The sequence below is a fragment of the Algiphilus aromaticivorans DG1253 genome (assembly GCF_000733765.1).
GTDB lineage: Bacteria > Pseudomonadota > Gammaproteobacteria > Nevskiales > Nevskiaceae > Algiphilus > Algiphilus aromaticivorans.
Genome location: NZ_JPOG01000001.1, coordinates 3736477 through 3791170 on the forward strand (window position 1 = coordinate 3736477; position 54694 = coordinate 3791170).

The following is a 54694-nucleotide window of genomic DNA, read 5'->3' on the forward strand; positions in this document are numbered from 1 at the left end:
TGCCGCAGGATCTCTACGGCATGCTGTCCGTGGGCCAGGCTGCGGAGGTGCAGGCTGCGGCCATGCGCGCACCGCGCTTCAATGCCGCCATCAGCCGCATCGCCCCGAGCTTCGACCCGGCGTCGCGGCAGGCGCGGGTGGAGTTGCGCGTGGACAACGCGCAGGGTCTGCTGGCGCCGGGCATGTATCTGCAGGTTGCGCTGGAGGCGCGGCGCGTGGACGAGCGCCCCATCGTGCCGGCGGCCGCGCTGGTCGAGCGTAACGGCCGGACGGGCTTCTTCACGGTGGATGAGGAAAGCGGCCGCGCCCGCTTCGTGCCCGCCGAGGTGCTGCTGCGTGCCGGTGAGCTGGCGGCGCTGTCGCTGGAAGAGGAAGCGCCGGAAACCGTGGTCGTGCTCGGCCAGGACCAGTTGCGCGACGGCGCCGCCGTGACGCGCGCGGGCGGGGCGCCGGCTTGAATCTGCCTGCGGCGGCGGTCGCGCGGCCGGTGACCACCGTCATGGTGGTGCTCATCGCCGTGCTGCTGGGCGCCATCGCGCTGACGCGCATCCCGGTCGACCTGCTGCCGGATATCGAGAGCCCGGTGCTCAACATCCAGGTCGAGTACGCCAACGCTGCGCCGCAGACCATGGAGGAGCTGGTTACGCGCGTCATCGAGCAGGCGGTGGCCTCGACGCCGGGTTTGGAGGAGATGCGCTCCGAGTCCAAGGAGGGCGAGAGTGAGGTGACGCTGCGCTTCGCCTGGGGCACCGATATCGACGTCGCTTCCAACGATGTGCGCGACCGCCTCTTCAGCGAGGTCGACGAGCTGCCCGAGGACGCCGGCCGCCCGCGCATCCGCAAGTTCGATAGCGCCGACACGCCCATCATGCTGCTGGGTATCTCCAGCCCCATCGATCCGGTGGCGCTGCGCCGCCTCATCGACAACCGGCTGCTCTATCGCATCCAGCAGGTGCCCGGCGTGGCCGCCGCCGAGACCTGGGGCGGTCCCGAGCGCGAGATCCAGGTGAATCTGGACATCGACAAGGTGGAGGCGCTGGAGCTGTCGCTGGTCGACGTCGGCGACGCGCTGGAGGCGGCCAACCGTAATCTGCCGGCCGGCTCCATCGAGCTGCAGGGCCGCGAGATCCGTCTGCGCACGCCCGGGCGCATCGCCAGCCTCGACGAGCTGCGCGCCACGGTCGTCGCCGAGCGCGCCGGCGAGCCCATCACCGTCGGCGATATCGCCAGCGTTGCCGATACGCAGATGCGCGAGAACCGGCTGATCCGCATCAACGACGAGGCGGGTGTGCGCATGGCGGTGCGCAAGCAGTCCGGCGCCAACACGGTGGAGGTGTCGCAGCGCATTCTCGACGAGGTCGAGCGCCTCAATGAGGAGCTGCCACAGGTCGCCATCATGCCCTTCTTCGACAGCGCCGGCTTCATCGAGCGCGCCATCGCCAATGTCACGCGCTCACTGCTCTACGGCAGTGTGCTCGCCGTGCTGGTGCTGATGCTCTTTCTCGGCAACCCGCGCGCGACGATGGTCATCGCCACGGCCATTCCGGTGTCGCTGATCAGCACCTTTGCGCTGATCTATTTCTCGGGCTTCACGATCAATCTGATGACGCTGGGCGGACTGGCGCTGGGCGTCGGTCTGATGGTGGATTCGGCCATCGTCGTGCTCGAGAACATCATGCGCCGTCGGCAGGAGGACGGCGAGGGTCTGCGGGCCTCCGCCGAGCGCGGCGGCAACGAGGTCGCGGCGGCCATCGTCGCCAGCACGCTGACGACGCTGGCCATCTTCATCCCCATGCTCTTCGCCACCGAGATTGCCGGCCAGCTCTTCCGCGAGCTGGCGGTGGTGGTCGCCTTCGCGCTGGCCTGCGCGCTGATGGTGGCGCTGACGCTGGTGCCCATGCTGACCGCGCGCTACGTGCCCGCCGGCGGCGGCTTGAAAACGCGATGGCTGCAGGCGCCGGCAGCGGCCATCGCGCGCCGTTATGCGGCGCTGCAGACCAGCTATCGGGATGCGCTGGAGGGCGCGCTGGCGCGGCCGCGTCGGGTCGTCGCGGTGGTGGTGCTGCTCTTCGCCGGTGCCGTTGCGGCGCTGCCCCTGCTGGGCAGCGAGTTCATGCCCGCCAGCGACGAGGGCGAGGTGCGTGTCGATCTGGAAATGCCGCTGGGTACGACGCTGGAGATCATGGATCGGCAGACGCGTCGCGCCGAGGCGATCATCCGCGAAGTCGTGCCGGAACGGCGCTCGATGGTCACCAGCGTGGAGAGCGAAGGCGGCACCGAGGCGGACATCCGCATCGAGTTGCCGCCGACGGGTGCGCGGGAGCGCTCAAGCGCGGAAGTGGCCGCGGCCCTGCGCGAGGCCGTCACCGGCCTGCCGGATACCACGGTGCGCGTGCGGGTGCGCGAGCCCTTCTTCCTGCGCTGGCTGTCGCGTGGGCTGAGCGAGGGCGAGGCGCTGGGCGTGGAGGTGCGCGGCTACGACTTCGCCACCCTCGACCGCCTGACCGAGCAGGTGCGCGAAACGCTGACCGGCATCGATGGCATCACCGATCTGCGCGTGCCGCGCACGGGCGGCGAGCCGCAGCGGCTCATCGTCATCGACCGCGGCCGTGCGGCCGATCTCGGCGTATCGGTGGAATCCGTCGGCCGGACCGTGGAGACGGCCATCGCCGGCAATACAAGCGGCTATTTCCTCGATCAGGGTGACGAGGTGCGCATCCTGCTCAAGCTGGCCGAGAACCGCAGTATCGCGCCCGAGCGCATCCTCGATCTGCCGGTCCCGGCGCGCAACGGGCGCATGGTGCCGCTGGGTGCCGTCGCCGAGCTGCGCGAGGCCAGCGGGCCGGTCGAGATCCAGCGCGAGAACCAGCAGCGCATGAATGTCGTCTTCGCCAACATCGCCGGCCGCGATCTGGGCTCGGTGGCCGAGGATGTGCAGGCGGCGCTGGCCGAGATTCCACGCCCGGCGAACTACGAGCTGGCGCTGACCGGCGAGTACGAGGCGCAGCAGGCGGCCTTCGGCGCCATGGCGCTCAACGTCGCGCTGGCTTTGCTGCTGGTCTACATGGTGATGGCCTGCCTCTATGAATCGCTGCGCGATCCGGTCATCGTCATGGTGACGGTGCCGATGGCGCTGATCGGCGTCGTCGTCATGCTGCTCGCCACCGGCACGGCGCTGAGCGCGCAGTCGCTGGTGGGCTGCCTGATGCTGATCGGCATCGTCGTCAACAACGCCATCCTCATCGTCGATCAGGCGAATCTGATGCAGGGCGAGGGTCGCGATGCCCTGGATGCGGTGCGCGAGGCCGGCCGGCGGCGCCTGCGCCCGATCTTGATGACCGCGGCTACCACCATCCTGGCGCTGGTGCCGCTGGCCGTGGGTGTCGGTGAAGGCGCCGACGCGCAGGCGCCGCTGGCGCGCGCGGTCATCGGCGGGCTGATCTCGTCCACGCTCATCACGCTGATCATCATTCCGGTGGTCTACGCCGGTTTCCACGGCGCCTGGCCGGCGCGCGGCGCGAAGCCTGCCAGTGCCGTCGCCACTTCCCGCTCGTGATGCCCGCCATGCCCTGCCGTCGCTTCCTGCTGCTTCCGCTCCTGGCCGTGGCCTTTCCCGGCACGGCCGCCGAGGTCGACAACACGGTGGCGGCGCCGCAGCTGGTCACGGTTCCCGTCGAGGGTGAGATCGCGCTGTCGGTGGAGGAGGCCGTGGCGCTGGCGCTGCAGCACAACCCGGAGCTGACTTCCGAGCGGCAGGCCCCCATCGTCGCCGGCAGCTTCGAGCAGGTGGAGCGCGCGCGCTTCGACCCGACGCTCTTCGGAGAAGTCGGCGCCAGTCGCGCGCTGACGCAGCAGCAGTTCGACAACACCAACGAGACGCTGGATATCACCAACGAGCGCCAGAATCTGGCGCTGGGATTGCGCCAGACGTTGCCCACCGGCACCGATCTGGAGCTAGCGATTTCGCAGGACCGTTCCGAGTCCAACCGTTCGCCGACGCAGAGTGGTGCCGAGCTCGGGCTGACCGTGACGCAGGCGCTGCTGCGCGGCTTCGGCATTGCCAACAACCTGGTCGCGCTGCGCCAGGCGCGCACCGACGTCGCGGCCTCGGCCTACCAGCTGCGCGGCTTCGTGTCGGCACTGGTGGCGGATGTCGAGCGCCTTTACTGGGACTACGTCGGTGCGCGCGAGCGCATCCGTATCCTGGAGGCTTCCAAGGCGCTCGCCGAGCGCCAGGTCGAGGCCACGCGCACGCGCATCGAGGTCGGCGCGCAGCCGCGCACCGAGCTTGCGGCGGTGCGCGCCGAGGCTGCGCGCCGGGAGCAGGCGCTGATCGACGGTCGCGCCGCAGCCGAGCAGCTGCAGGCCGATCTGCTGCAGTTGCTGAGTCCGCCGGGTGAGCCGGCGTGGCAGCGCTCGCTGCAGCCGCGCAGCGGGCCCGAGGTCGAGGCCGGCGCGATCCCGGAAGCCGGGGAGCACATCGCGCTGGCCGAGCGCCGCCGCGCCGAACTCAACGAGGCGCGCCTGCTGCTGGCGCGCAACGAGCTGGAGACCGTCGCCACGCGCAACGGCCTGCTGCCGAGGCTGGATCTCTTCATCACCATGGGGCAGACCGGCTTCGCCGAGAGCTTCGGCGATGCCTGGCAGCGCGTCGAGGACCGCGACACCTACAACCTTTCGGCGGCGCTGCAGTTCGAGTACCCGCTGGGCAACCGCGCCGCGCGTGCGGAGGATCGCCGCGCGGGTGCCGAGACGCGCCGCGCCGAGGAGAGCCTGCGCAATCTTACGTCGCTGGTACGCGCCGAGGTGGCCAAGGCAGTGCGCGAGGTCGAGCGCTCCGCCGCCCAGATCGAGGCCTCGGCTGCGACACTGGCGCTGCAGGAGCAGACGCTGGAGGCCGAGCAGGCGCGTCTGGAAGTCGGCCGTTCCACCTCGCTGCTGGTGGCCCAGGCCCAGCGCGACCTGCTGCAGGCGCAGCTCGACCGCGCTGACGCCTTCATCGCCTATCGCAAGGCGCTCATCGCGCTCTACCGCCTGGACGGCAGCCTGCTGACGCGGCGCCTGATCGACGCCCCAGGCGCCGAGCCGCCTGCCGGCGTCGCCATGACTCCCTAGGGAAGCTCTGCAAAACTGCTGCGCTTGGCATCTTGAGCGCCGGCGGTGCTCGGAGTGCTCATGTAATTGGTTTATACACTCCGCTTCCTGCGCTCCGGCGGCTCTCACCCTGCCTTCGCTCGCGACGTTTTTCAGAGCTTCCCTAAGGCGCCGGGCGCTGCGCGCTGCCCGGCTCGCCGGCGGTGGCCGCCGGCATGCCGCCACGCATGCGCGCGATCTCGCGCAGCTGCTCGACCAGCATGCGCTCGGCCAGCTGGCGCACCGCGGGCAGCTTCGCTTCGCGCGCGGCGAAATTCAGCATGGGCAGGCCGCCTTCGTGATGGCGCTGCATCAACTCCAGGAAGATCCGGTCGCGCGTCTCGCCCTCGGCCTGCGTCAGCGTCTGTATCTCGTCGGTGGTCGCTAGTCCCGGCATGCCGCTGGAGGAGGCCTCGCAAGCCAGCAGATAGGCGCGCAACTCGTCGTCCGGTGGCTCACTGCCGGCGAGCATCCAGCTCATGGCGAGGCTGTCCGGCGTCAGCGGCTCGTCCCACAGCGCCAGCCAGCCGCGCATCTGCCCGAGCTCCACCAGTTGCCCCTCGAGGATGCGGTGGGAGAAGCCGGCCAGCGGCGTGTCGTGCTTCTGCAGGAAGAGGCTGACCAGCATGACGGCCTGATCGTGATGCCGGCTCATGTGCTGCGCGAAGCCGATGTCGACCACGCCGGGCGCGGGTGCCGCGGGCGCAGTCGTCCGGGATTGCAGCAGCGCGCCCAGCGCCAGCCCGATTGCCGCTGCGGTCAGGGCGAGCAGCCCCGCCCGCATCAGGTGCCGCCGCTACCCAGCGGGTAGACCCCGTTGGTGAACTCCAGAACCATGAAGCCGTTGTCCATGCAGGTGACCCACAGCCGGTCGTCGACGAAGCGCGGCGGTGAGCTGCACCAGTCCGCGCTCATCTCGCCGTGCACCGCTCCCAGGCCGAGCGAGAGCAGCTCCGGCACCGAGGCCACGTAACGCAGGATGTAGGGGCCCAGCGCGCCCGGCGCTGAGCCGGAGGCGTTCTGGTCGGAGATGTGCGGCAGGATGCCGCCGCCGTAGGCGTGCAGCGAGCCGTGCAGGCGCGGCGCGTCGTCGGGAACCGCTGGCGGGTTGAAGTAGGCGATCTCGACCGGCTCGCGTGGATCGCGGATGTCGAAGACACGGATGCCGGAATTGAAGTAGCCGCAGGCCAGCGCGGTGGGGTTCTCGACGCGGTCGACATCGCAGTAATGCGCTTCGTAACCGAAGGCGCCGTTGCTGGCGACATCCTCGTGGCGCAGCGCGGCGTTCTCCGGCAGCTGGATCTCCAGCTGGATGTGCTCGATGATCTCGGGCTGGGTTTCGTCGGAAATGTCGATGATGCGCACGCCTTCCGAGGCGAACTCGTCGGCGGCGATCAGATGCGGCACACCGTCGAAGAAGACCGGCAGCGCGTGTTGCGCGCAGCTGCGCGAGTTCCAGGTGATCTGGCTGACCTGCTGGACGGCGGGCACCGGCTCGCGGTTCTGGATGGCGCTGATGTCGAGGGTGATGATGCCGCCGGGCAGGCAGGTGGCCAGGTACATGCGGTTGCCGTCCGGGCTGAACTCGACGCCGTGGTTGGACGGGAAACCGCGCAGCCCGGTGTAGAGGATGCGCGGCTGCGCCGGATCCTCGACGTCGATGGCCGTGATGCTGCCGGCGATGAGGCCGGTCGACCAGTAGGTGCGTCCGTCCGGCGACCAGTTGCCCTCGTGGCCGAGAATATTCGAAGGCAGCTCCAGCGATGTGCCGAGCAGGCCGTTGCGGTGGATGGGGTTGGCGCAGTCCTCGCTGATGTCGTAGACATCGAAGAAGCCCGGCGCCGTCAGCACGCCGACGGCGACGCCGCCGAGCAGGCCGCGCGCCTCGTTGACCTTCAGCGATTCCCAGGTGCCCAGCAGCATGCCCGGGCTGGCGTGGTTGCCGGCGAACTCGGGGCTGGCGGGGTTGGTGACGTCGACGACCTGCATGCCCGGTGTGCTGCTGAGCACGGCGGCCACCGGCCCGCTGGACATGTAGGCGCAGTCGCCGCTGGAGGCGCTGACCACCGACGCGCCCTGGCCCTGATACTGGCCGACGAGGCGCATGTTGCAGGAATAGGCTTCGAGGTTGCGGCCGCTGTCGCGATCCGCCCGCGACACGCGACCCTGCAGGCCCGGCTCTGGCGCGCTGCCGGGGCCGCAGTCCGCAAGCCGCGCTACCGCGCGCTCGCTGTCCTCGGGTGGCATGGAGCCGCTGCAGGCCAGCAGGCTCAGCGCGGCGAGGCCGGGCCAGAGCCAAGCCAGCAAGCTGCGTTGCCCTTCGTGATATCCCTTCATCGTTGTCTCCCCGTTCCCTCGTGTCGGCGCGCGGGTCGTTTCGCCCGCTTGTCGCGCATTGGCTCGCTGCTTCGAATATACACCGGGCTGCGGCGCCGACGCCTGGCGTCGCCGGGCGCGGCGCGCCATTGGAAAAGCCTTGACCCTGTAACTGGCTACAGGCGCTACGATGTCCGCTCGTACCGAAATGGCGATCACCATGCAGACTATCGGCCGTATCGCACGCGCCAGCGGCGTAGCGATCGAAACCATCCGCTACTACGAGCGCGAGGGGCTGCTGCAGCCGCCCGAGCGCAGCGCTTCCGGCTATCGCCTTTACACGCCGGAGGCCGTGGAGCGGCTGCGCTTCATCCAGCGCGCCAAGCGTCTCGGCTTTTCTCTGCAGGAGATCGGCACGCTGCTGGATCTTTCCGATCAGGACGCGCCCAGCGCCGAGGTGCGCGCGCTGGCCAGCGACAAGCTGGCAGTCATCGAGGCGCGGCTACGCGACCTGCAGGGTATGCGCGAGGCGTTGTCGGCGCTGGTGGCGCGCTGCGACGGGCGCGGTGATGCGGCGCACTGCCCCATCATCGGTGCACTGAGCGACGGTGGCGAAGCGGACGACCCACGGGCCGTCTAGCGAAACTCAGCGGGATCGCCGCGCCTGTCTTTCTGAGCGCCGGCATTTCACTACAGTCGCTCGCGACGCGTCGCGGCGTCTCCTGAGCGCTCCGCGGCGGGCATAATGCAGCGATGCGCCGTTCTCGCCGCCACCGTATCGCGCCCCGCGCGCTGCTCTGCTTTGCGCTGATCGCGCAGCTGCTGCTGCCGGTGGCGCAGGCGCAGCTGATGGCGCGCGACGGTGGGCTCGCCATGCTGGCCTGCGGCGCCGGCTCGGCCGATTTCCTTGCCAGCCTGCGCGAGCAGTTGCCGCCCGAGCTGCTGCAGTCGATGGCGGGCGAGGCCGAGGCCGAAGCGGGCATGTTCTGCCCGGCCTGCTGTGCGGCAAGCGGTGACGGTGCCGCTCCCGATGCGCCGGCGCGTGTTCGGCTGATCGCTGCCGCGGCGCCATTGCGGGCGCCACCAGCCCTTACACCGCCACGCGCTGCCGCCGTCCGGCTGCCGCCGGCTCGGGCGCCGCCCCGGGGCTGACTGACCGGGCACGGCCCGGCTGCACCGTCTTCCCCCATTTTTTCGCGCGGCGCAACGCGTTGCGCGCTGCATCGAGGATGCACGCATGTTCCTTTCTTCTTCCCTTCTCGCGCGGGCGACCGTCGCAGTGCTGCTGCTGTATCCGCTGACGGTTCTCCACGCCGATGCCGGTCACGGCCCGCGCGCCGACAGTCATGCGCCCATCGGCGTCATGGGTGATCACCTGCACGGTGCCGGCGAGTTCATGATTTCTTACCGCTACATGCACATGGATATGGCCGGCAGCCGCATTGGCACGCGCCGCGTGTCGCCGGAATTCATCGTGCAGAACGTACCCAACCGCTTCGCCGGCCGGCCCGGCCAGCCACCGACGCTGCGCGTGGTCCCGGCCAGCATGGATATGGAAATGCACATGCTTGGCGGCATGTATGGCCTCAGCGACAACATCACGCTGATGGCGATGCTGCCGGTGGTGGTCAACAGCATGGATCACATCACCTTCCAGGGTGGCAGCGGCACCGACCGGCTCGGCAACTTCCAGACCACCAGCAAGGGCCTGGGCGATGTCGGCGTCTCGGGGCTGTTCCGCCTGGGGGGGCTGGCCGGAGGCGACGTCGTCGGCCGCTTCGGTCTGCGCGCACCCACTGGCGATACCGACAACACCGACGATGTGTTGACGCCGATGGGCGGCCGGCCGCGGCTGCGCGTGCCCTACATGATGCAGCCGGGCAGCGGCACCTGGGCGGCGACGCCGGGGCTGAGCTGGCGTGCAACCAGCGGTTCGCTGGGCTGGGGTGCGAGCTACGCCGGCGTGCTGCACATCGGGCGCAACGACGAGGGCTACACGCGCGGCGACGAGCACGAGCTCAGCGCCTGGGCAAGCTGGCTGTGGGCGCCGGCGCTGAGCAGCTCGCTGCGTATTCGCGCGCAGAGCCGCGAGGCCATTCAGGGTATCGACGCCGGTATCGTCGCCCCGGTACAGACCGCCAACCCGGACTTGCAGGGCGGTGACCGCGCCGAGATCGGCCTGGGCCTGAACCTGCTGGGCACGCGCGGCATGCTCGCCGGCCATCGTCTCGCCGCCGAGTACCTGTTGCCCTTCTATCAGGATCTCAACGGGCCACAGCTCGAAACCGATGCCACGCTGATTCTTGGCTACCAGTACGCCTGGTGATTGAGGCGGCGCCGCGGCCGAGGGGCTGCGGCGTCGCTATAGTGCCCGGCATCCTGTATGCCGGAGCGAGCGATGACCGAATATCTGTTGGCCCTGCTGGCGAGCCCTGAAGCCTGGGTGGCGCTGGCCACGCTGGTGGTCATGGAAGTCGTGCTCGGCATCGACAACCTGATCTTCATCGCCATTCTGACCAACAAGCTGCCGGAGGCGCGACGCGCCTTCGCGCGCCGGCTGGGTATCGGCGCGGCGCTGGTGCTGCGCCTGCTACTGCTGGCGACGGTGGCCTGGATCGTTCAGCTGACTGCTCCCTTGTTCAGCATCTTCGGCCAACCCTTCTCCTGGCGGGATCTGATCCTGATCGCCGGCGGTGGTTTCCTGCTCGCCAAGGCCACCATCGAGATCCACCATCACATCGATCCGGAGACGCCGGAGCACTCGGAAAGCGCCGGCTCGAAGGCCGCGATCAGCGGTGTCGGCGCGGCCGTGGCGCAGATCCTGATGCTGGATCTGGTCTTCTCGGTGGACAGCATCATCACTGCCGTCGGCATGACGCCGCATATCCCGATCATGGTAGTGGCGGTGGTGGCGGCCGTGATGGTCATGCTGCTTGCTGCCAACCCGCTGGCGGCCTTCATCCAGCGCAATCCGACCGTGGTGATGCTCGCGTTGGGTTTTCTGCTGCTGATCGGCACGACCCTGATCGCCGAAGGCATGGGTGCGCACGTGCCCAAGGGCTATGTCTATGCCGCGATGGCCTTCTCGGCGCTGGTCGAGGGGCTCAATATCATGGCGCGTCGCCGACGAGAGGCGCTGCGCGCCGCGAGGTGATATCGATGGCCAGCGCCCTCAGTAGCCGCTCGAGCGCGCCGGCCAGCCGGAGCTGGAAGTCCTGTGGATGAATGCCGACGCGCAGCGGGCGGCCGCTGCTGCGCGCCAGTAGCAGCTGGCCGCGGTTCCAGGCGCTCAGCGCCAGTGCTCGCGCGGCGGTGTCGGCCTCGAAGCCGAGCAGCGGCACAGCGTCGAGCCGGCCGCTGGCCGCGTCGATGAAGCCGGCGGTGGTCTCGACACGCGCGTAGGGCAGATCTCTCAGCGCTGTGCGCGGCAGTGCGCCCAGCGCCCAGGCCGGCGGCACATAGAGCTCGGGGGCGTCCAGACCGTTGCGCGCGAACCAGTCATAGGAGCGGCGCATGAGGGCGCCGATCTCGTCGGTGGATAGCGCCAGATGTTCGGCGGCGTCGCGCGAGATAAACGCCGCGTGCAATCGGTGATGCAGGCCGCGGATGCCGCGCGCCCGGTGGCGCCAGCCGTGTGCCGCCAGCTCGTGCCCTTGCAGCTGCCAGCGTCGGAGCTGTAACAGCTCGTCGGTCTGCCAGCGGCAGCCGGGCACGACCAGCAGGGTGGCCGGGGGCAGCCGATGCCGCCGCAGCCGCGTCAGGATGTCGGCCACCGGCGCCAGCGTTTCCGGCATGACGTCGTGCACCGACAGCAACGGCCGGATGTTCATCGTTGACAGTCGGCGACCAGATCCAGCCACTGCGTCAATGTTTCGTCGTTGAGTGCCCGCGCGGCGTCACGCGCGCGCAGCGCCCGCACCCGGCGTGCTTCCGGGCACTGGACCTGCAGGCGTCGAATGGCGTCGGCGAGGTCCTCGCCGTTGCGCAGTGACACCAGTCCGTCGCGCAGCGCGTGCCAGCTGTGGATGCCGGCGGTCTCCGCGACCACTGCCGGTCTCCCGCGTGCCATCGCCTCCAGTGCGATGGAGCCGAAGGTCTCCAGCTTTGAGGGCAGCAGCAGCAGGTCCGAGGCGTCGAGCAGTTTGCGTAGCGCGTCGCGGTCGAGCCAGCCCACCATGTCGACATTACTCAGATCCGCGGTTTCGCGTTCGATCTGGCGGCGCAATGGGCCGTCACCGGCGATGACGAAGCGCAGCTCGGGCAGAGCGCGTGCGGCGGCGACGACGGCCTCCAGGTTCTTCTCCGGCGCCAGCCGGCCGGCGAAGACGAGCTGGCGCAGTGGACGCGCCTCCGCGGTGATGGGTGTGTCGATGAAGCTCGCCGGCAGCGGTGTTCCCATCACCCGCACCGAGGGTGCGCCCAGCGCACGCACGGTGGGTACGAGGCGGGAGCTGTGTACCAGTACCTCGGCGCTGTTGCGGCAGAGCAGGCGGTTCATCGTGGTGAGATAGCCGCCGGCGATGCCGCGCGAAACCGGATTCCAGTAGAGCCGCGACAGCGCCTCGAACTCGGTGTGGAAGGCGGTGACGAAGCCGCAGCCGAGGTGGCGCGCCATCGCCAGTCCCAGAAGGCCGAAGGGCCCCGGCGTGACGCTGACAATGACATCCGGCTGCATGCGGCGGATGCGCTTCCAGAGCCGCGGCACATCCGGCGTCAGCAGCCGCTGTGTCGGGTCGCCGGGCAGCGGCAGGCTGAGGCTGCCCAGGCGCCGGCGGTGACTGCCGGGCTGGAAGATGGCGGCTTCGGCCAGGCGCGGTGTGAGCTGTGCGATGAGATCGCTGTAATAGCTGCCGGCGCCGTTGCGCTCGGATTCAGCATCCGAGAAGAAGGCGACGCGCTGCGGTGCGAAGGCCGGGCGCGCCGTCGGTGCGTCCGGGATGTGCAGAGCGGTGTGCGTTGCGCCATCCGTCATGCGGAGTGCTCCTGTGGCTCTCTGAAGGAAGCTGGTTGTTGCCGGGCCGCGTGCAGGCGCGTGTAGTCGCGCTTCATGGCGGCCATCAGCGTCGCCGGTGGTGCCGGCTGATCATCGGGCGCAGGGCGCGGCTGCGGCGCCTGCGCGGCATTGGCCTCGGCGCGCGCCAGAGACGCACGCAGCGCCGGCCCCTGCGCGACACCGAGATGCGCCAGCGCCGCACTCAGCGTGGCGCCGGGCCGGGCGCGCACATCGTCTATGGCGACGACGGCCATGCGCTTGGAATGGCGCGCGTGACTGTCGGCTAGATGGCGGTATCCGCCGGCGAAGATGCCGGCGAAGCGCTCGGCCTCGATGGCCGGGTCGTTGCCGAGGGCGCGGCTGGCGCCGGCGATGGCGCTGAGCTGCGAGGTCAGTGCGGCTTCGGGCTCGCGGATGCAGACGATGAATTGCGCGTCCGGGAAGGCCTCGGCCAGCGCGCCGACCCAGCTGGCGAAGGCGGCATTCTTGGAAAGAAGCTGCCGGCCGTCGCCGCTGGCGAAGCAGTGCTTCTGCAGGATGCGGCGGTAGGCGCCGAGCAGCAGCGCGCGCTCGGTCTCGGGCGCCCGGTCCAGCGTCGCCAGCCGCCACAGCTCCGCTCGTTCGGGAGCCGCAAGTGCGGCCAGGAAGCAGCCGGCCAGCGGCAGCAGCGCCAGATAGTCTTCCTCGGCGTCGTCGGCGCTGACCGGGTGCACAGCGTCGAAGTCGCCGACCGCGCGGCGGACGAGTGCGTCGCGCAGCCGACGGCCGGCGCCGACGAGCGCGGCGTCGGCCGCACCCAGCGTCTGCCAGAGGCGCCGCTCGCTCACCGAGGGGGCGAGCAGGGCCTCCCAGGTGCGCATGCTGCTGAAGCGGGCGCTGTCCTCGGCGAGCAGGCGGTGGACGAAGGTGGTGCCGCTGCGCGGAATGCCCAGCACGAAGAGCGGCGCCGGGACTTCCTGCCCGCGCTCGGCGGAATAGAAGAGGCGGTCGGCGGCGAAGCCGGCGACGTGCGCCAGCTGCAGTGCGGTGTAAGGCGGTAGCGCCGCGGCTAGCTTCAGTGCACGGCTTGCCGGTCTTGCGACGCCGTCATCAGTACCGGCAGTGACGGCGCCAGTGAGCCAGCGCAGATGCAGACCGAGGCTGCGGCGCAGCGCACGCGGCAGAGCGTCGGCAGGAAGTTCGATGGCGGGCTGCATGGCGCGCAGCCTGCGGGTGCGCCATGACAGCAGCGTTACCGGATGATGGCGCGACCGTTACAGGCGGCCGCGCCATCGCCGCGCTCAGCGTGTTGCCATGCGGCTGATGTTGGAGGGCGTGAAGTGCCGCTCGCCGAAGGTGACGCTGGTATTGACCAGCGGCTCCTCGTTGCTGATCTCCTGCAGCAGGTAGCGATTGGCCTGCAGGTCGTAGACCGTGGAGCCAACCGTGGCGACGGAATCCAGCCAGACGAGCTGGATGGAATGCAGCTCCTGGTAGCGCCATAGCTCGTCTCGGCGGTCGTAGATGTCGACGCCGAGAATGCTCCAGGTGTCCTCGTCGATGTAGAAGGTGCGGCGCTTGTAGAGGTGGCTGATGCCGGCCTTGAGTTCCGATTCGACGACCCAGACGCGGCGCTTCTCGTAGCGCGTCAGATCCTGGTTGATGTGGCCGGCGCGCGTCATCTCCTCGTAGGTGTTGCGCGAGTCACCGAACTCATAGCTGTTGTAGGGCAGGATCACTTCCTTCTTGCCCACCAGCTTCCAGGTGTAGCGGTCGGTGGCGCCGTTGAACATGTCGAGCTGGTCGTTGGTGCGCAGCCCGTCCGAGCCGGTGCCCGGATTGTCGTAGGAAACGTCGGGCGCGCGACGGACGCGACGTTGTCCGGCGTTGTACTGCCAGGCGCGGCGGGATTCCTTGACCTGGTCCAGGGTCTCGTGGACGAGCAGCACGTTGCCGGCCTGCCGGGGCGGGCCGACGACCAACTGCAGGAAGTAGATGCCGACGTTGTCGAGCTCTTCGACCTCGACGCCGTCATTGTTGTAGTGGAAGCGGATGTCCTCGCGCAGCTTGAAGGGCGTAAAGCGGCCACTGGACTGCACGGCGAGCTGGACGTTGTAGCGCTGCACCGACTCGCCGCGATAGCGCAGCTTGTGGTTCCAGATCGCTTCCTTGCCCGAGTCGGGTAGCGGGAAGGGGATGCCGGTGACCGCATCGTTGATGCTCTCGCCACCGTTGCTCAGATAGGCGCGCTCGGCATTGCGCCGATTCGCCTCGTAGATGAACTCCGGCGCCCGGCCGCTGCGGCGAGTCTCGTAGAGCGGCATCTTGTAGGTTTCGGGATAGCGCTTGAGCAGCGCCTTCTGGCCGACGGTGAGCAGATCGGCGTACTCGGCCATGTTGTCGGCAGTGATGACGGCGATGGGCTCGTCGGAGGCGAAGAGTTCGTAGCTGTCCAGATGCCGTTCGGTGCCGGACTCCGGCCGCGGGATCGAGTAGCCGCCGTCCCAGGCCGGGATGCTGCCGTCGGCGTTGCCCGCCCTCTCGGCGCCCATCGGGGTCAGGTCCTTGCCGAGGCGCTCGACGGCACGGTCTGGCGGCCCGTCGGCGGCGTGGACGCTCAGGGTCAGGGCGGCCAGAAGGGCCAGGCTCAACTGCTTCATCATTGTCTCCTCCGTGCCGGCGTCCTTGCCGATGGTTTCTCGGGTCTCGTGAACGCAGGGTAGCGCGTCGCGTGCGGCGCGCACAGAGGCAATTTCTTAGGCAGTGCTCAGGCTTCGGGCTCGGCGTCCAGGGGGCGGAAGTCCACGCCCTGCATGTGGCAGGTCACGATGGCGGTGCGCAGTGCCTTGATCGCCTCGGGGCGCGGGAAGGTCTTGCGCCAGACCAGCGCCACGCGCCGCTGTGGCACCGGGTCGGCGAAGGGGCGCGCCACCAGGTAAGGCTGGGATTCCTCCGGCCGGTTCACGTGGCTGCTCCGCGGCAGCACGCTGATGCCGATCTCACTGGCGACCATGTGGCGGATCGTCTCCAGGCTGGAGCCGGTCTGCGGGCGCGGGCCTTCAGCATTGCTGTCGATGCACTTCGGGCAGGCCTCGACGACCTGCTCGCGGAAGCAGTGGCCGGGCCCGAGCAGCAGTAGATTCTCTTCGCCCATCTCGGAAGCGGGAATGGTTTCGCGATCGGCCCAGCGATGCTCGTGCGGCAGCAGCACGATGAAGTCCTCGTCGTAGACCGACCAGACATGCAGCTGGCTGTCCTCGACGGGTAGCGCCACCAATGCGACGTCCAGCTCGTTGTTGTGCAGCTGCTCGAGTAGCTGGGCGGTGAAGTTCTCTTCCAGGATCAGCGGCATGCGCGGCGTAGTCTGGCGCAGCATGGGCACCAGATAGGGCAGCAGATAGGGGCCGACGGTGTAGATGGCGCCCAGGCGTACCGGCCCGACCAGATCGTCCTTGCCCTCCTTGGCGAGATCTTCGACGCGCGCGGCTTCGGCGAGCACGCGCTTGGCCTGCGCACAGATGCGTTCGCCCACCGGCGTCGGCCGGACTTCGCCGCGATTGCGCTCGAAGAGGGTGACGTCGAGGGTCTCTTCCAGCTTCCGGATCGCGACCGACAGCGTCGGCTGCGAGACGAAGGAGCGCTCCGCGGCGCGGCCGAAGTGCCGCTCCTTCTCCAGATTGACGAGGTAGCGCAGCTCGGTAAGGGTCATGCGTCGGCCAGCCAGTCGCGGGGCGGTAGGTAATCTTCCAGCAGCGCCGCTTCCGGGCTGCCGCTTTCGGGATGATAGTCGTAGCGCCAGTGTGCGGCCGGCGGCATCGACATCAGAATCGATTCGGTGCGGCCGCCGGACTGCAGGCCGAAGAGCGTACCGCGGTCGTAGACCAGATTGAACTCGACGTAGCGGCCGCGGCGATAGTGCTGCCAGTCGCGCTCGCGGTCCCCCCAGGGCGCGCCGCGTCGCGCTTTCACGATAGGCACATAGGCGCGCGGGAAAGCTGCGGCAACTGCCTGCATCATGCCGAAGCTGTGCGCGAAACCGCCTTCGTTGAAGTCGTCGAAGAACAGCCCGCCGATGCCGCGCGGCTCGTTACGGTGCTTGATCCAGAAGTAGTCGTCGCACTGCTGCTTGAAGCGTGCGTAGAGGTCATCGCCGAAGGGGGCGACAGCGTCACGCGCGGTGCGGTGCCAGTGCACGCAGTCTTCGGCGAAGCCGTAGTAGGGCGTCAGATCGAAGCCGCCACCGAACCACCACACCGGCGGCTCCTCCGGATGTTCGGCGACGAAGAAGCGGACATTGGCGTGGCTGGTGGGCACGTAAGGGTTGCGCGGATGGATGACCACCGACACTCCCATGGCGCGGAAGCTGCGGCCGGCCAGCTCGGGACGGCTCTGCGAGGCCGAGGGCGGTAGCGCATCGCCGTGCACCAGCGAGAAGGCCACGCCAGCACGCTCGAAAACGCGGCCTTCGGCCAGCACGCGGGTGTCGCCGCCGCCACCGGCCTCGCGCTGCCACTGGTCGATCAGGAAACGGCTATCGCCGTCAGCGGCTTCCAGCTCGTCGCAGAGATTCTGCTGATAGCGGCGCAGGAATTCGGAGACGGCTTCGGGATCAATCATTTCGCTCATGGGCGCACAAGATAGCCGGTCATGACGTCGCGGATCGGCGAGGGACGGCCGAGCCCGCCGAGCGGACCAGGAAGCAGGGCATCCAGATGCCGGCCGAGGCGCAGGCGGACGGCTGTGGCGGTTTCGGCCGTAGGCTCGCCGCTGCGGTTGGCGCTGGTGGAGACCAGCGCTCCACCCCAGGCACGGCAAAGCGCCGACGCCGGCGGATGCGCGGTCACGCGCACGGCGATGCGGTCGCTGTCGCCGGTTATCCAACCGGGGGCGTCATCGGCCGCCGGAAACAGCCAGGTCGACGGCCCCGGCCAGCTCTGCATGGCCGCAGCCAATTTGTCCTCGGGCGGTATCCGGACCCAGGGGCGCAGCGCCTCGAAGTCGTGGGCGATGAGAATCAGCCCCTTGGAGACGTCGCGGCTTTTGGCGGCCAGCAGCCTGTCGACCGCAAGCGGGTTGGCCGGGTCACAGCCCAGCCCCCACACGCCTTCGGTGGGGTAGGCCACGAGTCCGCCATCCGCCAGCGCGGCGACGGCCGCCTGCAGCGGACGGCCGCCCATTCAGACGCCGCTGCTGTCGGCTCCGCCGGGCGCGTCCGGCTGCGCGGCGGGCTGTTTGGCGGCCGATTGCTTCGCGGCGCTCTTCTTGGCTGCCGCCTTTTTCGCCGCGGTCTTTTTGCTGGCGCTCTTCTTCGCAGTCGCCTTTTTTGCGGCTGACTTCTTTGCAGCGGACTTCTTCGCGGCACTCTTCTTGCCGGCGGATTTCTTGGCGGCAGGCTTCTTCTGTTTCTCGACCTCCAGCATCTCGCGACACTGCTCCAGTGTCAGCGACTCGGCTTCGGTGCCCTTGGGTACGCGGGCGCGCAACTTGCCTTCGCTGACGTAGGGGCCGAAGCGACCCTTGACGATGCGGATGTTCTCCTCGGGCCAGTGCTGCAGCGTGGCCGCCTCCAGCGCCGCCTGTTTGGCCTCGTAGAGCTCGATGCAGCGCGCCAGCGTGACCTTGTAGGGGTCGTCGTCCTTCTTCAGCGAGACGAACTCGTCGCCGAAACGGGCGTAGGGGCCGAAACGTCCGATGCTGACCACCACCTCGGTGCCGTCGTCGGTGGTGCCGAGGTTGCGCGGCAGCTTGAAGAGCTCCATCGCCTCCTCGAAGCTGATGGTGTCGATGCGCTGGTTGCCGCGCAGCGAGGCGAACTTGGGCTTGTCCTCGTCGTCCTTGGTGCCGATCTGCACGTAGGGTCCGTAGCGACCGAGCTTGGCCGTGACCGGCTTGCCGCTGGCCGGGTCGGTGCCCAGTGAGCGGCCCTCGTTGACCTCGCCGCGCGTCAGATCCTTCTTCTCTTCGAGACGCTTGGCGAAGTGCTCCCAGAAGTCGGCGAGCAGCGGTGTCGCCTCCTTCTCGCCGCGCGAGACGGCGTCCAGATCGTCCTCCAGCTTGGCGGTGAAGTCGAAGTCGACGTAGCGCGTGAAGTGCTCGGTCAGAAAGCGGTTGACGACCATGCCGACGTCGGTGGGCCAGAAGGCCTTACCTTCCATGCGCACGTATTCGCGCTGCTGCAGCGTGCCGATGATGGAGGCGTAGGTCGACGGCCGGCCGATGTCGTATTCCTCCAGCGTCTTCACCAGCGAAGCCTCGGTGTAGCGCGGCGGTGGCTCGGTGAAATGCTGCTCGGCGGCGACGTCGTGCAGCGTGACGTCCTCGCCCTCGGTCAGCTCGGGCAGGCGCTTGTCGTCGTCATCGTCCGAGGCGTCGTCGCGCCCGCTCTGGTAGACGGCGATGAAGCCGGGGAAGACCAGCACCGAGCCATTGGCGCGGAAGGCATGGTTGCCGGCGGTCAGCTCGGCGGTGACGGTGTCGAAGACCGCCGAGGCCATCTGGCTGGCCATGGCGCGGCGCCAGATCAGTGTGTAGAGCTTGAGCTGGTCCTCGCCCATGTGCGCTGCCATCGATTTCGGCGTGCGCATCATCGAGGTCGGGCGGATGGCTTCGTGGGCCTCCTGGGCATTCTTCGACTTCGACTTGTAGGCGCGCGGTGATTCCGGCACGTAGTCCGCGCCGTAGTCCCGGCCGACCAGTTCGCGGATCTGGTGGATGGCCTCGTTCGCCAGGTTCACCGAGTCGGTACGCATGTAGGTGATGAGACCCACCGTCTCGCCGCCGAGGTCGACGCCCTCGTAGAGCTGCTGGGCGACACGCATGGCGCGCGTCGAGCCGAAGCCGAGCTTGCGGTTGGCCTCCTGCTGCAGCGTCGAGGTCGTGAAGGGCGGTGCCGGGTTGCGCTTGCGTTGCTTCTTCTCGACCTTGGCGACGTGCAGGCGACCGTCGGCGGCGTCGAGGATGCGCTGGCGCGCGCTGTGGGCGCTGTCGCTCTCGGTGAGGGTGAACTGCTCGGCCTTCTCGCCGTCCAGCCGCAGGAGGCGGGCCGTGAAGCGCTGCTCCGCTTTCTCGTTCTGCGCGGTCAGCGACCAGTATTCCTGCGGCACGAAGGCCTTGATCTCTTCCTCGCGCTCGCAGATCAGGCGCAGCGCCGGCGACTGTACGCGCCCGGCCGACAACCCCGGCGAGACCTTGCGCCAGAGCAGCGGCGACAGGTTGAAGCCGACCAGATAGTCCAGCGCGCGGCGCGCCTGCTGGGCGCTGATCAGCTCGTCCGCCATAGCGCGCGGATTGGCGATGGCCTTCTGCACCTCGGACTTGGTGATCTCGTAGAAGACGACGCGCTGGACTTCCTTGTTCTTCAGCGCCTTCTTCTCGCGCAGCAGCTCGACCAGATGCCAGGCGATGGCCTCACCCTCGCGGTCAGGGTCGGTCGCGAGAATGAGCGTGTCGGCGTCCTTGAGCGCGTTGATGATGGCGCGCACGTGCTTGGCGTTGCGCTCGACCATCTGATAGTGCATCTCGAAGCCGTGCTCGGTGTCGACGGCACCGTCCTTCGGCACCAGATCGCGCACGTGGCCGTAGGAGGCCATCACCTCGTAGCCGGGGCCGAGGTATTTCTTGATGGTCTTCGCCTTGGCGGGGGACTCGACGATGACCAGGCTGTTGCTGGCAGTGGCGGTAGTCATGGCCGCGAGCTTATACGCGGGCTATTGCTGGGGTGTCAAAGGCTGGCTGCGCCGTATGGCCCTGTCGAGAACATGTGACGGCACGTCAGGTGTCGCGCCGGGCGGCGGCCCGGGTCCGGGCAAGCGGCGGTTTTCTCCCGGGTTTATCGGGTGTGTCTCATTCGCAGCTGCGTGGTCGTCGGGCGTGGGCCGTGTCGCGGGCATGGCGGCACGTTCCGAGCCGCCCGTCGGGTCAATTCCCAGCATGGTCCGCGTGCGGTGGCCCGGCGCTAGGCGCTGAAACCCGCCAGGCTCATGCGTAACAGGCCAGCCTGGTTGGCGGTGCCGGTCTTGCGGTAGAGGGCGCGGCATTGCGACTTGACCGTGTTCATCGTGATGCCCGTTGCCGCGCAGATCTGCGCCGGCGAAAGGCCATCGAGGAACTGCAGCAGAATGCGGGTTTCCGCGGTGGTCAGGCCGAAAGCCTGCTGCACTCTCGATGCGATACTCGCACTGTCCGGTTTGAAATCGCGAACGACGACGACAACCACGGGTTGCCTGCGTCCGAGAGCAAGGGGTGCGGGCAGCACCCGGTTCAGGTGCGGTGTGACGATGGCGGAGTAGCGCGTGCCGCCGGACCGCCAGAGCACCGTGGCACTGCTCGGCGTCTGTTCCGGGTCGCTGCCGGCCAGGCACTGCCCTAGCGCCTGCTGCAGGCGTTTGTCAGCCCTGCAACAACCTAGCCTCAGGCAACCGTTTCGTGTCGTCAAGGGTCCGGGGACTTGCTTCAGCAGCGCCTCCGCGAGCGGATTGGCGTAGACCACGCTGCCTTTGTGGTCGAGAAGCAGTACGGCATCGCCGCGATCGGCGCTGATGCGACCGCTGATTTGTTCGCGCAGCTCGTGCCCGCCCAGGCGGCTGGCTAGCTCAAAGGCCTGCTTGATGTGGGGCCGAATCGCTTGCATGCGCGCGATCTCGACGTGCCCGAAGTCATCCTGATCGCCGCCGCGGTAGACCGAAAATATGCCGGTACTCTCATCGCTCAGTGGCGCGAGAACCGCCATTACGTCCCGCCAGTCAGCCTCCACGCGGCGCAGGCCCTCGTTGTAGAACGCCGAGTTGCGAACGTGCTTCGCCGGAACATATTTGCTGCCGATGAGCAGGTCGCTGTCCGGCTCCATCTGAACGCAGGGCCACCACGGGTCGTATTCGGCCAGCTGGTCTCCCATGACCGACAGGAGCCCCTGCGCGTCGTAGCCGTAGTTGGCCGCGACTTGCACATTGCTGCCCGGCAATTGCACGAATTCCATGGCGGCGGCGCGGCCACCGACAAACTCGCTAACCAGCCGCAGCGCATCAGGCCATCGCTCCGGTGTCATGGACGCCTGATACAGCGCCAGGATGACGCTGTTGATGTCCGGCTGCTTCATCCCGTGTCATCGAGCACGTCCATAAGTCTGTAACGTAGTCGAAACCTCGCCCGGAGTCGAACAATGCGTCGCGTGCGCGGGGCGTTCTCCCGTCCCTCCGCATGGCAGGCGGGTGGAGGAACGGAAACGGGCCCGCCGAGTGGCGGGCCCGTCTTGTGTGCCATGGACGTCCGACCCATGCCCGAGGAGACGCGTGGGCGGGGCCGGGGCTTCCAGGACCGGGGAACCGCTGGACCGGTCGTCCCGCTTCTAGAGTCGCGTCCAGGTGCCGGTTGCGTCGTCCGGTTCGTTCGAGAACTCGATCAGCACCGTGCCCGCCGAGGTGTCGCCGGAGGTCAGCGTGTAGCGCTCGGTACCGCCGCCGGAGAACGCGATGACCAGAACGCCATCTTCGGTTACTTCCCAGGTGATGGCCCCGCCTTCCTCGCCGAAGCTCCAGGTACCCGTTCCACCCTCATTCAGCGCAAAGGTCGTGGCCTGCTCGTCACCATCGATCCCGGCCGCATAGGTTCCCGGCGTCAGCGACGAGAAGCCGCCACCCGGTGCCTGGCCAATCGGTTCGCCATTGATCTCGGCAAAGAGCAACACCTCGCGCGTGAGTGGCTCACCTGGGTCGGCACTTTCTTCCGCGATCTCGATGCCGTTGCCCACCCCGTACCATTCAGTGAGCGCGTAGCCGTCGTCGCTGGCGAGGTCGAAGCGGCAGGTCTCGAATGTGCCGGCCGGCACGGCAATCGTTTCCCGTCCGACATAGGTGACCGTGGCCGTAAAGGGATCCGGTTCGCCGCCGCCTTCCGTAAAGACCGAAGAAAAGGTATACGCGTCGCCCGGATCGAGGTCGAAGCGCAGCAGGTCTCCGGGGTCGGAAACGAAGCTGTCGTCGGAACCCTGAAGGTTTTCGTCCGCGATGGCATTCACCGAAGGTCGGGCGAAATCGATCTGAAAGTACTCGTTTGCGTCCGCAACACCCGTTCCGGTGTCCTCAACGAACACCCGGGTAGCGGGGCGGCCCTCGAAGGAACTGTCGGTGAAGACGGTGAAGTCGGACGTGAACTCACCGACGAACGCTCCGCCCTCGGTTTCGCGAGAGCTGATGGTGTACTCGGTGCCGTCCTGCCACAGGACCGGATTGAAGCAGGCCGCTGCCGAGCCGACCGACTCGGGCGCTCTGGTGAACGTCGAGCCGGGGGCATCGAAGGAATTGCGTCGTGTTTCCGGGGTGCCGCCGGCATTCTCTGGTGCGAAGGCCAGCTGGAAGCGGTCTTCTTCCACCCGGATCATCAAGTACACCAGTTCGTTCTCGGTCAGATTGCGGATATCGATCTCGGTGGCCGGTTCGCCATCCGCTGCCAGGACCTGTGCCCCCAGCGTGACAATGAGCTGCTCGGTGTACGAATCCTCCGGGTCGCCGAGACAGGCGTCATTGGCCCATTGCGATTCGCGCACGGTGACATCCGTTCCATTGAAGGTCCACGAACCCTCGAAGGAGTCCCCCTCGTCGCTATCGCCATCGCAGGCGAAGTCCCACGTTCCCTGCAGCGCATCGATGACCGCATTGTCGACATCGAAGCAGACGGTATCGACGTTCGACACCAGATCGTCGGCATCGCGGCCGCTGATCTCGACGCAGAACTGGCCGGCGCCGATATTCGACGGCACGGCGATGTCCAGCACCACGTTCTCCAGCGCCTTGGTGCCACTGCGCGACTGGGCCTCCGACGCCAGCAGGACCTCGGCGTAGCGGTTGGAGCCGACCACCTTGGCGAAGATCGCCGACAGCGCCGAGCCGGTCTCGAAGTCGAGGCTCAGCGACGCGCTGCCGCCCGACGGCACGCCCACCTGATCGGCCGCCGCCCGTAGCTCCGGATCGTTGCCGGTGTCGGTGGGCGCGGGCGGTGCACCGTCACGCAGGCTGGCACTGCGATCGCCGACCTTGATGAGGATGGCCTCCATCACCGCATCGGGCTCGGCGCCCGGATCGATGCTTCCCATTCCGCCGCCACCGCCACCGCCACCGCAGGCTGACAGGCTCAGCACGAACAGGAGCGATACCGCCGTCACATTCATCCGACGTGTTTTCATGTTTTCCCCGCCCTGAAATCCCCTTGGATGGCTTGAGCGTAGTCAGCCTTCCAGTCCGGGTCATCACACCCAGGTGTGATGCGAGCGGGGCGACATGTCCCGCCGCGTCTCGGGCCTGCGATTCGGGGGCGGGAACCGCTGCCCGCGGCCGTACGACATGACGGAAGCCCGCGCTTCGCGCGGGACCAGCGGCCTGCGAGCGCAGGCGGTTTTTGCCGTATGGCGGGTGCGTGTTTGCGCAGGCCGCATCTACACGGCCCGCGCCACGGAGCTTCACGCTGTCCTGGCTCAGCTCTGAATGCGGCGCTACGGTTAGCGGATTTCTACGCGAGATTCAGCAGCCGCGTTGTGCCCGCGCGGCCGGCTTAATGCAGAAACTCGCCGTCGTAGTAGACCATTTCCTCGACCTGGGCCAGGGCGTCGTCGGTGCCTGTCTGATTGATCAGAACCAGCAGCACGACCCATTTGACGCGCTCCATGTCGATGTCGTCGTCGATGCTCATCAGGCGGTCGATGACCAACTCGCGGCCCTGCGGGCTGAGCAGGCCGAGCTGCTCCAGATAGAGCAGGAAGCCCTGCGATTCCGGGCCGATGCGCGCCTGCTCGGCGCTACCGTAGAGACGGATCGAGCCGGAGGCCGGATTCACCAGGTTGTCGCGGCGCTCGGTGAGATCGCTCAGCCAGCCGAAGGCGTGGTTGATCTCCTCCTCGGGAAAGCCGGCACCCATCAGCTCCACGCGCAGCGTGTCGTGGTTGGCGCTGTCGGCGAACTCCTGCTCGACGTAGTTCTCGTAGAGATACATGAGGACGTCGAGCACGCTTTCCTTGATGTTCACGATGGTCTTCCTGCGGTCGGGATCATGGTCGGGCGCGGCGCAGCCGCGAGAAGCTGCCGCCGGGTTCGCTGGCGACGAGGCCGGCGATCTCCAGCTCCAGCAGAGCGCTGGACAGCGCGGCTACATCGAGGCCGGTGCGCGCCACGAGCTGATCGAAGGCGGTGCCATTGTCATCGACGGCCGCCAGTGTCTGGCGAGCGCCACCAGACAGGGCCGGGTTGGCATCCGGATCGCTCACGCCGGGCAGTGTAGCAGTCGTCGCCGGCCCGGCCCGGCCGAGGGCGGTCAGGATCTCCTGTACGGTTTCGACGAGTTGGGCGCCCTCTCGGATCAGCGCGTGGCAGCCGCGCGCGGTGGGTTTGTGGATGCTACCGGGGATGGCGAAGACCTCGCGGCCGAACTCGGCGGCCAGTTTTGCCGTGATCAGCGAGCCGCTCTTCGCGGCGGCCTCGACCACCAGCGTGCCCAGGGAAAGGCCGGCGATGATGCGGTTGCGCTGCGGGAAATGCTGCGGCTTGGCGCCGGTGCCGGGCGGGAACTCGCTGACGATGAGGCCGTGCGCGCCGATGTGATGCGCAAGCTGGCGATGACGCGCCGGATAGACGCGGTCCGGGCCGGTGCCGGCAACGGCGATTGTGCTGCCGCCGCCGGAGTCCAGCGCGGCTGCGTGCGCGGCGCCGTCGATGCCGGAGGCCAGGCCACTGGTGATGACCAGGCCCTGCCGTGCCAGCTCGCCGGCGAAGGCGCGTGCATCCTCCAGGCCCTGTCGGCTGGCCGCCCGCGCGCCGACGATGGCGATCTGGTCGCGCATCAGCAGATCAACATCGCCCTGACAGAACAGCGCCAGCGGCGGGCGGCCGGTCTCCAGCAGTCGGGGCGGGTAGCGCGGGTCGTCGATGGTGAGCAGCGTGCGGTCCTCGGCACCGTCGAGCCAGTCGCGGCAGACTGTCATCGCCTCGGTGTCGGGCTCGCGCAGCGCTTCGAACAGCGGCTCGGCGATGCCGGCTGCACGCCAGCCGGAAGGGCCGGTGGTCAGTGCGGCCTCAGGGTCGCCGTGGCGCTCGATCAGGCGCATGCCCGCCACCGGCCCGATGCCGGGGGCGAGCAGCAGTGTTAGCCAGGCGTCTCGCGCGCTCTCCTGCGCTGGGCTCACAGCTCGCGATCGGGCTCGTGGACCTGGTCGTGGATCAGGATCGGACGCTCCGATTCCATGATCAGCCCCTGCGCCAGCTTGTCGGTCACCGCCACGACCAGCAGATTGCCGGCGTACTCGGCGGGCAGCTGAATCTTGCCGAAGGTGCGCTTCGGGTCCTTCACGGCGCGGGAGTCGCTGTAGACGTTGAGCACGTGGCCGGTTTCCAGGCCATCGCTGCTGCCGCGGTTGAGCACCACCAGATCGTACTGCGCGATCTGCGTGACGCCGCCGAAGACCGAGATGATGCGTGCATCCACTTCGGTTTCCGGTGCACGCGGGTAGAAGTTCGCGGACAGCCCCTGGATCGGGCGCGGGATCAGCACGTCGCCCTTGCGCGTTTCACGTCGTGAATCCGACAGCCGCATCACGGCGACTTCGCTGGCGCGCCGTGTGAGTGTGGCGTCGGCCGCCGGGATGGCCTCCTGGCCGAGCACTTCGCCGCTATCGGGGTCGACGTAGTCCTCGCCAGGGTGCACGACCAGCCAGCGATCGCCTTGGCCTTCCGGAAGCCCCTTGACGTAGGCGCCGACGCGGTCAGGGCCGATCAGGTGTTCCTCGTCGAACTCGACCACATAGGGTGCGGATTCCAGCGTGCCCTTGTCGACGATGCGCGGCCCGGACAGGAAGTCGCGGATGCGGTCCAGCGGAATCGTCGGAATCGCCTTGTCCAGCGGCTCGCGCCGGATGCGCGGGCTGAGCTTGCGCATATCGGCGACCTCTTCGCGACCCTCCATCCAGCGCAGCTCCAGCACGTCGCCGGGGTAGATCAGATGCGGGTTGGCGACCTGGCGGTTGGCTACCCAGACATCGGGCCACTGCCAGGGGTCGATGAGAAAGCGCTCGGCGATACCCCAGAGCGTGTCGCCCTTCTTGACGACGTAGCGCGCGGTCTTGCGCACGCGCTGCGGCTCCGCGCGTGTCGCTTCGCGTTGCTGTGGCCCTGCTTCTGCGGCTGGCCGCGCCGTCGCCTCGACCGTGTCGGTTGCCTCGGCGGCTTTCGGCTCCGGCTCCGGCGCTGGTGCCGGGGTGCCGGCGCAGGCGGCCAGAAGCCCGCAGCCAAGGAGGCCGAGCGCGAGCCTGGAAGCACTTCGCTTGCCGTTATACTTCGTCTGCATTGTCGTCATCGATCCCCTCGTTCCCGACAAGCGCTTTCAGCCGACGGCCGCCTGCGCCCCCGATGGCGGGCACTGTAGCAGTCGTCGCGCAACGCCGGAATCCGCATAACAGCATGGCTCTGCTCGAAATACTGCACCATCCCGACCCTCGGTTGCGCGAAATGGCACAGCCGGTGGAGAACTTCGGCGCCGATCTGCAGGCGCTGATCGCCGATATGTTCGAAACCATGTACGACGCGCCGGGCGTCGGGCTGGCCGCCACCCAGGTGGGAATTCCGCTGCGTGTCGCGGTCATGGATTGCGGCGGCGAGGGGGCGAGCGAGCCCATGGTGATGATCAACCCGGAGATCGAGTTCCTCGATGCGCCCGAGGTCGTGGACGAGGGTTGCCTGTCCGTTCCCGAGGTGGCCGATCGCGTCAAGCGCCACCCACGCGTGCGGCTGCACGCCGTCGATCGCGATGGCAAACCCTACGAGCTGGAGGCCGATGGTCTGCTCGCGCAGTGCATTCAGCACGAGACCGATCACCTCGACGGCAAGCTCTACATCGATCATCTGTCGAGCCTCAAGCGCGAGCGGCTGCTCAAGCGTCAGCGCAAGCTGCGCCAGAGCGCCTGATGCGGCTGGCCTTCGCCGGCACGCCGGATTTCGCGGTTCCCGCTCTCGACGCGCTTCACAACGCGGGCCATACCGTCGCTGCGGTTTTCAGCCAGCCGGACCGCCCCGCCGGCCGCGGGCGCAAGCTGGCGCCGTCGCCGGTGGCGGCGCGCGCCGAGGCGCTGGGTCTGGCCGTGCACAAGCCCGAGCGCTTCGATGCCGAAGCGCAGGCGGGCCTGGCCGCAGCGGAGGTCGAGGCCATGGTGGTCGTCGCCTATGGGCTGATCCTTCCCGAGGCGGCACTCGCCATTCCGCGGCTCGGCTGCCTCAACATCCACGCCAGCCTGCTTCCGCGCTGGCGCGGCGCCGCGCCCATCCAGCGCGCCATCGAGGCGGGTGACGAGCACACTGGCGTCTGCATCATGCAGATGGAAGCCGGCCTCGATACCGGTCCGGTCTGGCGACGCGCCAGTGTGCCCATCGGCGCCGCCGACACCGCCGGCAGCCTGCATGATCGGCTGGCGGCGCTGGGCGCGCGCGAGGTCGTCGCCGCGCTGGCCGATATCGCCGCCGGCAAAGTCAGCCCCGAGCCGCAGCCGGAGGCCGGCGTTACCTATGCGCGCAAGCTCGACAAGGCCGAGGCCCGTGTCGATTGGCGCGAGGAGGCGGCGCATATCGCGCAACGTATCCGCGCCTTCAATCCGGCGCCGATGGCCTGGACGCAGCTGGGCGAGACGCGACTGCGCCTGCTGCACGCCCGCGGCGAAGGCTCCGGCCAGCAGGCCGCTCCGGGCACAGTGCTGCATATCGGCAGCGCCGGCGTGCTGGTCGCCGCCGGCCAGCAGGCGGTACGGCTCACCGAGCTGCAATGGCCGGGTGGTCGCGCGCTACCGGCACACGAAGCCGCCAATGGCCGGCTGAGCGTCGGCGAGGTGTTGCAATGAAGGGTGATAACGCTGGGCGCTTCAACAGGACACCGGGCGCGCCGTTGCGCGCGTCGGCCGCGCGCGTGCTGCACGCCGTCACCGGCCAGGGCAAGAGCCTCGACGATGCGCTGGCCTTCGCCGAGGCGCGCAACCGTTTCGACGCGCGCGACAGCGCGCTGCTGGCCGCCATCGTCTACGGGACACTGCGCAACTGGCGTCGCCTCGGCGTGCAGGCCGAGGCGATGATGACGCGTCCGCTGCACGAAGCGCCGATGGTCGATGCGCTGCTGCGCGCTGGTCTCTTTCAGATGCTGGACATGCGCGTGCCCGACCACGCCGTGGTCTCGGCCACGGCCGGGGCGGCGCAGTTGCTCGACGCCGAATGGGCGGCGCCGCTGATCAATGCGCTGCTGCGCCGTGCCCAGCGTGAGCCCGAGGGCCTGATTGTGCCCGAGGATGCGGCCGTGCAGCACTCCTGGCCGGACTGGCTGGCGGCGCGGCTGCGCGCCGACTGGGGCGAGGCCGCCGAGGCTCTGATGGCCTCGGGCAACGCGCAGGCGCCGATGACGCTGCGCGTCAACCGGCGGCGCATGGCCGCCTCGGATTATCGTGCGCGTTTGCAGCGAACGGGACAGGAGGCTCGGCTGCTGGAGGGCGTGCCGGAAGCGCTGGTGCTGGAGCAAGCCTGTGAGGTGGAGGCGCTACCCGGCTTCGCGCGCGGCAGCGTTTCGGTGCAGGACGCCAGCGCGCAGCTCGCCGCCGGCCTGCTCGATGTGCATCCCGGCCAGCGCGTGCTGGATGCCTGCAGCGCACCGGGCGGCAAGGCGGCACATATCCTGGAGCGCTGCCCGGACGCCGAACTGGTCGCGCTGGACAGCGACCGCCGGCGCATCCGCACGGTGGACGCCACGCTGCAGCGCGTCGGCCTGAAGGCGACGCTGGCTGCTGCCGACGCCACTGATACCGCGCGCTGGTGGGAAGGCGAGCCCTTCGACCGGATCCTGATCGACGCGCCCTGCTCGGGCACGGGCGTGGCGCGGCGCCACCCCGACATCAAGTGGCTGCGACGAGAGAGCGACATCACGGCGCTGGCGGCCACGCAGCGCGCGCTGCTGGATGCGCTGTGGCCGCTGCTGGCACCGGGCGGGCGGCTGGTCTTCGCCACCTGCTCGTTGCTGCGCGCCGAAGGTTCGGAGCTCGTCCGCGCCTTCGCCGAAGCGCAGTCCGTCGAGGACGTCACGCCCGATCTGCCCGTGGGCGAGCGCGAGCCGGTGGGTTGGCGCATCCCGGCCGGCGGTGACTGGGACGGCTTCTACTACGCTGTACTGGAACACTCTCCGAGCTGATCCGGGTTGCTGCGGCGTGCCGTTCGTCCGCTGGTTTGCGCCGTCAGGTCTGTGGCGTGTGGCGTGTGCGAGACGGGACGCTAGCGTGCCGTGACACGCTGGCGAACGGTGCGCCTGCGTCCCCGGCCGGCAAGCAGCGCGTTGCACGCGCATCTGTGAGCGCTGCCACTGGCGGAACACCGGATTGTGAGGGCGCGCGGTATGGAAAGCCTGAGATCGCTGTTCAGTACCTACGGTCTGACACCGCACGGCTTCTGCTACGCGTGGCAGCCCGAGTTGCTGTGGCCGATGGTCATCGCATCCGGCACGGTCGCCGCCGCCTATTTCTCGATCCCGTTGGCGCTGCTGGCGCTGCTGCGCCGCCTGCCGGCCATCCGCTACCGCGGCGTATTCCTGCTGTTCTCGGCCTTCATCTTCTTCTGCGGCCTGACGCATGTTGTCAGCGTCATCAATATATGGGTGCCCATTTATCGTTTCGAAGTGGTCGTGATGGTTTTGACAGCGGCGGTGTCGGTGGCAACGGCCGTTATGCTCTGGCCGCTGTTGCCGCGCGTGGTGGGCTTCATCGAGAACGAGGCGGCCGTGCGTGCGCGCTTGGAGGCCAGCAATGCCGAGCTCAATCGCGCGCTGGAGGCGTTGTCCGAGCGCAATCGCACCCTTGACGAGCGCAGCCGGCAGGACGCTGCCCTCGGCAGGCTGGAGCGCACGCTGCAGGGCTGCGTCAGCGTCTACGAGATGCGTGCGCCGGTGCAGGAGGCGGTCCGCGCCCTGCTACCGGGTGTCGAAGGGTCGATCTACGCTTACAACGGTTCGACGCACTATCTGGAGCGGATCGCGGAGTGGGGTGAGGATGCTGAAGCTGCCGACATCATCGCGCCCGATGAATGCTGGTCCCTGCGTCAGGGGCAACCCTTTGCCAGCGAATTGACCGACTCGGCTGCGCTGCCCGCATGTCGGCGAGTCCCGCCAGGGCACCGCGCTCTGCCTGCCCATGAGCGCCGGCGGTGAGGTGCTGGGCTTCCTGCATCTGTGCTGCCAGCACGATCCCGCCGATTACAGCGAGGCTGAGCGCGAGGCGCGGCGCCGCCTGGGGGCGGAGCTTGCTGAGCGCATCAGTATCAATCTGGCAAATATCCGTCTGCGCGAGCGGCTGCGCGGCCAGTCCGTGCGCGACCCGCTGACCGGTCTCTTCAACAGGCGCTATCTGGAGGAAACGCTGCAGCGCGAGCTCAAGCGCGCCGAGCGCGCCGGGCGCGCCTTCGCGCTGATGGTCATCGATATCGATCACTTCAAGACGCTGAACGACACCGCCGGGCATGCCCTGGGCGATGAGGTGCTGCGGCAGATCGCTGTCGTGCTCCGCGAGAACTGTCGCGGCAGCGATGTCGCTTGCCGTTTCGGTGGCGACGAGTTCGTCGTCGCGCTCTTTGATATCACGCCCGAGCAGGTGAAGGGACGCGCCGAGTCGATTCGCGACTTGGCCGGCCGCATCCGCGCGCCCGGACCACTGCGGGGCGATACCCTGTCGATCTCGGTCGGTATCGCACTCTATCCCGACGACGGCAGTGTCGAGGAAGAGTTGCTGGGTGCAGCGGATCGCGCCCTTTACCGGGCGAAGCTCGCCGGCCGCAATTGCATCTGTGTCGGTGGTGGCGAAGACCCCGACGCGCGACCTCGGCTCAAGGTTCTGGCTTGAATGCGGCGTGTTACCAGAGCCGGATCAGCAGCAGCACCGTGCCGGCGACGATGAGCAGTGACGGCGCGTAGACCAGCGCGCCGACGACCGTTTCCCGACCTCGCGTCGCTTCGAAGCCACTGCCGGCCATGGGCAGCGCCCGGCTCGCGCCCCAGATCGCCGCCAGCAGCATGGCCAGCCACAGCCCGTAGAGGCCCAGCAGCAGCGTCCAGCTCATCCATGTATCCAGCATCGGCGACGGCGTTAGCCGCGCCTGGATGAGCCCGACGATCCACAGCACGATGCCGTGCTGCACGCCGACCAGATGCGCGGACAAGCCCATGCGCTTGTTGCGCAGCAACGGCATCGCCACGCCGGTGAGCAGGCCGAGCAGGAAGAGCAGCGTGCCGGCGAAGAGCATCTGCTCGCTGTCGAGAGCGATCATGTTGCGGTTCCCTGAGTGGCTCGGGTGCACCAGTCCGCGACGCGATGCGTGATCACTTCCGGTTGCTTCGCCCACCGAAAATGGTCGGCGGGCTGGCCGAGCTCGGCAGCATCGATCACCGCACTCTCAAGTACGGCAGAGGTGAGCTTGCCGGTGACAGCACGAACGGCCGACTCGGGCGCGAAGGTGTCTTCGGCCATGCGCAGGCTGAGCACCGACCCGGCGTAGTGCGCGAGGCCGGCATCCAGATCCTCGTCGATGCCCTCGGCGCTATAGCGCCCCGTCAGCGCCAGCGCCCGCCAGTCACGCATGAGGCGCCGCGGCTGCCGCCCGCCGAAGCCGATGCGGTCGCCGGGGAAGTAGCCGAGTAGTGCATTGCACACCGGGATCAGCGCGCACAGCGCGTCGATCCGCCGGCGCGTGGCGCCGTGGTAGGCGTTGCGCCACGGCGAGCCGCAGGCCACCAGCATCAGGCCGTCGATGTCTTCCGGCATGCGCCCTGCCGTGATGGCGGCGAGATGGCCGCCCAGACTGTGGCCGAGCAACCACACGGGCTGCCCGTCGCGCGCGCAGCCGAGGCTGTGAAGGGCCGCCGGAATATCCTCGTCGAGCAGCTCGGCGAAGCCGAAGTCGCAGCGCCGCGAGGCGCGCAGCGGGCTGTCGCCGGTGCCGCGCAGCTCAAGCACGGCAATCTCCAGACCGCGCGCCGCAAGCTGCTCGGCGAGTTGTGCGTAGAAGCGCGCCGGAACGCCCAGTGCGGGCAGCACCAGCACTTTGCCGGTGGCGTGATCGCAGGTCGGGAAGCGTAGCAGGCGCGGCCCGTCGACGCGTTGTGCGCGGGTGTCGTCAGGCATGGTCGGAGGCCTCCGTGGCGATGTAGTCGGGGTGTGATGCGACGCGCGCGTCAGCGCTGCGCCTTGTGGCCGCCGAGACCGAGGCGGCGGCGGATGAGGCCGGCGGCCACGGGCAGCGGCGCGCGCTCGCGCGTCGGGCGGGGCACGAGCTGCCCGGCGCAGTTCGGGCAGACTTGGTCCATGGCGGCCGCGCAGTCGGGGCAGAAGGTGCACTCGAAGGAGCAGATGCGGGTGGCGTCGCGCCAGCCCAGGGCGGTTTCGCAGCGCTGGCAGGTGCGTTTCATCTTGAGCATCGTGATTCTCCTCAGGCCGAAGGAAGGCTGTCGAGCGCGTAGAGCGCGAAGGCGGCCGCGAGCAGTGCGAGGCCGAGAAGGTCGGCGCGCACGATGCGTGCGATCGCCTCGCCGTGAGCGCCGCCGGTGGCGGCAAGCAGCAGGAAGCCGCCCATCGACACCAGGGCCGCGATGAAGGCGAGTGGTTGCAGCTGTGGCCGGAAGGCTGCCAGCACGACGAAGCTGCCGAGCAGCGCGAACAGCAGCGCACGGTGGCGCAGCAGCAGGAGCTCCGGCGCCTCCGGCGCGATGCCGTAGAGCGTGCGCAGCCGCTCCGTTGCGAGTACGCCCACCGCGGGGATCAGGTTGATCATTCCGACCAGCATCAGCAGGCCGCTCACCGCGTAGCCAATCATTGCGTCTCCTTGCAATGCGCCTCGGTCGGTCAGCCTGCCTCCGGCGGCGCCGGCCCGCCTTGATATTTCTCAAGATCGGCCTTCACGCGGCTCAGCGACTCCGGGGTGATGCCCAGATAGGAAGCCACCTGATAGGCCGGCGTGCCGGCGATGATCTCCGGCTCCATGTGCGCGAGGAAGAAGGCGTAGCGCTGGGCGGCGCTGCGCGACTGCAGCATGCGCAGTCGGCGTTGCAGCGCTAGAAAGTGACGCTCCGCCAGCTTGCGCTGCATGGTTTCGGCGAGCAGGCCCGGCTGCTCGCGGCAGAAGGCGCGGAAGCGCACGCGATAGCCTTCCACGGCCGTCATGGCCTGCAGGCTCTCGTCGGCCGGCGTCTGTGTCAGATAGCTGTTGTAGGGCATGGCGGCCGCCGGTGCCGACAGCAGACGCAGATTCACTTCGCGGTCGTCGTGCAGGTAGTAGCTGCGCACCAGCCCGTCGCGGAGCAGCACCAGCTCGTCGACGGTGTCGCCGATCTGGAAGAAATGCTCGCCGCGCTCGTAGCGGCACGGCCGCAGGTGGCGCAACAGCGGCGCCGCAACCTGCTCGTCCACAGCCACCCACTGACCGAGATAGGCCGCCAGCTGCGCGGCAGTGGGTTGCGCGGTGGTTGTGTTCATGCGCGCACGATAGCCGGCGGCGACAGTGCCAGCCAGAATCCGGTGCGCGCGGTGTCGAAATGGGTCGACGCGCTTCGACCAGTATGGAGACCTGGAACAAGGGGGAACCCATGCAGAAGACCTATCACGGCAGCTGCCATTGCGGCGCCGTCCGATTCGCTGCCGACCTCGATCTCGAGGCCGGTTCCTTTCGCTGCAACTGCTCGATCTGCAGCAAGGCGCGCAGCTGGCTCGCGCCGTTAGCAGCCGATGCCCTTCGTGTGCTGGAGGGCGAGGAGCAGCTCAGCGTTTACCAATTCGGCGCGCATCGCATTCGGCACCTGTTCTGCCCGCGCTGCGGTGTCCGGCCCTTCGGGCGGGCTGCGGATCCGGCCACCGGCGCCGATATGGCGGTGGTGAATCTGGCCTGCCTCGACGACGTCAGCGACGCCGAGCTGGCGGCGACGCCCATCGCCTATCTCAACGGGCGCGATGACGATTTCCAGTCGCCGCCGGCCGAGACCCGGTACCTCTAGCGCCCGATGTCGAATCCGGGTGGCGCCGTACGACCAGATGGCAGGACACCGAATTCCCGGAGACGGTCATGAAATATCTCTGCCTGGTCTACACCGCTGAAGCTGCGGAGCATGCGGCGCCGGACGCGCCTCACGACGACGAGTGCGCCGCCAACCTCGATGCGCTGAAGGCGAGCGGGCATTTGCTGCTCGGGCAGCCGCTGCAGCCGGTATGCACGGCGACCACCGTGCGCAAGCGCGACGGCCGCGTCTCGGTCACCGACGGTCCCTTTGCCGAGACCAAGGAGCAGCTCGCCGGCTTCATTCTCATCGAAGCGCGCGATCTCAATGACGCCATCCAGGTGGCCGCGCGCATTCCGACGGCGCGCACAGGCAGCATCGAGGTGCGGCCGGTGCGCCAGCTGATGGCCGGGACGGCGGCGGCCTGAGCATGTGTCCGGCCTGTCTTGCCTCACTCGCCGTCTGGGGCGGCGTGGTCTCGGCCGGTGGCGCGGGTGCGTTGCTCGCTGTCCGGCTGCGTCGCCGCCAAGTCCTTCCCCGTACGAGCAAGCTGCAGGAGAAGCATCATGAGCAAGAAGGTTGAACCGTCGCGCGTCGTTTCGCGCGAGGTCTGGCTGGTCGAGCGTCGCCGCCTGCTGGAAGAGGAGCGCGCCCTGACCCACGAGCGCGATCGCCTGCGCGAGCGCCGGCAGCAGCTGCCCTGGGTGCGCGTCGACAAGGAGTATCGCTTCGAGGCGCCGGACGGCCCGTGTCAGCTGGAGGATCTCTTCGCCGGGCGCAGCCAGCTGCTGATCAAGCACTTCATGTTCGGTCCGGGCTGGCGCGAGGGCTGCGTCGGCTGTTCCTTCGAGGCCGATCACATCGTGCCGGCGATGACGCATCTGCAGCATCACGATGTGGCCTTCGCGATGGTCTCGCGCGCCCCCATCGCGGAGATCGAGGCCTTCCGGCGACGCATGGGCTGGCCCTGTGCCTGGGTGTCCTCGGCCGGCAGCGACTTCAACTACGACTACCACGTCTCCTTCACGCCGGAGGAACTCGCCGCCGGCGAGGGCTACTACAACTATCGCCGCGAGCCGATTCCGGTCGAGGAGCTTTCCGGCTTGAGCGTCTTCCATCGTGCCGACGACGGCGCCATCTTCCATACCTATTCGACCTATGGGCGGGGCGGCGAGGAAGTGCTGGGCAGCTACATGATTCTGGACATGATGCCCAAGGGGCGGAATGAGACGGGTCCCAACTGCAACCTGACGGACTGGGTGCACCATCACGACCGCTACGCGGACGACGGCTATGTCGACGGCACCGGTCGCTATCGCGCCGCCGGCGCGGAAAGCTGCTGCGCTGGCGAATGAGCGCGGCACGAACGCGGAGTTGCATCGGGTACGCACGGGCCGACTAGGATTGCGCTACCGACAAGCGAAGGAGAGCTTTCATGAAATACCTCTGTCTGGTCTACGCCGAAGAGGACAAGCTGCACAGTCAGCCGGACAGCCCCGAGGACGCCGAGTGCCAGGCCTATGCCGATAGCCTGGCGACCAAGGGGCAGCTGCTCGACGGTCGGCCGCTGGAGTCCGTGACCACGGCCGTGACGGTTCGCAAGCGTAGCGGTCAGGTTTCGGTCACCGACGGTCCCTTCGCGGAAACCAAGGAGCAGCTCACCGGCTTCTACCTGGTCGAGGCCGCCGATCTCGACGAGGCCATCGCCATCGCCGGGGATATTCCGCCGGGGCGCGTGGGCAGCATCGAGGTACGGCCGGTGCGCGAGCTGCAGGTGTCCTGACCACGCCGCGGAGCCCGCTCATGCAGTTGCAGAAGATCACGCCCTTCATCTGGTTCGACGGCTGCGCCGAGGAGGCGGCGAAGTTCTATGTCGCGGTCTTTCCCGATGCGGAGATTCTGCAGGTCGCGCGCTACACCGAGGCAGGCCGCGAGCAGCACGGCCAGGTGCCGGGAACGGCCATGACGGTGGATTTCACGCTGGCCGGGCAGCGCTTCACCGCGCTCAACGGCGGGCCGCATTTCCCGCTGAGCCCTGCCATCTCCTTCGTCGTGCACTGCGAGGATCAGGCAGAGATCGATCGCTACTGGACGGCGCTGAGCGAAGGCGGCGACCCGGCTGCGCAGCGATGCGGCTGGCTGGCCGACCGCTTCGGGCTGTCCTGGCAGATCGTGCCGCGGCAGCTGCCCGAGCTGATGCGCGACCCGGCGCGCGCCGAGCGCGTCATGGCCGCGATGATGCCGATGCGCAAGCTGGATGTTGCGGTGCTGGAGCAGGCCTGAGCGTCTTCTTCCGCAGCGATGCGGCAGATACGCGTGGTTGGGAGGGGGCTCACTGACGCCTGAAGCCGACTCGATTGCCCCCGAGGTCAGCTTCGGTTCTGTCCGTGCGCCGGGTCGCGGTGCTGGTGGCGGAGCACAAGAACGCGCAGCTCGGGGCGCAACGATCGATAGATGATCGAGTAGGGAAAGCCGTGCAAGGGAAAAGCGCGACGCCCGTCCTTCGTTGGCGTCCCGAGCTAGGGTTATTCGACGAGCAACGCGGCTACACGTTCGAACTCGTCGAGAAAGCGCTTGGCGACGCCGCTGCCAGCTTCGCGTTGATGAAAGGCGACGGCGTCGGCGAGCTCCGTGTCTGCCGCCGGGTGCAGCCGGTAGCTCAATCCAGTTGCTGCCGCAGGCGAGCGATGGTAGCGGCCCCCGTCATCGGAGCGACCGAGCCCGTGTCCAGCTCCGCATCTCGCTCCGCGGCGACGCGGTCCCAGGCCTCGTCGCGCGCCTTGTCGACATCCAGGCTGGCCACAACCCGGTCGAGCAACCGCGCGCGCTCTGCTGTGGGCAGGCGGAGCAGCTCGGCTTCCAGTGCTTCGATGGGTCGAGACATGTGTGCAAGGTATCCCAGTGATGGTGATCGTCTAGAAATGGGTGCTTGCTGGATTGCTCGGCCTTTTTTGCCGTCGCGGCAGCGAACCCTAAGCCAGATTGAGCTGCCAGGAGACGCCGAAGCGGTCATCGAGCCAGCCGAACTTGCGGCTGAAACCGTAGTCGTCCAGCGGCATCAGCTCGCGGCCGCCTTCGGCGAGCTGTTGGTAGGCGCTGTCCAGCGCCGCCTCGCTGTCGAAGTCGACGAATAGCGACAGCGCGGGCGTGAAACCGAAGGCGTGCGTCACCGGTGAGTCGATGGCGATGAAGTCGCGGCCGGCCAGACGGATGTCGGCGCGCTGGACGCTGCCCTCGGCGCCCTGTTCGCCGGGGCCGTAGCGGGTGATGTGGCGGATCTCGGCGTCCTCGAAGATCGCGACGTAGAAGCGGATGGCTGGTTCGGCATCGCCGCTGAACATCAGAAAGGGGGTGATCGTCTGGCTCACGGAGTCGCTCCGGTGCTCGGCAGGCGCTGGGCGTAGTCGGCCTCGAAGTGGTCGTGGACGCTCCAAAAGGGCTGCGGGTCGCGGTCTTCCAGGCGGTCGATGAGGATACCCAGATGCGTGTGCCAGCCGGCCGCGACGCTGAGCAGGGTTTCGCGCGTCTCCTCCAGTCGACGGTGGGTGAGCAGCAGCGACACCTGATCGCCCTTGGGTGTCAGCTCAAAGCAGACCTCGGAGGCCTCGCCGCCGCTCTCGTTCCAGGTGAAGGCCAGCAGCCGTGGCGGATCGATGTGGGTGATGCGCCCGCTGAAGCCGGCGCCGTCGGCCATGTCCGCATAGCGTTCGGGGATCGGCTCGGCCACCGGCGATAGCTCGGCGTGCAGGAAGCGCAGCTCGACGTGCCCGCCTTGCCGGAGCTCCATCTCGCCGCGCGCCAGCCACAGGCCACGCTTCTCGGAGTCGGTCAGATAGGCCCAGACGCGTTCGATCGGGCCCGGCAGCAGGCGCCGGAAGACGATCGTACCGGGCTCGGTGAAGGTGCCGTAGTCATTCATGCGGGTCTCCTCGGGTCGGGTTCAGTCGGTGTTGTCGCGCAGGGCTTGCTCCAGCGCATCCAGGCGCCGGCTCCAGAAGCTTTCGTAGCGCTCCAGCCAGGCGTGGGCTTCGGCCATCGCTTCGGCCTCCAGCCGGACGCGGTGCGTGCGGCCCTCGACACGACGCTGCACGAGGCCGGCGGCCTCCAGCGTGCGGATGTGCTTGGAGACCGCCGCCAGCGACATGGCGCAGGGCGCGGCCAGCTCGCCGACGCTGTGCGTACCTTCGCGCAGGCGCTCGAGGATTTCCCGGCGCGTCGGGTCGGCCAGAGCGTGGAAGAGCTTGTCGAGATGGGCGGGGTTTTGTTCAACCATTAAGTTGAATATAAAGACCGCGCCACCTATAGTCAACCATTAGGTTGAACGATTGTCCGCGGCGACTGTCGATTGCGCATCGCGGCGTACGACTACCAGGGCAAGCCGCTCATCCCGGGCGGCTGTCGACCACGTAGCACCGGGAGCGTCAAAGCATGCGAATGAATCCCTACCTCCACTTCGGCGGTGATTGCGCCGAGGCCTTCGCCTTCTACGAGCGCAACCTGGGCGCGCGCGTCGCGGCGATGATGCGCTTCCGGGATGGCCCGGCCGCCGATCAGGTTGGCCCCGAGATGCAGGACAAGATCATGCACGCCGAGCTAGAGCTGGCCGGCGGCGTGTTGATGGGCACGGACGGTGAGGGTTGCGGGCAGCCCGTGGCGCGCGTGACGGGTGTTCATCTTGTGCTGAATGTGGCTGAGCCGAGCGAGGCCGAGCGGCTCTTCGCTTTGCTCGCCGAGGGCGGAACGGTCGAGATGCCGATCGAGGAAACCTTCTGGGCCAAGCGCTTCGGCACCGTAGTCGACCGCTTTGGCGTGCCCTGGATGATCAACACCGACTAGAGAGGAACAACGATGAGCAAATATGTTGATGGTTTCGTGGTGCCGGTACCCAAGGCCAATGTAGAGGCCTATCGCGAGATGGCGCAGACCGCTGGCGATATATGGCGTGAATACGGTGCGCTGGAATACGTCGAGTGCGTTGCCGACGACGTCAAGCCGGGCGAGGTGACCTCCTTCCCGCAGAGCGTGTTGCTGAAGGAGGAAGAGGTCGTGGTCTTCGCCTGGATTACCTACGCGTCGCGTGAGGAGCGCGATCGCATCAACGAACAGGTCATGAAGGATCCGCGTATCGCCGGTATGGATATGCAGGCCATGCCCTTTGACGGCAAGCGCATGTTCTGGGGCGGTTTCCGCGCCATTGTCGAGCTTTAGCAACTTCAACAGGAGTCGATCCATGCCCCGAAAGATTTTCGTCAATCTGCCCGTCGCCGATCTCGACCGCTCGCGCGCCTTCTTCGAGGCGCTGGGTTTCGGCTTCGACGATCGCTTCTGCGACGGCACTGCTGCATGTCTGGCGCTGGCCGACGACATCAACGTCATGCTGCTTGGCCACGACAAGTTCGCGAGCTTCACGCCCTCGCCGGTGGCCGACGCCAATCAGGTTACCGAGGTGCTGCTCGCCATCTCCGCCGATAGCCGCGCCGAGGTGGACACGCTCATCAGCCGGGCAGAGGCCGCCGGCGGCGCTGCCATTCGCGACGAGGACCACGGCTGGATGGTGGGCCGCGCCTTCCGCGATCTCGACGGGCACATCTGGGAAGTCGTCTGGATGGACCCGTCCGCGCTGCCGGTACAGGGCGAGGTCGCGGCATGAGTTCAGGCCAGGCATGGCTCGTGGGGCTGCTTTTGCTGGCGCTGCTACCTGCTGCAGTGAGCGCCGAGCCCGCGCGCTACGAGATTGATCCGACGCACACCTTCCCGAGCATCGCCTTCGACCACATAGGGCTGTCGACCTGGCGCGGCAAATTCACCGAGACCGAGGGCGAGATATTCCTCGACCGCGAGGCGCAAACGGGCCGCGTCACGATCCGCATCGATCCGGCCAGCATCGCCTTCGGGCTGGGCACCATGGACGAAGCGGCGCGTTCGGCGGACTGGTTCGATGTGGCGCGCTATCCCGAGGCACGCTACGAGGGCGAGATCGTCTTTGCCGACGGCGCTCCGGCGAAGGTGGACGGACAGCTGACCTTCCGCGATGTCACGCGTGCGGTGCCGCTGACCATCATCCGCTTCAAGTGCATGCCGCACCCGGCGCTGGAGGTCGAGGTCTGCGGCGCCGATGCCGAAGGCACGCTCAACTGGTCGGAATACGGGATGACCCACAGCGGCTATGGCAGGGGCGAGGCGGGACGCACGCAGCTGCGCATCCAGGTGGAGGCGCTGAAGCGGCAGTGAGGCTGTGGCTGTTGCGAAGTTGCCTGTCGCGGGTAGCATGCGCAGCAGGTACCCGCCAGGGAGGGGCGGGATGAGTGCTTTGCTATTGCTTTTTGCGGGGGCTCGGCGCGTCACCTTCGGGAGGTGTCCGTGAGCCCGGCACCGCAGCAGGTCATCCGCCAGCGCGCCGAGGCCATCTATCGCGCCGAATCGCGCCGCGTGCTGGCCACGCTCATCCGCCTGCTGGGCGACTTCGAGTTGGCCGAGGAGGCGCTGCAGGATGCTTTCACGGCGGCCATGGCGCAATGGCCGCAGGAAGGCCTGCCCCGGAGTCCGCGTGCCTGGCTGGTGTCGGCAGGGCGCTTCCGCGCCATCGACACGATCCGCCGGCGCGCGCGCTTCGACGCGGCCGCCCAGCGTATCGCCGAGCAGATCGACACCGTTGCGCAGCCGGCGGATGTCGACGATGACGACGCCATCGGAGACGATCGGTTGCGGCTGATCTTCACCTGTTGCCATCCGGCGTTGTCGCGCGACGCCCGTATCGCGCTGACGCTGCGCACGGTCTGCGATCTGACCACCGAAGCCATCGCCAGCGCCTTCCTCAGCCCCGTGTCGACCGTGGCGCAGCGCATCGTGCGCGCCAAGGCCAAGATCCGCGACGCCGCCATTCCCTACGTCGTGCCCGGGCCGGACGAGCTGCCCGAGCGGCTGGACAGCGTGCTGCAGGTCGTCTATCTGGTCTTCAACGAGGGCTACGCCGCTAGTGAAGGCGATACCCACACGCGTGGCGATCTCAGCTCTGAGGCCATCCGCCTCGGTCGGTTGCTCGTCGAGCTGATGCCCGATGCGGAAGTCCTTGGTCTGCTGGCGCTGATGCTGCTGCAGGACGCGCGTCACGCCGCACGCGAGAACGACGACGGCGAGCCCGTGCCCCTCGACGAGCAGGACCGCAGTCTCTGGGATCAGGAGCAGATCGCCGAGGGCGCGGCGCTGGTACATCGGGCGCTGTCGACACAGCGCTTCGGTCCCTACGCGCTGCAGGCGGCCATCGCCGCCGTGCATGCCGAGGCGCCCAGCCCAGCCGATACCGACTGGCAGGAGATCGTCGGTCTCTATGATGTGCTGCTGCGCATCGATCCGTCGCCGGTGGTGGCGCTCAATCGGGCCGCTGCCGTCGCCACGCGCGACGGGCCCGCTGCCGGCCTGGCGTTGATCGAGGCGCTGCTCGACGCCGGCGAGCTGGCCGACTATGCCCCGGCGCATATCGCGCGGGCCGAACTGTGCCGGCGGCTGGAGCGCGTCGAGCCGGCGCATGCGGCCTATGAGCGCGCGCTGGCGCTGACCGGCCAGGCCGCGCAGAAGAGGCTGCTGGAGCGCCGTCTGCGCGAGCTGGGCAGCTGAGCTCAGTCGGCGTCGTCCAGAAAGTGCACGCGCCCGCTGGCCAGGTCGTACTCGGCGCCGACGATCTTCAGTCCATCCTCCAGGATGAGCTGCTCCAGGATCTCCGAGCCCTTGCGGATCTGCGCCACCGAATGGTGGATGTTGGCGCGCACAGCTTCGGGGACGATGGTGTCGGTGTGGCTGTGGCCGCATCCTTCCACGACCGGCGCTACGGCCGGCCGCACCCGCTCGACGATGGCGCGCAGGTTCGGCGACTGCTCGCCGGCAGGGCGCAGCAGCTCCTCGACTGTGGCGGTGACGGCGCCACATTCGGTGTGGCCGAGCACGACCACCAGCCGCGTGCCGAAGCGCGAGGCCGCGAACTCGATGCTGCCGATGCCCGAGGGCGCGACGATATTGCCGGCCACGCGGATGACGAAGAGGTCACCCAGGCCCTGGTCGAAGACCAGCTCGGCGGGCACGCGCGCGTCCGCACAGCCGAGGACGATGGCCATGGGGTTTTGCTCGCGCGGCAGCGTGACCGGTGCGATCTCGCGCGATACCGATGCTGCGCTCTCGATGCGCTCGACAAAGCGCGCGTTGCCTGCCCGCAGGCGTGACAGGGCCTCTTCGGCTGAGCTCATGCGTTTCGCTCCGCGTCGCTGGACGCGGCTCCCTTCTTGCGTGGATGAGCCCACAGCTTAGCGGTAGAAAGCGTGTTGCGGTCAGCCCTGCGAGGTCAGCGACGTTCCCTCTGGTGTTGCGGGCTCTTCTTCGCCGAGAAGGTCGCAGGTTGCGGGTGGCAGGCCGAGCTGGCGGCAGACATCGCCCAGCGGCGTAGTCGGGTCAAGCAGGGCGCAGAAGCCGTCGGGACCGCCTGCTTCGCGGCACTGGTCCATCAGCCCCTGCTGCAGGAAGTCCAGCTGCATGACCAGGCTGTTGATGAGGCAGTCCTCTGCGGCCGGATCGTCGAAGCAGGCCGTGAAGGCGGGCGGTAGGGCTTCGAGGTCACCGGGCGCGACGTCGAACAGCGGCGCGTAGGCCTGCAGTCGCAGCAGCGGTGCAGTCAGCGGCCCCAGCGAGACGAACTCCTCGTAGTTCGTGAAGGGCAGGAAGAGACCCGTGCCGCCGCCGGTGTCGAGGTAGTTGAACTCATCGGCGGGAATGATGTACCCGAAGCTGTTGTGTGTGAGGCCCAGCAGCATCATCGGGCTGCCGTCCCCCAGCGCACGGATCGAGCGCCCGTAGGTGTTGGTGGTCTCGCCGGGAATGGTGACGATGTCCAGCGCCGCGTTTCCGCTGCCCAGCCGGATGCGAGACACCGGCGTCGGCGCCACCGGCGCGATCTGCGGCAATGTCGTGAAGGCCCCACTGACAAAGGGGATCTGTTCCAGTGGCAGCCCTGTGAAATTGTAGTAGCGGTTGAAGGCGCCGGCGGCCGCCGCTGCGATGAAGAGCGGGTTGGTCACCGGCAGGATGGCTTGCTGCTGGCGGAATTCCAGCCCCGGCGCCAGCGGGTTGCCGTCGCCAAAGCCCAGCGCGTGCTCGGCCATGGCGCCACCACGGGCGCGCACACGTTCGTAGGGTGTGGCGTCCTCCGGGGCATCGCCGCCGCGGGCAGATGCATCGGCGATGGGGCCGTTGTAGAAGACGGCGACGCCGCCGTCCGCCTCCAGCCGGTCGACCGCGCCCAGGATGTAGTCGGGGTGCGGTGTGCGCGGATCCTCGTTGATGCTGGTGGGGTGGGCGTTGAACTGCAGTAGGCGACCGATCGGCCGCCCCGAACGGCGGTCGCGCGCTTCCAACAGGCTCATGAGTGGGTCGGCTTCGTCGGCGGGGTCGACCTGCGGTCGCCGGTAGCTGTTGAAGGCCGTGGCCTCGCCCTGGCGCAGCGTGAGTTCGACCTCGCGCAGGGCGCCCAGCGCGTCGGCTACGACGCCGACGGCCTCGGGATAGAGGACGTTCTCGATCCAGTCCTGCGGCACGCCGCCCCATAGGCCCTGCAGATCGGCACCGGCGTGGCTGTGCGTGGAGCCGAAGAGGATCTGAGCGGCGTCGACGCCGGTTGCTTCGGCGATGCGTCGGCTTATCTCGCCGCTAACGATATTCCCGGCGCCCACCGCGTCGACGGTCAGGAAGACGACGATTGTGCCGCCTTCGCTAAGCACGAAGCTGCGCAGCCACGTGTGTTCGTCGTCGTCCGCGCGGTTGTGGTGGAAGCGCTGGTCAGCGGGAATCGTGAGAGTGTCGGAGAGCTGATCGAGCGGCGCCGGGAAATTCTGCGTGGGGTCGATGCCGAAGCCGCCGAGGTTGAAGCGCTGCGTCTTGGGTGCGATCAGCAGGCGCTCTTCCTCGACGCCTTCGATGTGCCTGCTTGCCGGCGTGATGCGGCGCTTCGAGGCGGCGGCGCAGCGCGCGCCCTCGGCGCAGGCCGCGTCGGGACGGGGCTGGACGAGAATGCCGGTCTGGTCGCCCTCGGCGCGATAGCGCAGTTCGGTGGCAACGGCCACATCGGGAGCGACGAGCACGTCGCCGGCCAGCGCCATGGCCGGTCCGCGCTGCTGCCGCCAGGCGCGCGGCGCCGTCTCTTCCTCACCGAGTCCGACGCGTGTGCCAACCGGGACGACGATATGCGCACCTTCGGCGACGCGCAGATCCGCGCCCTCCGGCGGGGTGTCGCCAGTGCCGGCGGGTGGCTTGCTGCCGCCGCAGCCGGCGAGGCCGCACAGGGCGGTGGCCAGCAACGCAGCGGCAGCCGGGTGGCGTAACGGCATCTTGTCTCCTCGCAGGCGCAGTGGGTGCGCTCTTGTTGTGTCGAGCCGACCAGATTAGCCGCGCGGTCACCGGGGAACCATCGTATAAATTGCGCAGCCGCAAAGGCAGCCGACGCCGGGCGCGGGGCGTATCATGCCGGGCTAGTACAGCGAAGTGACGCCGCTTTGAAGATCATCATCCTCGGCGCTGGACAGGTCGGAGCCTCACTGGCGGACAATCTGGCCGGCGAACAGAATGACGTGACTGTGGTCGACACCAACGAGGCGTTGCTCAACGAGCTGCGCGATCGCCTCGACCTGCGCATCGTCCACGGTCACGCCTCCTTTCCGCAGGTGCTGCGCGACGCTGGCGGTGCCGACGCGGACATGATCATCGCCGTGACCGAGTCGGACGAGGTCAATATGGTGGCGTGCCGCATCGCTGCCAATCTCTTCAATACGCCGACGAAGATTGCGCGTGTGCGCTCCGACGAATACTTGCGCCCCGTCGACAATCTTTTTGATCACAGCAGCTTCCCGATGGAGATGCACATCTCCCCGGCGCAGTTGGTTACCGATTCCATCCGGCGGCTGATCGAGTATCCGGGTGCGCTGCAGGTGGTGGACTTCGCCGACGGTCGCGTGCGGCTCATCGGCCTGCGCGCCTACTACGGCGGGCCACTGGTGGGGCGCCAGCTCAAGGAGCTGCCGCAGCATCTGCCCGGCCTCGATGCGCGCGTGGCTGCGATCTATCGCCGCGGGCGGCCGCTGCTGCCCGAGGGTGACACTATCCTTGAGGCCGAGGATGAGGTCTTCTTCATCGCCGCGGTGGAGGTCGCACCCAAGATCATGGCCGAGCTGCGGCGCGTCGATCGGCCGGTGCGTCGCGTCATGCTGGCCGGCGGCGGCAACATCGGCCTGAAGCTGGCGCAGGCGCTGGAAGGCCACGCCCAGGTCAAGATCATCGAGCGCGATCGCAACCGCGCGCGCATGCTCTCCGAGCGGCTCGACCGCGGCATCGTGCTCTGCGGCGACGCTGCAGATGAAGACTTGCTGGTGGAGGAGAACATCGAGGACATGGATGTCTTCTGCGCCATCACCAACGATGACGAGGCCAACATCCTGTCGGCGATGCTCGCCAAGCGTCTGGGTGCGCACAAGGCCTTGTCGTTGATCAACCGGCTCTCCTATATCGACCTGGTCGAGGGCGGCATCATCGACATCGCCATTTCGCCTCAGCAGGCCACCGTCTCGGCGGTGCTGGCGCACGTCCGGCGCGGCGACGTCGCGCGCGTGCACAGCCTGCGTCGCGGCGCGGCCGAGGCCATCGAGGCCGTAGCGCACGGCGACCGCGAGAATTCACGGGTGGTGGGGCGTCGGCTCGAGGAGATCGATCTGCCGCCGGGCACCACCATCGGTGCCATTGTGCGCGGCGATCAGGTGATCATCGCCCACCGCAACGTCGTCATCCAGGGCGGTGACCATGTCGTGCTCTTCATCGTCAACCGCAAATACACGCGCGCGGTGGAAGAGCTCTTCAACGTGCCGCCGACCTTTCTCTGATGCGACTGCCGCAGCTGAGACACCGCTACGCGACCGTCCAGCGCGTCGTGGGTCTGCTGCTGATGATTTTCTCGGTGACAATGTTGCCGCCGGCGTTGGTGGATCTGATCTATCGCGAGGCGGTGGCGCTGGCCTTCGTCACCGGCTTCTTCATTACCCTGGGCACCGGTGCGCTGCTTTGGGTGCCGGTCCGCAGCTACCGCCGTGAGCTGAAGATCCGGGAGGGCTTCCTGGTCGTCGTGCTCTTCTGGACGGTGCTCAGTCTCTTCGCTGCGATCCCCATGTATCTGGCATTGACGCCGCGGCTGGGGCTGGCGCAGGCTGCCTTCGAGGCTGTCTCGGGGCTCACCACGACCGGCGCGACGGTTCTCACCGGCCTGGACGGGCTGCCGCAGGGTGTCCTCTATTACCGCCAGCAGCTGCAGTGGCTGGGTGGCATGGGAATCATTGTTCTTGCCGTGGCCATCCTGCCGCTGCTGGGCGTCGGCGGCATGCAGATCTACCGCGCCGAGGTGCCGGGGCCGGTCAAGGACAACAAGCTCACGCCGCGTATTCGCGAAACCGCGCGTGTGCTCTGGCAGATCTATCTGAGCCTGACGGTAGCCTGCGGGCTGGCCTACTGGCTGGCCGGCATGAGCGTTTTCGACGCCATAAGCCACGCTTTCTCGACGGTCTCGACCGCCGGATTCTCCACCCACGATGCGAGTATGGGGTACTTCGACAGCACGCTGATCGAGATGATCTGCGTCGTCTTCATGATCGCCGGCGGTGTCAACTTCGGCCTTCATTTCGCGATGCTGCGCGAGAAACACCCGATCGCTTACTGGCGCGATGCCGAGTTCCGCACCTTTCTCGCGCTGTTGGGGGGTATCAGCCTTCTAGTCACCTTGGTGCTGTGGGTTTCGGGGACCTACGGCTACGGGCTCTCTGCCTTGGCCCACGCCCTCTTCCAGGTGGTATCCATTGGCACGACCTCGGGCTTCACTACTGCTGACTACACGAGTTGGCCGCTGATCCTGCCGCCGTTGTTGCTCTTCGCCAGCTTCATTGGCGGCTCGGCGGCCTCGACGACCGGCGGCATGAAGGTCGTGCGCGTAATGCTGCTCTTCAAGCAGGGCATCCGCGAGGTCGTGCGCATGATTCACCCCAATGCCGAGCTGCCCATCAAGATCGGGCACCGCACCGTGCCCGACCGTGTCGTGCAGGCGGTGTGGGGTTTCTTCTCGGTCTACGCCGGCTTCTACCTGATCATCTTCTTCCTGATGCTCGCCTCGGGGCTGGATGTCGTCACGGCCTTCTCGGCGGTGGCAGCGACGCTCAATAACCTGGGTCCCGGGCTCGGCGAGGTCTCGAGCAACTTCGGGGTGGTCAACGATTTCGGCCTGTGGGTAGGCATCTTCGCGATGCTGCTTGGTCGTCTGGAAATCTTTCCGCTGCTGGTCATCCTCACGCCGTACTTCTGGCGACGCTAGCCGACCGCCCGGCGGTCGCGAGCCGGTATACTGCAACGCTGTATCGCAGCTTCTTTCGAGCCCGGCCTCGTGGTGACCGATCCCGCCATTCTCAGCATCCTGATCGTCGCCTCGCTGGTGGTGATCAGTATCTTCAGCAGCGTGCTCTCCTTCCGGATGGGCGCGCCGCTGTTGCTGGTATTCCTCGGCGTCGGTCTGCTCGCGGGCCAGGACGGTATCGGCGGAATCAACTTCAACGACCCCGATATCGCTTACTGGGTTGGCAGCCTGGCACTGGCGGTCATCCTCTTCGACAGTGGCTTCGCGACCTCATGGCGCGCTTACCGCAAGGCGGCGGCGCCGGCGCTGACGCTGGCGACGCTGGGCACGGTACTGACGGCGTTGCTGGTGGCGGGCGCGGCCTGGCTGCTGCTGCCCATCGACTGGCCGATGGCCTTGCTGCTCGGCGCCTGCCTGTCGTCCACGGACGCGGCGGCGGTCTTCTTCCTGTTGCGCACCGGCGGCGTGCGTATCAGGGAGCGCGTGCGCTCGACGCTGGAGATCGAATCCGGCACCAACGATCCGGTGGCGATCTTCATGGTGCTCGGTTTTCTCGCCCTGATCGCCGGCGACCGCGAAGGCATCAGCGGCATGCTGCTGACGCTGGTGCAGCAGTTCGGCTTCGGTGCGCTGCTGGGCGTGGGCGGTGGTCTGGCGATGGTGCGGCTGGTGAATTCGCTGGATATCGAGACCGCGCTCTACCCCATCGCCGTGCTCGGGATGGCGCTCTTCCTCTTTGCCTCCACCACGATGGTTGGGGGCAGTGGTTTCCTGGCGGTGTATCTGGCCGGGCTCGTGGCCGGCAACCAGCACCTCAAGGGTCGGTACTCGATGCGTCGTTTCCAGGCCGGGCTGACCTGGCTGGCGCAGATCCTGATGTTCGTCACGCTCGGGCTGTTCGCGGTGCCTTCGACTTTTCTCGATGTGCTGCTGCCGGCGATAGGGTTAGCGTTGTTGCTGACGCTGGTGGCGCGACCGATGGCGGTGGCGGTTTGCCTGGCGCCGCAGCGCTTCTCCTTGCAGGAATCCGTCTTCGTCTCGTGGGTGGGCCTGCGCGGTGCGGTCAGCATTCTGCTCGCCATCCTGCCGCTGCGCGTCGGTCTGGAGGATGGTCAGCTGCTCTTCAACGTCGTTTTCCTGGTGGTGGTCTTCTCGCTGCTGCTGCAGGGCTGGACGGTGAAGCTGGCCGCGCAGCGGCTGAAGCTGATCGAGACCGCGCAGGGCGGCATGATCGATCGCATCGAGCTGGAGCTGCCCGGCCGCGCCGCGCACGAGCTGGTCGGCTATCGCCTGGCAGCCAACAGCCCGGCGCTGCGCGCTACGCGTATTCCGCGTTGGGCGCGACCGTCGCTCATCCTGCGTGACGGCGAGAGCCAGCGGCCGCATCAGGCCGGGCAGCTGCGCGCCGGCGATACGGTCTATCTCTTCTGCGCGGAACGGCATCTGCGCCTGCTCGATCGCATCTATACGGCGGTGGATACTGTGGATGCGCGCGACTTTCTGGGGGATTTCTCGCTGCCGCCGGATGCTTCGGTGGATTCCATCGCCAAGCGCTTCGACATCAGCCTGCCGCAGGATATGCGTGGCAAGACGCTGCGCGAGGTCTTCACCGAGCGACTGCGCGGTGGGCTGGAGCTGGGCGACCGCGTACCGCTGGGGCCCTTCGAATTGATCGTGCGCGATATCAGCGCCGAGGGCGTGGTCGAGGAAGTCGGTCTGCTGCTCGATGACCCCGACATCGTGCGGCGTTAGCGGCCCATAAAGCCGGCCGCGGCGCCTTTGGTGTATTTTGTGGCGCCCCAGAGCACGCGATCGCGCGCATGTCCGTCTTCACCAAGGTTTCGCACCAGGCGCTGCGTGCCTTCCTCGCGGAGTATCCGCTGGGGGCACTGATCGGCTATCAGGGTATCGGCGAGGGGGTGGAGAACACCAACTACTTCGTCGACACCGAGGACGGACGCTTCGTGCTCACCGTCTTCGAGCGCCTCGACCACGACGATCTGCCCTTCTTCCTGGGGCTGATGGCGCACTGCGCGGATCGCGGCGTGCCCGCGCCGCGACCGCTGCATGGCAACGACGGTGATCTGCTGCGCGAACTCTGTGGCAAGCCGGCAGCGCTGGTGCAACGCCTGGAGGGTGCCAGCGCGCTGAACCCGAACCCGGCTCAGTGCCGCGCCGCCGGCGAGGCACTGGCACATCTGCACAGCAGCGCGCGCTCCTTCGGCATACACGCCGACAACACGCGTGGGCCGGACTGGCGCGCCGACACCGCTGCGCAGGTGCGGCCGAAGCTGGATGCCGACTCTGCCGCGCTGCTTGACGCGGCGCTGGCCGCCGACCACGCGGTGGGCTGGGGGGCGTTGCCGCAGGGAGTGATCCACGCCGATCTCTTCCGCGACAACGTGCTCTTCGTCGGCGATCAGGTCAGCGGCATCATCGACTTCTACTACGCCTGTGTTGACGCCTTGCTCTTCGACGTCGCGGTGACCGTCAACGACTGGTGCTTCGAACAGGACGGGCGCTTGAATCGCGCGCGCTATCACGCGCTCACCGAAGCCTACTGTGCCCAGCGCGAGCCGAGCCGCGACGAGCGCGCGGTCTGGCGCCAAGCGCTGATCGCCGCCGCGCTGCGCTTCTGGATCTCGCGGCTCTACGACTGGTATTTCCCGCGCGACGGCGATCTGGTGCATATCAAGGAGCCTGGCCCCTACGCGCGCATCCTGCGCTACCACCTGGACTCGGAGGCGCTGCCGTTGTGAGCCGCCGTGCCGGCGAGGGCGGGCTGCGCCGGGGGCTGCTCGCCGCCGCTCGCACCGTGCGCACGGCCAATCGCGGCGTTGCCGCGGCCATGGGTGGCTTAGCCATCGCCATGGTGGTGGTTTTCCTCGCCGTGGTGATCCTGCGTTACGGCTTCGGTATCGGCCTGATCTGGCTGCAGGAGAGTGCGCAGTACCTGCACGCGGCCATCTTCCTGCTAGCCGCCGCCGGCGCCATCGTTGCCGACGCGCATGTGCGCGTCGACGTGTTCCGCGCGCGCGTGGCACCGGCGACACAGCGACGTATCGAAATCGCCGGGCACCTGCTGCTGCTGCTGCCCTTCGCGGCCTTCCTGCTGTGGGCGACCATCCCCTATGTGGCGGAATCCTGGCGCATCGGTGAGACCTCGGTGGAATCCTCCGGCCTGCCCTTCGTCTATCTACTGAAGACATTGATGCCCGTTGCCGCGGCGCAGCTCGGCCTGCAGGCGCTGGCTTCGGCGGCATTGCTAGGCCTCGGCGGTGAGTCGCTGGCCGCCCCGCATCACGACGAGGCGCTGTGATGGCCGGTATCGCGATCGTCATGTTCGTCGTCGTCTGCACCGTGCTGCTGCTGGGCTATCCGGTGGCCTTCACGCTGGCGGGCGTGGCGCTGTGGTTCGCGCTGCTGGGCATCGGTATTGGTGCGTTCGAGTCCGCTCAGCTGCTGGATATCGCCAGCCGCGTCTACGGGACCATGAGCAATGCCACGCTGATGGCGGTGCCGCTCTTCGTTTTCATGGGCGTCATGCTGGAACGCAGCCGGCTGGCCGAGGATCTTCTGCAGACCATGGGCGCGCTCTTCGGTCGGCTGCGCGGTGGCCTGCTGGCCTCGGTGGTGGTGGTGGGCGCGTTGCTGGCGGCGAGCACCGGCATCGTCGGCGCCACCGTCGTCGCCATGGGCTTGATCTCCATGCCCACGCTGCTGGCGCGCGGCGTGGCGCCGCCGCTGGCCAGCGGCGCCATATGCGCGGCCGGCACCCTGGGCCAGATCATTCCACCTTCCATCGTGCTGGTGCTGCTCGGCGATGTGCTGTCCTCGGCCTACCAGCAGGCGCAGCTGCGGCAGGGCATCTGGTCGGTGGAAACGGTCTCGGTGGGCGATCTCTTTGCCGGTGCGTTGATTCCGGGTCTGGTGCTGGTGGCGGTCTATGTGGTCTACGTGCTCGTCGTCTCGCAGCGCGCGCCCTTCGTCGAAGGCGAGACGTCGGAGCGGGAGCCGGGGCCCTCGCTGTGGCGTCTGGGTACGGCGCTGCTGCCGCCGGTGGCGCTCATCGTGCTGGTGCTGGGCGCCATCCTCGGCGGCTACGCCACCGCCACCGAGGCTGCCGGCGTGGGGGCAGGGGGCGCTGTGCTGCTGGCTGCCTTACGCGGCAAGCTGAACGCGCTCGAGCTGCTCGCCACCGCGAAACAGACGGTGACGGTGACGACGATGGTTTTCATGATTCTCGTCGGCGCGTCGATGTTCGCCATGGTCTTCAATGCCTACGGCGGCGACGGGCTGATTCAGGGCGCGCTGCAGGGCCTGCCCGGCGGGCCGATCGCGGCGCTGGTCTGCGTCATGCTGCTGATGTTCCTGCTCGGCTTCGTGCTCGACTTCATCGAAATCGTCTTCGTGGTCGTGCCGATCGTGGCCGTGCCGCTGCTGATGATGGGGCTCGACCCCATCTGGCTGGGCGTGCTGATGGCGATGAATCTGCAGACCAGTTTCCTGACGCCGCCTTTCGGCTTCGCGCTCTTCTATTTACGTGGCGTGGCGCCGCCGGAAGTCGCTACCACCGACATCTATCGCGGCGTCGTGCCCTTCATCGGGTTGCAGGTGGCGGTGCTGCTGCTGGTGGCGCTGGTGCCGGTGCTGGCGACTTGGCTGCCAGGCCTGCTGAGCTAGCTCTTTTGCGGTGGCAGCGCGTAGCTGCCGGTGGCGTGCACGGCCGGCGGATCGCCGTCGGCGCCTACTGTGACGCTCAGTACCGCCAGGCGCCGGCCCAGCTTGATGACTTCGGCGCGCGCGATGATGTCGCGAGCGGCGCAGGCGCGCAGGAAGTGCAGTGTCATGTCCGAGGTCACGGCCATGGGCTGATTGCCGATGTGCGCCAGCACGGCGGCATACATGGCGGTGTCGATGGCCGCGAACAGTGTCGGGCCGGAGACGCGATCGCCGGGCCGCAGCATGCGCGGCGAGTAAGGGATACGGATCGTTGCAAAACCCCCGCCAACCTCGGTGATACGCAGGCCCATGTCCGCGGCCTCCGGCAGGCCTTCGCGGATGATGGTCTCGACCTCGGCTGCGCTTAGAAGGGCATCCATGCGCGCATTATGCCGCCGATGCAGAGTTGAGCCGCCAGCAGCAGGAGTACGATCCGGAAGATGCGTCGGAAGCGTGCTTCCGGCAGTCGCTCGCCCAGACGCGTGCCGGCGACCGTGCCGGCCACTGCGGCCACTGCGGCCACGCACATGGCGATGGTCGTCACGGGATCCAGCAGCAGCGCCCCACCGGTGACGGCGAAGCCCAGAATCTTGAAGGCGTGGCCCAGCGCCTGGGTCGCGGCGATGGTTCCCACCACCCGGGCGCGCGGCCAGTCCGGACGCAGCAGCAGGCGGCCGAGAATGAGCCCGGTGGCGCCGATGAACATGCCGACGCTGCCGTTGAGCAGGCCGGCCCCGGCGTAGGCCGCTGAGCCGGGGGCGCCGGGTGTCTTGTCGGGCGTCCGCGCCGGCAGTAGCGAGTAGAGGATCATCGCACCCAGTCCGAGCTGCACCCAGTGCAGCGGCGCGGACTCGGCCATCGGCGCGAAGAGCAGGGCAGCCGGAAGGCTGGCAGCCGAAAAACTCAGCAAGGCCGGTATATGCACGGCGTGCAGGTAGCGCAGGCTGCGCGTGCCGTTGGCCGTGAGCTGCACGATGGCAAAGAGTGGCACCGCCTGCGCTGGTGGCAGCCCGGCCGCGAAGAGCACGCCCACCAGCAGGGTGCCGCCACCCAGCCCCAGCGCCCCCGAGACGACGGCGGCGATAAAGGCTGTTAGGCAGAAGGCTGCGAGCAGCACCCGCGGTGCTAGAAGCGGTAGCCGATGGAGAAGCCGGCTACGGGATAGAGCTTGAAGTCGTCAAGTCCGGCTTCCAGGTCTGCACGTTCTCTCTCGAGTTCTTCCCGGAAAACCACCGCGCGCGGATCGTTGCCCTCGACGTCGAAGGAGGTTGTGCTGCAGTCCGGGGACGCCACGTCGCACACGCTGCCGGAGCCTTTTGCCTCGGCGCTCGGGCTGCCCTGGAAGAGCACGCCCAACTCCAGCTTGAAGTAGACGCCGTTGTTCTCGGCCTGCGCGGCGTTGCCCCAGCCGACGCCCGCGTAGGGCGCCACGGACTCGAAGTCCAGGCCGGCCGTGAGTTCAAAAGGATTATTGGGGTCGGAACGATAGCTGCGATTGCCCACCTGGAAGCTGTCGTTGCCGGTGGCTTCGCTGGCGAGTAGGTTGATTTCGTTGCCATTGCTGTAGAGGCCGCCGGTGAGATGGAAGCCGCCGCCGAAGATGTGCACGTCGGCGAGCAGCCCTACCGTGCGCAGCTGCAGCTCGCCGTCGTAGTTGATGTCGTCCTCGGTGATGTCGTCGCTGTAGCGGAAGGTGTTGAAGGGCACGCGCAACACCAGTCGGTCGAGCAGCCCGACCGAAAGCTCGGCGCCGGCACCAAGGGTGGAGGCGCGTAAGCCGATACCGGTCTCGGCGGCTGTAGCCACCCCTGGCATCAAGCTAAGCATTCCCAGGCCCGCCAGCCAATTCTTTATCAAGTCACGCTCCGTTTCATCGTTTTGCAACAAGCAGCGCGAAGCTTAGCGGGAAGTGAGGCGGTGAGCCCTCAGCGCAGCGCGGCCGGGTCGGTGATGGCGACGGCGATATCGAAGTCGCGATCGGTAGGAATGCGGGTCAGCGGCGCCCCGGCCCATAGCACGAAGACGCGCCGGCCCTCGGTGTCGCGGTAGGCGCCGGCGGCGTAGCCCGGCGTGCGAATGCGGCCTTCCGCTTCAAGGGCGTCGAA

59 protein-coding genes (2 of these 59 running past the window's edge) are annotated in these 54694 nt (G+C 68.0%); 28 read left to right on the plus strand and 31 right to left on the minus strand.

Going from position 1 to position 54694, the window contains the following annotated elements; translation table 11 throughout:
- The 3 genes in view from U743_RS17395 to U743_RS17405 are tightly spaced (at most 8 nt apart) and all read left to right on the plus strand, a layout consistent with a single transcriptional unit that may run on beyond the window.
- Nucleotides 1–458 carry the 3' end of an efflux RND transporter periplasmic adaptor subunit gene (locus U743_RS17395; RefSeq protein ID WP_043770247.1) on the plus strand. Its footprint begins 706 nt before the window's first position, so the window shows 458 of its 1164 coding nt (coding positions 707–1164); the start codon falls outside the window, past its left edge; the stop codon is at nt 456–458.
- On the plus strand, nt 455–3556 hold the full coding sequence (locus tag U743_RS17400; RefSeq protein ID WP_043770249.1) for an efflux RND transporter permease subunit: 3102 nt from the start codon (nt 455–457) through the stop codon (nt 3554–3556). Before U743_RS17395 ends, U743_RS17400 begins: the two co-directional genes overlap by 4 nt.
- Before the next feature lie 8 nt (nt 3557–3564).
- A complete protein-coding gene (locus tag U743_RS17405; protein WP_198022106.1) occupies nt 3565–5115 on the plus strand; it encodes a TolC family protein in 1551 nt (516 codons plus the stop codon).
- 142 nt (nt 5116–5257) lie between these two features.
- Here the strand turns inward: U743_RS17405 and U743_RS17410 are convergent, their stop codons facing one another.
- Together U743_RS17410 and U743_RS17415 are read right to left on the minus strand one after the other, a co-directional pair.
- On the minus strand, nt 5258–5917 hold the full coding sequence (locus U743_RS17410) for a DUF305 domain-containing protein (protein WP_052368350.1): 660 nt from the start codon (nt 5915–5917) through the stop codon (nt 5258–5260).
- The gene (locus tag U743_RS17415) at nt 5917–7470 is read right to left on the minus strand and encodes an LVIVD repeat-containing protein (protein WP_043770255.1); all 1554 of its coding nucleotides are present in this window, start codon (nt 7468–7470) and stop codon (nt 5917–5919) included. The genes U743_RS17410 and U743_RS17415 overlap by 1 nt, the downstream gene beginning before the upstream one ends.
- Before the next feature lie 169 nt (nt 7471–7639).
- Between U743_RS17415 and U743_RS17420 the strand changes: the two genes are divergently transcribed.
- The 4 genes from U743_RS17420 (at nt 7640) to U743_RS17435 (ending at nt 10603) form a co-directional block, all read left to right on the plus strand.
- Nucleotides 7640–8089 carry a heavy metal-responsive transcriptional regulator gene (locus U743_RS17420; protein ID WP_084191650.1) on the plus strand — a complete coding sequence of 150 codons (450 nt, stop codon included), beginning with the start codon at nt 7640–7642 and terminating at the stop codon, nt 8087–8089.
- Nucleotides 8090–8202: 113 nt separating this feature from the next.
- Nucleotides 8203–8601 (plus strand): DUF2946 family protein, encoded by a 399-nt coding sequence (locus U743_RS17425; RefSeq protein ID WP_043770257.1) that lies wholly within the window; start codon nt 8203–8205, stop codon nt 8599–8601.
- Between the two features lie 85 nt (nt 8602–8686).
- Nucleotides 8687–9775 carry a transporter family protein gene (locus tag U743_RS17430; protein ID WP_052368351.1) on the plus strand — a complete coding sequence of 363 codons (1089 nt, stop codon included), beginning with the start codon at nt 8687–8689 and terminating at the stop codon, nt 9773–9775.
- A 72-nt stretch (nt 9776–9847) separates the two neighbouring features.
- Complete coding sequence (locus tag U743_RS17435) at nt 9848–10603, plus strand: TerC family protein (protein WP_043770263.1); 756 nt, start codon at nt 9848–9850, stop codon at nt 10601–10603.
- On the opposite strand, the gene U743_RS17440 is transcribed toward U743_RS17435, so the two are convergent.
- The 13 genes from U743_RS17440 to U743_RS17500 form a co-directional block, all read right to left on the minus strand.
- The gene (locus U743_RS17440; RefSeq protein WP_043770265.1) at nt 10560–11279 is read right to left on the minus strand and encodes a polysaccharide deacetylase family protein; all 720 of its coding nucleotides are present in this window, start codon (nt 11277–11279) and stop codon (nt 10560–10562) included. The genes U743_RS17435 and U743_RS17440 overlap by 44 nt on opposite strands.
- Nucleotides 11276–12421, minus strand: coding sequence for a glycosyltransferase (locus tag U743_RS17445; protein WP_052368352.1), 1146 nt, complete (start codon nt 12419–12421; stop codon nt 11276–11278). Before U743_RS17445 ends, U743_RS17440 begins: the two co-directional genes overlap by 4 nt.
- The gene (locus U743_RS18420; protein WP_052368353.1) at nt 12418–13638 is read right to left on the minus strand and encodes a sulfotransferase; all 1221 of its coding nucleotides are present in this window, start codon (nt 13636–13638) and stop codon (nt 12418–12420) included. Before U743_RS18420 ends, U743_RS17445 begins: the two co-directional genes overlap by 4 nt.
- An 84-nt stretch (nt 13639–13722) precedes the next feature.
- The gene (locus U743_RS17455; RefSeq protein WP_052368354.1) at nt 13723–15165 is read right to left on the minus strand and encodes a DUF1329 domain-containing protein; all 1443 of its coding nucleotides are present in this window, start codon (nt 15163–15165) and stop codon (nt 13723–13725) included.
- 23 nt (nt 15166–15188) lie between these two features.
- Complete coding sequence (locus U743_RS17460; RefSeq protein ID WP_043770267.1) at nt 15189–16130, minus strand: hydrogen peroxide-inducible genes activator; 942 nt, start codon at nt 16128–16130, stop codon at nt 15189–15191.
- Nucleotides 16127–17038, minus strand: coding sequence for an oxygen-dependent coproporphyrinogen oxidase (gene hemF / locus U743_RS17465; protein ID WP_408607409.1), 912 nt, complete (start codon nt 17036–17038; stop codon nt 16127–16129). The genes U743_RS17460 and hemF overlap by 4 nt, the downstream gene beginning before the upstream one ends.
- Nucleotides 17039–17043: 5 nt before the next feature.
- Nucleotides 17044–17598 (minus strand): L-threonylcarbamoyladenylate synthase, encoded by a 555-nt coding sequence (locus U743_RS17470; protein WP_043770271.1) that lies wholly within the window; start codon nt 17596–17598, stop codon nt 17044–17046.
- Entirely contained in the window at nt 17599–20106 is a 2508-nt protein-coding gene (locus U743_RS17475; protein ID WP_084191651.1) for a DNA topoisomerase I, read from the minus strand.
- Nucleotides 20107–20375: 269 nt separating this feature from the next.
- The gene (locus U743_RS17480; RefSeq protein WP_043770273.1) at nt 20376–21515 is read right to left on the minus strand and encodes a helix-turn-helix transcriptional regulator; all 1140 of its coding nucleotides are present in this window, start codon (nt 21513–21515) and stop codon (nt 20376–20378) included.
- Between the two features lie 249 nt (nt 21516–21764).
- The gene (locus U743_RS17485; RefSeq protein ID WP_156966499.1) at nt 21765–23597 is read right to left on the minus strand and encodes a hypothetical protein; all 1833 of its coding nucleotides are present in this window, start codon (nt 23595–23597) and stop codon (nt 21765–21767) included.
- A 365-nt stretch (nt 23598–23962) separates the two neighbouring features.
- Complete coding sequence (locus U743_RS17490) at nt 23963–24433, minus strand: DUF494 family protein (protein WP_232226822.1); 471 nt, start codon at nt 24431–24433, stop codon at nt 23963–23965.
- Between the two features lie 22 nt (nt 24434–24455).
- Nucleotides 24456–25586: a DNA-processing protein DprA gene (dprA, locus tag U743_RS17495; protein ID WP_043770280.1), complete on the minus strand. Its 1131-nt coding sequence runs from the start codon at nt 25584–25586 to the stop codon at nt 24456–24458.
- Nucleotides 25583–26743: a LysM peptidoglycan-binding domain-containing protein gene (locus U743_RS17500; RefSeq protein ID WP_052368355.1), complete on the minus strand. Its 1161-nt coding sequence runs from the start codon at nt 26741–26743 to the stop codon at nt 25583–25585. The genes dprA and U743_RS17500 overlap by 4 nt, the downstream gene beginning before the upstream one ends.
- Before the next feature lie 113 nt (nt 26744–26856).
- Here U743_RS17500 and def point away from each other — a divergent pair, with 113 nt between their 5' ends.
- From def to U743_RS17530, 5 genes are all read left to right on the plus strand, one after another.
- A complete protein-coding gene (def, locus tag U743_RS17510) occupies nt 26857–27360 on the plus strand; it encodes a peptide deformylase (protein ID WP_043770286.1) in 504 nt (167 codons plus the stop codon).
- Nucleotides 27360–28283: a methionyl-tRNA formyltransferase gene (gene fmt / locus U743_RS17515; protein ID WP_043770289.1), complete on the plus strand. Its 924-nt coding sequence runs from the start codon at nt 27360–27362 to the stop codon at nt 28281–28283. The genes def and fmt overlap by 1 nt, the downstream gene beginning before the upstream one ends.
- Complete coding sequence (gene rsmB, locus U743_RS17520) at nt 28280–29611, plus strand: 16S rRNA (cytosine(967)-C(5))-methyltransferase RsmB (protein ID WP_052368356.1); 1332 nt, start codon at nt 28280–28282, stop codon at nt 29609–29611. The genes fmt and rsmB overlap by 4 nt, the downstream gene beginning before the upstream one ends.
- Before the next feature lie 201 nt (nt 29612–29812).
- Complete coding sequence (locus U743_RS18425) at nt 29813–30619, plus strand: hypothetical protein (RefSeq protein WP_052368357.1); 807 nt, start codon at nt 29813–29815, stop codon at nt 30617–30619.
- A complete protein-coding gene (locus U743_RS17530; RefSeq protein WP_043770295.1) occupies nt 30603–31307 on the plus strand; it encodes a GGDEF domain-containing protein in 705 nt (234 codons plus the stop codon). The genes U743_RS18425 and U743_RS17530 overlap by 17 nt, the downstream gene beginning before the upstream one ends.
- Nucleotides 31308–31317: 10 nt before the next feature.
- On the opposite strand, the gene U743_RS17535 is transcribed toward U743_RS17530, so the two are convergent.
- The 5 genes from U743_RS17535 to U743_RS18430 are packed head-to-tail and all read right to left on the minus strand — an operon-like array spanning nt 31318 to nt 33932.
- Nucleotides 31318–31731, minus strand: a complete 414-nt coding sequence (locus tag U743_RS17535) for a hypothetical protein (RefSeq protein WP_043770299.1) — start codon at nt 31729–31731, stop codon at nt 31318–31320.
- A complete protein-coding gene (locus U743_RS17540) occupies nt 31728–32585 on the minus strand; it encodes an alpha/beta hydrolase family protein (protein WP_043770302.1) in 858 nt (285 codons plus the stop codon). Before U743_RS17540 ends, U743_RS17535 begins: the two co-directional genes overlap by 4 nt.
- 50 nt (nt 32586–32635) lie before the next feature.
- A complete protein-coding gene (locus U743_RS17545) occupies nt 32636–32878 on the minus strand; it encodes a DUF1272 domain-containing protein (RefSeq protein ID WP_052368358.1) in 243 nt (80 codons plus the stop codon).
- Between the two features lie 11 nt (nt 32879–32889).
- On the minus strand, nt 32890–33273 hold the full coding sequence (locus tag U743_RS17550; RefSeq protein WP_043770305.1) for a hypothetical protein: 384 nt from the start codon (nt 33271–33273) through the stop codon (nt 32890–32892).
- Nucleotides 33274–33302: 29 nt separating this feature from the next.
- Nucleotides 33303–33932, minus strand: coding sequence for a Crp/Fnr family transcriptional regulator (locus tag U743_RS18430; protein ID WP_052368359.1), 630 nt, complete (start codon nt 33930–33932; stop codon nt 33303–33305).
- Nucleotides 33933–34042: 110 nt separating this feature from the next.
- Between U743_RS18430 and U743_RS17560 the strand changes: the two genes are divergently transcribed.
- The 5 genes from U743_RS17560 (at nt 34043) to U743_RS17580 (ending at nt 36730) form a co-directional block, all read left to right on the plus strand.
- Nucleotides 34043–34447, plus strand: a complete 405-nt coding sequence (locus U743_RS17560; protein WP_043772706.1) for a GFA family protein — start codon at nt 34043–34045, stop codon at nt 34445–34447.
- Nucleotides 34448–34515: 68 nt separating this feature from the next.
- On the plus strand, nt 34516–34875 hold the full coding sequence (locus tag U743_RS17565; protein WP_043770308.1) for a YciI family protein: 360 nt from the start codon (nt 34516–34518) through the stop codon (nt 34873–34875).
- Nucleotides 34876–35013: 138 nt separating this feature from the next.
- Nucleotides 35014–35802 (plus strand): DUF899 domain-containing protein, encoded by a 789-nt coding sequence (locus tag U743_RS17570; RefSeq protein WP_043770311.1) that lies wholly within the window; start codon nt 35014–35016, stop codon nt 35800–35802.
- A gap of 80 nt (nt 35803–35882) precedes the next feature.
- Entirely contained in the window at nt 35883–36230 is a 348-nt protein-coding gene (locus U743_RS17575) for a YciI family protein (RefSeq protein ID WP_043770314.1), read from the plus strand.
- Between the two features lie 20 nt (nt 36231–36250).
- Nucleotides 36251–36730, plus strand: coding sequence for a VOC family protein (locus tag U743_RS17580; protein ID WP_043770317.1), 480 nt, complete (start codon nt 36251–36253; stop codon nt 36728–36730).
- A gap of 242 nt (nt 36731–36972) precedes the next feature.
- Here U743_RS17580 and U743_RS19365 read toward each other — a convergent pair whose 3' ends face one another.
- From U743_RS19365 to U743_RS17605, 5 genes are all read right to left on the minus strand, one after another.
- Nucleotides 36973–37110 carry a hypothetical protein gene (locus tag U743_RS19365; protein WP_198022107.1) on the minus strand — a complete coding sequence of 46 codons (138 nt, stop codon included), beginning with the start codon at nt 37108–37110 and terminating at the stop codon, nt 36973–36975.
- Complete coding sequence (locus U743_RS17590; RefSeq protein WP_043770320.1) at nt 37107–37331, minus strand: addiction module protein; 225 nt, start codon at nt 37329–37331, stop codon at nt 37107–37109. The genes U743_RS19365 and U743_RS17590 overlap by 4 nt, the downstream gene beginning before the upstream one ends.
- Nucleotides 37332–37419: 88 nt before the next feature.
- Entirely contained in the window at nt 37420–37815 is a 396-nt protein-coding gene (locus tag U743_RS17595; RefSeq protein ID WP_043770323.1) for a VOC family protein, read from the minus strand.
- Nucleotides 37812–38366, minus strand: coding sequence for an SRPBCC family protein (locus U743_RS17600; protein WP_043770327.1), 555 nt, complete (start codon nt 38364–38366; stop codon nt 37812–37814). Before U743_RS17600 ends, U743_RS17595 begins: the two co-directional genes overlap by 4 nt.
- 21 nt (nt 38367–38387) lie before the next feature.
- The gene (locus tag U743_RS17605) at nt 38388–38720 is read right to left on the minus strand and encodes an ArsR/SmtB family transcription factor (protein WP_043770330.1); all 333 of its coding nucleotides are present in this window, start codon (nt 38718–38720) and stop codon (nt 38388–38390) included.
- 155 nt (nt 38721–38875) lie between these two features.
- On the opposite strand from U743_RS17605, the gene U743_RS17610 reads away from it, so the two are divergent.
- The 5 genes from U743_RS17610 (at nt 38876) to U743_RS17630 (ending at nt 42061) form a co-directional block, all read left to right on the plus strand.
- Nucleotides 38876–39283 (plus strand): VOC family protein, encoded by a 408-nt coding sequence (locus U743_RS17610; protein WP_043770333.1) that lies wholly within the window; start codon nt 38876–38878, stop codon nt 39281–39283.
- Between the two features lie 12 nt (nt 39284–39295).
- Entirely contained in the window at nt 39296–39655 is a 360-nt protein-coding gene (locus U743_RS17615; protein ID WP_043770336.1) for a DUF1428 domain-containing protein, read from the plus strand.
- A 22-nt stretch (nt 39656–39677) separates the two neighbouring features.
- Nucleotides 39678–40097, plus strand: coding sequence for a VOC family protein (locus U743_RS17620; RefSeq protein ID WP_043770341.1), 420 nt, complete (start codon nt 39678–39680; stop codon nt 40095–40097).
- Complete coding sequence (locus U743_RS17625; RefSeq protein ID WP_043770344.1) at nt 40094–40678, plus strand: YceI family protein; 585 nt, start codon at nt 40094–40096, stop codon at nt 40676–40678. The genes U743_RS17620 and U743_RS17625 overlap by 4 nt, the downstream gene beginning before the upstream one ends.
- A 129-nt stretch (nt 40679–40807) precedes the next feature.
- Nucleotides 40808–42061 carry an RNA polymerase sigma factor gene (locus tag U743_RS17630; RefSeq protein ID WP_043770347.1) on the plus strand — a complete coding sequence of 418 codons (1254 nt, stop codon included), beginning with the start codon at nt 40808–40810 and terminating at the stop codon, nt 42059–42061.
- Nucleotides 42062–42063: 2 nt separating this feature from the next.
- Here the strand turns inward: U743_RS17630 and U743_RS17635 are convergent, their stop codons facing one another.
- Complete coding sequence (locus U743_RS17635; RefSeq protein WP_043770350.1) at nt 42064–42684, minus strand: carbonic anhydrase; 621 nt, start codon at nt 42682–42684, stop codon at nt 42064–42066.
- An 81-nt stretch (nt 42685–42765) separates the two neighbouring features.
- Nucleotides 42766–44814 (minus strand): hypothetical protein, encoded by a 2049-nt coding sequence (locus U743_RS17640; RefSeq protein WP_156966500.1) that lies wholly within the window; start codon nt 44812–44814, stop codon nt 42766–42768.
- A 165-nt stretch (nt 44815–44979) separates the two neighbouring features.
- On the opposite strand from U743_RS17640, the gene trkA reads away from it, so the two are divergent.
- From trkA to U743_RS17670, 6 genes are all read left to right on the plus strand, one after another.
- The gene (gene trkA / locus U743_RS17645; RefSeq protein ID WP_043770355.1) at nt 44980–46356 is read left to right on the plus strand and encodes a Trk system potassium transporter TrkA; all 1377 of its coding nucleotides are present in this window, start codon (nt 44980–44982) and stop codon (nt 46354–46356) included.
- Nucleotides 46356–47828 (plus strand): TrkH family potassium uptake protein, encoded by a 1473-nt coding sequence (locus U743_RS17650; protein WP_043770358.1) that lies wholly within the window; start codon nt 46356–46358, stop codon nt 47826–47828. The genes trkA and U743_RS17650 overlap by 1 nt, the downstream gene beginning before the upstream one ends.
- 69 nt (nt 47829–47897) lie before the next feature.
- The gene (locus U743_RS17655) at nt 47898–49619 is read left to right on the plus strand and encodes a potassium/proton antiporter (protein WP_052368360.1); all 1722 of its coding nucleotides are present in this window, start codon (nt 47898–47900) and stop codon (nt 49617–49619) included.
- Nucleotides 49620–49687: 68 nt separating this feature from the next.
- The gene (locus U743_RS17660; protein WP_043770361.1) at nt 49688–50626 is read left to right on the plus strand and encodes a homoserine kinase; all 939 of its coding nucleotides are present in this window, start codon (nt 49688–49690) and stop codon (nt 50624–50626) included.
- Nucleotides 50623–51186 (plus strand): TRAP transporter small permease subunit, encoded by a 564-nt coding sequence (locus tag U743_RS17665; RefSeq protein ID WP_052368361.1) that lies wholly within the window; start codon nt 50623–50625, stop codon nt 51184–51186. Before U743_RS17660 ends, U743_RS17665 begins: the two co-directional genes overlap by 4 nt.
- On the plus strand, nt 51186–52550 hold the full coding sequence (locus tag U743_RS17670) for a TRAP transporter large permease (protein ID WP_043770364.1): 1365 nt from the start codon (nt 51186–51188) through the stop codon (nt 52548–52550). The genes U743_RS17665 and U743_RS17670 overlap by 1 nt, the downstream gene beginning before the upstream one ends.
- Here U743_RS17670 and U743_RS17675 read toward each other — a convergent pair.
- From U743_RS17675 to U743_RS17690, 4 genes are all read right to left on the minus strand, one after another.
- A complete protein-coding gene (locus tag U743_RS17675; RefSeq protein ID WP_043770367.1) occupies nt 52547–52969 on the minus strand; it encodes a PaaI family thioesterase in 423 nt (140 codons plus the stop codon). The genes U743_RS17670 and U743_RS17675 overlap by 4 nt on opposite strands.
- Entirely contained in the window at nt 52954–53706 is a 753-nt protein-coding gene (locus tag U743_RS17680) for a TSUP family transporter (protein WP_043770370.1), read from the minus strand. Before U743_RS17680 ends, U743_RS17675 begins: the two co-directional genes overlap by 16 nt.
- 8 nt (nt 53707–53714) lie before the next feature.
- A complete protein-coding gene (locus U743_RS17685) occupies nt 53715–54446 on the minus strand; it encodes a hypothetical protein (protein WP_156966273.1) in 732 nt (243 codons plus the stop codon).
- A 68-nt stretch (nt 54447–54514) separates the two neighbouring features.
- Nucleotides 54515–54694 carry the 3' portion of a hypothetical protein gene (locus U743_RS17690; protein ID WP_043770374.1) on the minus strand. 333 nt of this gene lie beyond the right edge of the window, so the window shows 180 of its 513 coding nt (coding positions 334–513); the start codon falls outside the window, past its right edge — the gene reads right to left on this strand; its stop codon occupies nt 54515–54517.

Bases quoted from the DNA above. Each gene is read 5' to 3' on its own strand.
- U743_RS17640 (WP_156966500.1), bottom strand. From the start codon at position 44,814: ATGCCGTTACGCCACCCGGCTGCCGCTGCGTTGCTGGCCACCGCCCTG.
- U743_RS17460 (WP_043770267.1), bottom strand. From the start codon at position 16,130: ATGACCCTTACCGAGCTGCGCTACCTCGTCAATCTGGAGAAGGAGCGG.
- U743_RS17565 (WP_043770308.1), top strand. From the start codon at position 34,516: ATGAAATATCTCTGCCTGGTCTACACCGCTGAAGCTGCGGAGCATGCG.
- U743_RS17610 (WP_043770333.1), top strand. From the start codon at position 38,876: ATGCGAATGAATCCCTACCTCCACTTCGGCGGTGATTGCGCCGAGGCC.
- U743_RS17600 (WP_043770327.1), bottom strand. From the start codon at position 38,366: ATGAATGACTACGGCACCTTCACCGAGCCCGGTACGATCGTCTTCCGG.
- U743_RS17470 (WP_043770271.1), bottom strand. From the start codon at position 17,598: ATGGGCGGCCGTCCGCTGCAGGCGGCCGTCGCCGCGCTGGCGGATGGC.
- U743_RS18425 (WP_052368357.1), top strand. From the start codon at position 29,813: ATGGAAAGCCTGAGATCGCTGTTCAGTACCTACGGTCTGACACCGCAC.
- U743_RS17575 (WP_043770314.1), top strand. From the start codon at position 35,883: ATGAAATACCTCTGTCTGGTCTACGCCGAAGAGGACAAGCTGCACAGT.
- U743_RS17530 (WP_043770295.1), top strand. From the start codon at position 30,603: ATGAGCGCCGGCGGTGAGGTGCTGGGCTTCCTGCATCTGTGCTGCCAG.
- U743_RS17620 (WP_043770341.1), top strand. From the start codon at position 39,678: ATGCCCCGAAAGATTTTCGTCAATCTGCCCGTCGCCGATCTCGACCGC.
- U743_RS17440 (WP_043770265.1), bottom strand. From the start codon at position 11,279: ATGAACATCCGGCCGTTGCTGTCGGTGCACGACGTCATGCCGGAAACG.
- U743_RS17605 (WP_043770330.1), bottom strand. From the start codon at position 38,720: ATGGTTGAACAAAACCCCGCCCATCTCGACAAGCTCTTCCACGCTCTG.
- U743_RS17625 (WP_043770344.1), top strand. From the start codon at position 40,094: ATGAGTTCAGGCCAGGCATGGCTCGTGGGGCTGCTTTTGCTGGCGCTG.
- U743_RS17635 (WP_043770350.1), bottom strand. From the start codon at position 42,684: ATGAGCTCAGCCGAAGAGGCCCTGTCACGCCTGCGGGCAGGCAACGCG.
- U743_RS17415 (WP_043770255.1), bottom strand. From the start codon at position 7,470: ATGAAGGGATATCACGAAGGGCAACGCAGCTTGCTGGCTTGGCTCTGG.
- U743_RS17405 (WP_198022106.1), top strand. From the start codon at position 3,565: ATGCCCTGCCGTCGCTTCCTGCTGCTTCCGCTCCTGGCCGTGGCCTTT.
- U743_RS17670 (WP_043770364.1), top strand. From the start codon at position 51,186: ATGGCCGGTATCGCGATCGTCATGTTCGTCGTCGTCTGCACCGTGCTG.
- U743_RS17480 (WP_043770273.1), bottom strand. From the start codon at position 21,515: ATGAAGCAGCCGGACATCAACAGCGTCATCCTGGCGCTGTATCAGGCG.
- U743_RS18420 (WP_052368353.1), bottom strand. From the start codon at position 13,638: ATGCAGCCCGCCATCGAACTTCCTGCCGACGCTCTGCCGCGTGCGCTG.
- U743_RS17475 (WP_084191651.1), bottom strand. From the start codon at position 20,106: ATGACTACCGCCACTGCCAGCAACAGCCTGGTCATCGTCGAGTCCCCC.
- U743_RS17650 (WP_043770358.1), top strand. From the start codon at position 46,356: ATGCGACTGCCGCAGCTGAGACACCGCTACGCGACCGTCCAGCGCGTC.
- U743_RS17590 (WP_043770320.1), bottom strand. From the start codon at position 37,331: ATGTCTCGACCCATCGAAGCACTGGAAGCCGAGCTGCTCCGCCTGCCC.
- U743_RS17485 (WP_156966499.1), bottom strand. From the start codon at position 23,597: ATGAAAACACGTCGGATGAATGTGACGGCGGTATCGCTCCTGTTCGTG.
- def (WP_043770286.1), top strand. From the start codon at position 26,857: ATGGCTCTGCTCGAAATACTGCACCATCCCGACCCTCGGTTGCGCGAA.
- U743_RS17615 (WP_043770336.1), top strand. From the start codon at position 39,296: ATGAGCAAATATGTTGATGGTTTCGTGGTGCCGGTACCCAAGGCCAAT.
- U743_RS17570 (WP_043770311.1), top strand. From the start codon at position 35,014: ATGAGCAAGAAGGTTGAACCGTCGCGCGTCGTTTCGCGCGAGGTCTGG.
- U743_RS17675 (WP_043770367.1), bottom strand. From the start codon at position 52,969: ATGGATGCCCTTCTAAGCGCAGCCGAGGTCGAGACCATCATCCGCGAA.
- hemF (WP_408607409.1), bottom strand. From the start codon at position 17,038: ATGATTGATCCCGAAGCCGTCTCCGAATTCCTGCGCCGCTATCAGCAG.
- U743_RS17420 (WP_084191650.1), top strand. From the start codon at position 7,640: ATGTCCGCTCGTACCGAAATGGCGATCACCATGCAGACTATCGGCCGT.
- U743_RS17535 (WP_043770299.1), bottom strand. From the start codon at position 31,731: ATGATCGCTCTCGACAGCGAGCAGATGCTCTTCGCCGGCACGCTGCTC.
- U743_RS17435 (WP_043770263.1), top strand. From the start codon at position 9,848: ATGACCGAATATCTGTTGGCCCTGCTGGCGAGCCCTGAAGCCTGGGTG.
- U743_RS18430 (WP_052368359.1), bottom strand. From the start codon at position 33,932: ATGAACACAACCACCGCGCAACCCACTGCCGCGCAGCTGGCGGCCTAT.
- fmt (WP_043770289.1), top strand. From the start codon at position 27,360: ATGCGGCTGGCCTTCGCCGGCACGCCGGATTTCGCGGTTCCCGCTCTC.
- U743_RS17580 (WP_043770317.1), top strand. From the start codon at position 36,251: ATGCAGTTGCAGAAGATCACGCCCTTCATCTGGTTCGACGGCTGCGCC.
- U743_RS17445 (WP_052368352.1), bottom strand. From the start codon at position 12,421: ATGACGGATGGCGCAACGCACACCGCTCTGCACATCCCGGACGCACCG.
- U743_RS17550 (WP_043770305.1), bottom strand. From the start codon at position 33,273: ATGATTGGCTACGCGGTGAGCGGCCTGCTGATGCTGGTCGGAATGATC.
- U743_RS17545 (WP_052368358.1), bottom strand. From the start codon at position 32,878: ATGCTCAAGATGAAACGCACCTGCCAGCGCTGCGAAACCGCCCTGGGC.
- U743_RS17660 (WP_043770361.1), top strand. From the start codon at position 49,688: ATGTCCGTCTTCACCAAGGTTTCGCACCAGGCGCTGCGTGCCTTCCTC.
- U743_RS17425 (WP_043770257.1), top strand. From the start codon at position 8,203: ATGCGCCGTTCTCGCCGCCACCGTATCGCGCCCCGCGCGCTGCTCTGC.
- U743_RS17430 (WP_052368351.1), top strand. From the start codon at position 8,687: ATGTTCCTTTCTTCTTCCCTTCTCGCGCGGGCGACCGTCGCAGTGCTG.
- U743_RS17560 (WP_043772706.1), top strand. From the start codon at position 34,043: ATGCAGAAGACCTATCACGGCAGCTGCCATTGCGGCGCCGTCCGATTC.
- U743_RS17500 (WP_052368355.1), bottom strand. From the start codon at position 26,743: ATGCAGACGAAGTATAACGGCAAGCGAAGTGCTTCCAGGCTCGCGCTC.
- rsmB (WP_052368356.1), top strand. From the start codon at position 28,280: ATGAAGGGTGATAACGCTGGGCGCTTCAACAGGACACCGGGCGCGCCG.
- U743_RS17540 (WP_043770302.1), bottom strand. From the start codon at position 32,585: ATGCCTGACGACACCCGCGCACAACGCGTCGACGGGCCGCGCCTGCTA.
- U743_RS17410 (WP_052368350.1), bottom strand. From the start codon at position 5,917: ATGCGGGCGGGGCTGCTCGCCCTGACCGCAGCGGCAATCGGGCTGGCG.